Origin of the sequence: Corynebacterium sp. USCH3, from assembly GCF_037619475.1 — a bacterium.
GTDB lineage: Bacteria > Actinomycetota > Actinomycetes > Mycobacteriales > Mycobacteriaceae > Corynebacterium.
The window spans coordinates 286,653-344,323 of sequence record NZ_JAQPZT010000002.1 but is presented as its reverse complement, the minus strand read 5'-3'; the positions used below and the strand labels follow the sequence as shown (position 1 = coordinate 344,323).

At 67.1% G+C, this 57,671-nt stretch carries 52 protein-coding genes and 1 pseudogene (2 of these 53 cut by a window edge); 24 read left to right on the top strand and 29 right to left on the bottom strand.

Annotated features, from left to right (window positions below):
- The 6 genes in view from PQI66_RS04910 to PQI66_RS04885 are tightly spaced (at most 41 nt apart) and all read right to left on the bottom strand, a layout consistent with a single transcriptional unit that may run on beyond the window.
- Positions 1-850 carry the 5' portion of a PDR/VanB family oxidoreductase gene (locus tag PQI66_RS04910; protein ID WP_339996463.1) on the bottom strand. The gene continues 101 nt to the left of window position 1, outside the view, so 850 of the gene's 951 nt are visible here — the first part of the coding sequence; its start codon is at positions 848-850; its stop codon lies beyond the left edge, outside the window.
- A gap of 41 nt (positions 851-891) precedes the next feature.
- Positions 892-1,653 carry an SDR family NAD(P)-dependent oxidoreductase gene (locus PQI66_RS04905; protein WP_339996461.1) on the bottom strand — a complete coding sequence of 254 codons (762 nt, stop codon included), beginning with the start codon at positions 1,651-1,653 and terminating at the stop codon, positions 892-894.
- Positions 1,654-1,669: 16 nt separating this feature from the next.
- Positions 1,670-2,194: an aromatic-ring-hydroxylating dioxygenase subunit beta gene (locus PQI66_RS04900; protein WP_339996460.1), complete on the bottom strand. Its 525-nt coding sequence runs from the start codon at positions 2,192-2,194 to the stop codon at positions 1,670-1,672.
- Positions 2,187-3,536 (bottom strand): aromatic ring-hydroxylating oxygenase subunit alpha, encoded by a 1,350-nt coding sequence (locus tag PQI66_RS04895; RefSeq protein WP_339996458.1) that lies wholly within the window; start codon positions 3,534-3,536, stop codon positions 2,187-2,189. The genes PQI66_RS04900 and PQI66_RS04895 overlap by 8 nt, the downstream gene beginning before the upstream one ends.
- Positions 3,537-3,574: 38 nt before the next feature.
- A complete protein-coding gene (locus tag PQI66_RS04890) occupies positions 3,575-3,937 on the bottom strand; it encodes a hypothetical protein (RefSeq protein WP_339996456.1) in 363 nt (120 codons plus the stop codon).
- Positions 3,938-3,964: 27 nt separating this feature from the next.
- Positions 3,965-5,137, bottom strand: coding sequence for a flavin-dependent monooxygenase (locus PQI66_RS04885; protein WP_339996454.1), 1,173 nt, complete (start codon positions 5,135-5,137; stop codon positions 3,965-3,967).
- Between the two features lie 161 nt (positions 5,138-5,298).
- On the opposite strand from PQI66_RS04885, the gene PQI66_RS04880 reads away from it, so the two are divergent.
- The 8 genes and pseudogenes from PQI66_RS04880 to PQI66_RS04845 all read left to right on the top strand — a co-directional run bounded on the left by PQI66_RS04880 (position 5,299) and on the right by PQI66_RS04845 (position 13,399).
- Positions 5,299-6,807 (top strand): ATP-binding protein, encoded by a 1,509-nt coding sequence (locus PQI66_RS04880; protein WP_339996453.1) that lies wholly within the window; start codon positions 5,299-5,301, stop codon positions 6,805-6,807.
- Positions 6,808-6,908: 101 nt separating this feature from the next.
- On the top strand, positions 6,909-8,006 hold the full coding sequence (locus PQI66_RS04875) for a maleylacetate reductase (RefSeq protein WP_339996452.1): 1,098 nt from the start codon (positions 6,909-6,911) through the stop codon (positions 8,004-8,006).
- A 6-nt stretch (positions 8,007-8,012) separates the two neighbouring features.
- A complete protein-coding gene (locus PQI66_RS04870; protein ID WP_339996451.1) occupies positions 8,013-8,933 on the top strand; it encodes a dioxygenase family protein in 921 nt (306 codons plus the stop codon).
- Between the two features lie 276 nt (positions 8,934-9,209).
- Positions 9,210-10,061 (top strand): catechol 1,2-dioxygenase, encoded by an 852-nt coding sequence (catA, locus tag PQI66_RS04865; protein WP_339996450.1) that lies wholly within the window; start codon positions 9,210-9,212, stop codon positions 10,059-10,061.
- Positions 10,062-10,065: 4 nt separating this feature from the next.
- Complete coding sequence (locus tag PQI66_RS04860; RefSeq protein WP_339996449.1) at positions 10,066-11,193, top strand: muconate/chloromuconate family cycloisomerase; 1,128 nt, start codon at positions 10,066-10,068, stop codon at positions 11,191-11,193.
- A 31-nt stretch (positions 11,194-11,224) separates the two neighbouring features.
- A complete protein-coding gene (gene catC, locus PQI66_RS04855; protein ID WP_339996448.1) occupies positions 11,225-11,527 on the top strand; it encodes a muconolactone Delta-isomerase in 303 nt (100 codons plus the stop codon).
- Positions 11,524-12,627, top strand: a pseudogene (locus PQI66_RS04850) (ATP-binding protein). The gene catC and the pseudogene PQI66_RS04850 overlap by 4 nt, the downstream one beginning before the upstream one ends.
- A gap of 7 nt (positions 12,628-12,634) precedes the next feature.
- The gene (locus PQI66_RS04845) at positions 12,635-13,399 is read left to right on the top strand and encodes a vWA domain-containing protein (protein WP_339996447.1); all 765 of its coding nucleotides are present in this window, start codon (positions 12,635-12,637) and stop codon (positions 13,397-13,399) included.
- 18 nt (positions 13,400-13,417) lie between these two features.
- Here PQI66_RS04845 and PQI66_RS04840 read toward each other — a convergent pair whose 3' ends face one another.
- Positions 13,418-14,818 (bottom strand): aldehyde dehydrogenase family protein, encoded by a 1,401-nt coding sequence (locus tag PQI66_RS04840; RefSeq protein ID WP_339996445.1) that lies wholly within the window; start codon positions 14,816-14,818, stop codon positions 13,418-13,420.
- A 253-nt stretch (positions 14,819-15,071) separates the two neighbouring features.
- On the opposite strand from PQI66_RS04840, the gene PQI66_RS04835 reads away from it, so the two are divergent.
- On the top strand, positions 15,072-16,004 hold the full coding sequence (locus PQI66_RS04835) for an AraC-like ligand-binding domain-containing protein (RefSeq protein ID WP_339996443.1): 933 nt from the start codon (positions 15,072-15,074) through the stop codon (positions 16,002-16,004).
- Between the two features lie 28 nt (positions 16,005-16,032).
- Here PQI66_RS04835 and PQI66_RS04830 read toward each other — a convergent pair whose 3' ends face one another.
- The 5 genes from PQI66_RS04830 to PQI66_RS04810 all read right to left on the bottom strand — a co-directional run bounded on the left by PQI66_RS04830 (position 16,033) and on the right by PQI66_RS04810 (position 22,906).
- Entirely contained in the window at positions 16,033-17,415 is a 1,383-nt protein-coding gene (locus PQI66_RS04830) for a flavin monoamine oxidase family protein (RefSeq protein ID WP_339996810.1), read from the bottom strand.
- Positions 17,412-18,887 carry an APC family permease gene (locus PQI66_RS04825; RefSeq protein WP_339996442.1) on the bottom strand — a complete coding sequence of 492 codons (1,476 nt, stop codon included), beginning with the start codon at positions 18,885-18,887 and terminating at the stop codon, positions 17,412-17,414. The genes PQI66_RS04830 and PQI66_RS04825 overlap by 4 nt, the downstream gene beginning before the upstream one ends.
- A 204-nt stretch (positions 18,888-19,091) precedes the next feature.
- The gene (locus PQI66_RS04820) at positions 19,092-20,432 is read right to left on the bottom strand and encodes a sodium/glutamate symporter (RefSeq protein WP_339996441.1); all 1,341 of its coding nucleotides are present in this window, start codon (positions 20,430-20,432) and stop codon (positions 19,092-19,094) included.
- 110 nt (positions 20,433-20,542) lie between these two features.
- The gene (locus PQI66_RS04815; protein WP_339996440.1) at positions 20,543-21,472 is read right to left on the bottom strand and encodes a hypothetical protein; all 930 of its coding nucleotides are present in this window, start codon (positions 21,470-21,472) and stop codon (positions 20,543-20,545) included.
- Between the two features lie 12 nt (positions 21,473-21,484).
- Complete coding sequence (locus PQI66_RS04810) at positions 21,485-22,906, bottom strand: amino acid permease (protein ID WP_339996438.1); 1,422 nt, start codon at positions 22,904-22,906, stop codon at positions 21,485-21,487.
- Between the two features lie 36 nt (positions 22,907-22,942).
- Between PQI66_RS04810 and mmuM the strand changes: the two genes are divergently transcribed.
- Positions 22,943-23,857 (top strand): homocysteine S-methyltransferase, encoded by a 915-nt coding sequence (mmuM, locus tag PQI66_RS04805; RefSeq protein WP_339996437.1) that lies wholly within the window; start codon positions 22,943-22,945, stop codon positions 23,855-23,857.
- A 72-nt stretch (positions 23,858-23,929) separates the two neighbouring features.
- On the opposite strand, the gene PQI66_RS04800 is transcribed toward mmuM, so the two are convergent.
- From PQI66_RS04800 to PQI66_RS04780, 5 genes are read right to left on the bottom strand one after another with little or no spacing between them, the layout of a single operon-like run.
- Positions 23,930-24,928: a 5-oxoprolinase subunit C family protein gene (locus PQI66_RS04800; protein ID WP_339996435.1), complete on the bottom strand. Its 999-nt coding sequence runs from the start codon at positions 24,926-24,928 to the stop codon at positions 23,930-23,932.
- Entirely contained in the window at positions 24,912-25,802 is an 891-nt protein-coding gene (locus PQI66_RS04795) for a 5-oxoprolinase subunit B family protein (RefSeq protein WP_339996433.1), read from the bottom strand. The genes PQI66_RS04800 and PQI66_RS04795 overlap by 17 nt, the downstream gene beginning before the upstream one ends.
- A complete protein-coding gene (locus PQI66_RS04790) occupies positions 25,799-27,154 on the bottom strand; it encodes an acetyl-CoA carboxylase biotin carboxylase subunit (RefSeq protein ID WP_339996431.1) in 1,356 nt (451 codons plus the stop codon). Before PQI66_RS04790 ends, PQI66_RS04795 begins: the two co-directional genes overlap by 4 nt.
- A 9-nt stretch (positions 27,155-27,163) precedes the next feature.
- On the bottom strand, positions 27,164-27,403 hold the full coding sequence (locus PQI66_RS04785) for an acetyl-CoA carboxylase (RefSeq protein ID WP_339996430.1): 240 nt from the start codon (positions 27,401-27,403) through the stop codon (positions 27,164-27,166).
- 28 nt (positions 27,404-27,431) lie between these two features.
- Positions 27,432-28,154, bottom strand: a complete 723-nt coding sequence (locus PQI66_RS04780) for a 5-oxoprolinase subunit PxpA (protein ID WP_339996429.1) — start codon at positions 28,152-28,154, stop codon at positions 27,432-27,434.
- A gap of 133 nt (positions 28,155-28,287) precedes the next feature.
- On the opposite strand from PQI66_RS04780, the gene PQI66_RS04775 reads away from it, so the two are divergent.
- From PQI66_RS04775 to PQI66_RS04740, 8 genes are all read left to right on the top strand, one after another.
- On the top strand, positions 28,288-29,742 hold the full coding sequence (locus PQI66_RS04775; RefSeq protein WP_339996427.1) for a PucR family transcriptional regulator: 1,455 nt from the start codon (positions 28,288-28,290) through the stop codon (positions 29,740-29,742).
- A 134-nt stretch (positions 29,743-29,876) separates the two neighbouring features.
- The gene (locus PQI66_RS04770) at positions 29,877-31,322 is read left to right on the top strand and encodes a GntP family permease (RefSeq protein ID WP_339996425.1); all 1,446 of its coding nucleotides are present in this window, start codon (positions 29,877-29,879) and stop codon (positions 31,320-31,322) included.
- Positions 31,323-31,340: 18 nt separating this feature from the next.
- Positions 31,341-32,420 carry a Gfo/Idh/MocA family protein gene (locus tag PQI66_RS04765; protein WP_339996424.1) on the top strand — a complete coding sequence of 360 codons (1,080 nt, stop codon included), beginning with the start codon at positions 31,341-31,343 and terminating at the stop codon, positions 32,418-32,420.
- A 51-nt stretch (positions 32,421-32,471) separates the two neighbouring features.
- Positions 32,472-33,242, top strand: coding sequence for an N-acetylmuramoyl-L-alanine amidase (locus PQI66_RS04760; protein WP_339996422.1), 771 nt, complete (start codon positions 32,472-32,474; stop codon positions 33,240-33,242).
- A gap of 1,467 nt (positions 33,243-34,709) precedes the next feature.
- Positions 34,710-35,807: a 2,3-butanediol dehydrogenase gene (locus PQI66_RS04755; RefSeq protein ID WP_339996420.1), complete on the top strand. Its 1,098-nt coding sequence runs from the start codon at positions 34,710-34,712 to the stop codon at positions 35,805-35,807.
- A 52-nt stretch (positions 35,808-35,859) separates the two neighbouring features.
- Positions 35,860-36,708, top strand: a complete 849-nt coding sequence (locus PQI66_RS04750) for a MetQ/NlpA family ABC transporter substrate-binding protein (RefSeq protein WP_339996418.1) — start codon at positions 35,860-35,862, stop codon at positions 36,706-36,708.
- Positions 36,705-38,051 carry a M20/M25/M40 family metallo-hydrolase gene (locus tag PQI66_RS04745; protein WP_339996416.1) on the top strand — a complete coding sequence of 449 codons (1,347 nt, stop codon included), beginning with the start codon at positions 36,705-36,707 and terminating at the stop codon, positions 38,049-38,051. The genes PQI66_RS04750 and PQI66_RS04745 overlap by 4 nt, the downstream gene beginning before the upstream one ends.
- 38 nt (positions 38,052-38,089) lie before the next feature.
- Positions 38,090-38,596 carry a hypothetical protein gene (locus tag PQI66_RS04740; protein WP_339996415.1) on the top strand — a complete coding sequence of 169 codons (507 nt, stop codon included), beginning with the start codon at positions 38,090-38,092 and terminating at the stop codon, positions 38,594-38,596.
- Here the strand turns inward: PQI66_RS04740 and PQI66_RS04735 are convergent.
- From PQI66_RS04735 to PQI66_RS04705, 7 genes are all read right to left on the bottom strand, one after another.
- Positions 38,562-38,891, bottom strand: coding sequence for a hypothetical protein (locus PQI66_RS04735; RefSeq protein ID WP_339996414.1), 330 nt, complete (start codon positions 38,889-38,891; stop codon positions 38,562-38,564). The two genes, PQI66_RS04740 and PQI66_RS04735, sit on opposite strands and share 35 nt — an antisense overlap.
- A gap of 97 nt (positions 38,892-38,988) precedes the next feature.
- On the bottom strand, positions 38,989-40,695 hold the full coding sequence (locus PQI66_RS04730) for an ABC-ATPase domain-containing protein (protein ID WP_339996412.1): 1,707 nt from the start codon (positions 40,693-40,695) through the stop codon (positions 38,989-38,991).
- Positions 40,692-41,609, bottom strand: coding sequence for a nitroreductase family protein (locus PQI66_RS04725; protein WP_339996411.1), 918 nt, complete (start codon positions 41,607-41,609; stop codon positions 40,692-40,694). The genes PQI66_RS04730 and PQI66_RS04725 overlap by 4 nt, the downstream gene beginning before the upstream one ends.
- Positions 41,606-42,007 (bottom strand): SRPBCC domain-containing protein, encoded by a 402-nt coding sequence (locus tag PQI66_RS04720; RefSeq protein ID WP_339996409.1) that lies wholly within the window; start codon positions 42,005-42,007, stop codon positions 41,606-41,608. Before PQI66_RS04720 ends, PQI66_RS04725 begins: the two co-directional genes overlap by 4 nt.
- A 14-nt stretch (positions 42,008-42,021) precedes the next feature.
- Complete coding sequence (locus tag PQI66_RS04715; protein WP_339996408.1) at positions 42,022-42,276, bottom strand: hypothetical protein; 255 nt, start codon at positions 42,274-42,276, stop codon at positions 42,022-42,024.
- Between the two features lie 20 nt (positions 42,277-42,296).
- Positions 42,297-43,010 carry a response regulator transcription factor gene (locus tag PQI66_RS04710; RefSeq protein WP_339996407.1) on the bottom strand — a complete coding sequence of 238 codons (714 nt, stop codon included), beginning with the start codon at positions 43,008-43,010 and terminating at the stop codon, positions 42,297-42,299.
- The gene (locus PQI66_RS04705; protein WP_339996406.1) at positions 43,007-44,302 is read right to left on the bottom strand and encodes an ATP-binding protein; all 1,296 of its coding nucleotides are present in this window, start codon (positions 44,300-44,302) and stop codon (positions 43,007-43,009) included. Before PQI66_RS04705 ends, PQI66_RS04710 begins: the two co-directional genes overlap by 4 nt.
- A 136-nt stretch (positions 44,303-44,438) precedes the next feature.
- On the opposite strand from PQI66_RS04705, the gene PQI66_RS04700 reads away from it, so the two are divergent.
- A complete protein-coding gene (locus tag PQI66_RS04700) occupies positions 44,439-45,659 on the top strand; it encodes a PspC domain-containing protein (RefSeq protein ID WP_339996405.1) in 1,221 nt (406 codons plus the stop codon).
- 10 nt (positions 45,660-45,669) lie between these two features.
- Here the strand turns inward: PQI66_RS04700 and PQI66_RS04695 are convergent, their stop codons facing one another.
- Positions 45,670-47,088, bottom strand: a complete 1,419-nt coding sequence (locus PQI66_RS04695; RefSeq protein ID WP_339996403.1) for a CitMHS family transporter — start codon at positions 47,086-47,088, stop codon at positions 45,670-45,672.
- 157 nt (positions 47,089-47,245) lie between these two features.
- Here PQI66_RS04695 and PQI66_RS04690 point away from each other — a divergent pair, with 157 nt between their 5' ends.
- Together PQI66_RS04690 and PQI66_RS04685 are read left to right on the top strand one after the other, a co-directional pair.
- Positions 47,246-48,937: a sensor histidine kinase gene (locus PQI66_RS04690; RefSeq protein WP_339996401.1), complete on the top strand. Its 1,692-nt coding sequence runs from the start codon at positions 47,246-47,248 to the stop codon at positions 48,935-48,937.
- On the top strand, positions 48,934-49,629 hold the full coding sequence (locus PQI66_RS04685; protein ID WP_339996400.1) for a response regulator: 696 nt from the start codon (positions 48,934-48,936) through the stop codon (positions 49,627-49,629). The genes PQI66_RS04690 and PQI66_RS04685 overlap by 4 nt, the downstream gene beginning before the upstream one ends.
- On the opposite strand, the gene PQI66_RS04680 is transcribed toward PQI66_RS04685, so the two are convergent.
- On the bottom strand, positions 49,599-50,813 hold the full coding sequence (locus PQI66_RS04680) for an FAD-dependent oxidoreductase (protein WP_339996399.1): 1,215 nt from the start codon (positions 50,811-50,813) through the stop codon (positions 49,599-49,601). The genes PQI66_RS04685 and PQI66_RS04680 overlap by 31 nt on opposite strands.
- A 3-nt stretch (positions 50,814-50,816) precedes the next feature.
- The gene (locus PQI66_RS04675; protein WP_339996398.1) at positions 50,817-51,224 is read right to left on the bottom strand and encodes a YccF domain-containing protein; all 408 of its coding nucleotides are present in this window, start codon (positions 51,222-51,224) and stop codon (positions 50,817-50,819) included.
- A gap of 183 nt (positions 51,225-51,407) precedes the next feature.
- Between PQI66_RS04675 and PQI66_RS04670 the strand changes: the two genes are divergently transcribed.
- Positions 51,408-52,622 (top strand): HNH endonuclease signature motif containing protein, encoded by a 1,215-nt coding sequence (locus PQI66_RS04670; protein WP_339996397.1) that lies wholly within the window; start codon positions 51,408-51,410, stop codon positions 52,620-52,622.
- Positions 52,623-52,741: 119 nt separating this feature from the next.
- Here the strand turns inward: PQI66_RS04670 and PQI66_RS04665 are convergent, their stop codons facing one another.
- A complete protein-coding gene (locus PQI66_RS04665) occupies positions 52,742-54,148 on the bottom strand; it encodes an MFS transporter (protein ID WP_339996396.1) in 1,407 nt (468 codons plus the stop codon).
- 154 nt (positions 54,149-54,302) lie between these two features.
- On the opposite strand from PQI66_RS04665, the gene PQI66_RS04660 reads away from it, so the two are divergent.
- Entirely contained in the window at positions 54,303-54,950 is a 648-nt protein-coding gene (locus PQI66_RS04660; RefSeq protein ID WP_339996394.1) for a hypothetical protein, read from the top strand.
- Here PQI66_RS04660 and PQI66_RS04655 read toward each other — a convergent pair.
- Positions 54,932-55,948: a bile acid:sodium symporter family protein gene (locus PQI66_RS04655; RefSeq protein WP_339996393.1), complete on the bottom strand. Its 1,017-nt coding sequence runs from the start codon at positions 55,946-55,948 to the stop codon at positions 54,932-54,934. The two genes, PQI66_RS04660 and PQI66_RS04655, sit on opposite strands and share 19 nt — an antisense overlap.
- A gap of 304 nt (positions 55,949-56,252) precedes the next feature.
- On the opposite strand from PQI66_RS04655, the gene PQI66_RS04650 reads away from it, so the two are divergent.
- Positions 56,253-57,671, top strand: the 5' portion of a protein-coding gene (locus PQI66_RS04650) for an alkaline phosphatase D family protein (protein ID WP_339996392.1). The gene runs 366 nt beyond the window's last position; only the first 1,419 of its 1,785 coding nucleotides appear in the window; the start codon lies at positions 56,253-56,255; its stop codon lies off the right edge, out of view.

Sequence of the window (57,671 nt, the reverse complement as noted above, 5' to 3'; positions counted from 1 at the left end):
GGTGGTCGGGGATCCCCTCGAGAACCTCCATGATGCAGGTCCCGCAGATTCCCTCCCTGCAGGACGTGTCGATCTCCGCACCGTTGTCGTTGAGGACGTCGACGATGCTCCGGTCCACGGGGATGTCGAACTCCTCGCCCTCGAGTTCCACGACGAATGCCGTGTTCTGTGAGTCATCCACCTGCTCACCGGCGTGGAAGTTCTCGAAGTGGATGTCGCCGTCGCTGAACCTCTCGGAGAGTATGCCGGTGATCTTGTCCATGAATCCCTGCGGGCCGCACAGGTAGACGTGACTTCCCGTGGGAGCCTCATCGCGCAGCCGCTCAAGGATCTCGGTCTGGTCATCTCTGGTGATGCCCAGATGGGCATGGAGTTTCTCCGGGCACTTCTCCTGGAGGATCGGAAGAAACGCCGCGTCCTCCTCGGAGGAGGCGAAGTAGTGGAGTTCGAAACTGATGTCGCGGACGTCCATGTACCGGGCCAGGCTGTGCATGGGCGTGATCCCGATTCCCCCGGCGATGAGGATGTGGTGGGTCGCCTGCTCCGCGATGCCGATGAGGTTACGGGGTTCGGAGATCTTCAGACGGTCACCGACCTTGAGCGAATGCAACGCGGCGGACCCGCCGCGGGACTCGTCCTCCCGCTTCACCGCAACCACGTACGCGTCGTCACCGTCCGGCCGACCGCACAGGGAGTACTGCCTCGTGATGGCGGTCGGGCCCTCGACGTCGATGTGCGCCCCCGGCGTGTAGTGCCCTATCGGGGTGCCGTCGGGCATGCTCAGGTAGATGGAGATGATGGTGGGTGTCTCGTGGACGATATCTGCCACGACGACTTCCTTGAGTCCCATTGTTCTTCCCTGTCGTGAGTGTGCGGTGGAACGGTGACCTTCTAGCGGAGGTACAGGCCGCCGTTGATGTCCCAGCAGGCGCCGGTGACGAAGTAGGCGTTCGGCTGTGTCAGCAGTGACACGGTGTCGGCGATGAACTCCGGGCTGCCCAGCCGGTGGACCGGGATACCCTCGACGATCTGGTCCATCTTGTGACCGACCGTGTCATGGACGATCGAGACGTCGTGCGGCCCCGGGGAGATCGCGTTGACGGTGACTCCGGACGACGCGAGTTCCTTGGCGAAGATCTTCGTCGTCGTCAGGATCGCGCCTTTGGAGGCGGCGTAGTGCGCACCGGTGGCGGTGCCACCGTTCTGTCCGGCGAGTGAGGCCTGGTTGACGATCCGGCCGTAGCCTTGTTGTGCCATTGCCGGGCCGAAGACCTGGCAACCGAAGAAGATGCTGTTGGCGTTGGTCGTGAGAACCTCGTCGAATTCATCGGTGTCCAGCTCGAACACATCTGCGGCGCGGGTGACCGCTGCATTGTTGACCAGGATCGTCGGCGTTCCCCAGTGGTCGGTGATCCGGTCGAGGGCGTTGGTGAAGCCCTCCTTGCGGGAGACGTCCAGTTCGACCGCGAGTGCGGAGGAGCCGTCAGGGGAGAGTTCCTCCGCAAGTGCTGTCGTCTTCTCCATGTTGCGCCCGGTGACGACAACCTTGTGTCCGTCGGCGTGGAGTCGGCGGGTGATGAAGCTGCCGAGCCCACCGGCTGCGCCTGTCACGACGGCTACTCCGGGCTGGGACTGTGATGCGTGGTCGGTCATGTCTGCCAGATCCTTTCTAGATCAGGAAGCCGGCGGCGCCGATGGCGTCCTGGCTGTCGATGAGACGGGCGACTTTCTGGACGATGAGGTCGTTGCCGCTGTCGCCTTCTGCGGTAAGTCGGATCCGGTGGGTGAGTTCGGCACCCAGGTTCCGGGTTTCGTTACGTTTGTGGGCGGTGATGATCTGCGCCGAACGGATCACAACCTCACGCTCCGACAGTTCCACGACCTCGAACCTGGAGACCGTGCGGACGGTCGTGGCCGCGGCGACGGCGCTGGGGGAGAATCCCTGGATGAGCCGCTCAACCCGGAGGTGTCGCATACGGGCGTCGTCGTAGATCATGTTGAGCGAGTTCTCGAAGTCCTCTGTCTCCGGGTCGACCGGTACGATGTAGTACCCGTCGTCGCTGAACTGTCTCTCCCACGCGGGGTAGTCCTTCCGGTCCAGAAGCGCAGCCTCGTACCAGATGAGCTCAATCGCCCGCTGGACGCGCGTGTCGGAGAGAAACGGGGTCACGGGACGTGCCACCGTGTCAGACATCTGCGTTGTCTGCGTTGTCTGCGTTGTCTGCGTTGTCTGCGTTGTCTGTGTCGTCATTGCTCATCATCCTCTTCCACATGTAGTACGCCTCACGCATGCCCGTCTCGTCGGTGACGTGCGAGGTCGGCCAGTTCTCGTCCTCGGTGGTGTATTCGCGGCCGAGACCACGGTTGATCATGATCGGCATCGACGGGTTGCCGCCCGCCCCGATCTGGACCCGGTCCCAACCCTCGGAGTCGTCCGGGCTGCCGAAGCCGAACGGTCCCTGGAAGTGTTCGTGGATCCGGAGCCGCTCACGGTTGACGGACTCCGGCCCGCCGTCCATGCCCAACGCCATATGCCAGATCTCGGTCTCGTCGACGGAGATCGGGATGAGGACCCGGAAGAACGCCGACGACATGGCGATGTTCGGGAACATGTTCAGGTTGAAACCGCAGCCGTGCATCGAGCGCATGTAGCGCCGGACCATCGCGGGGCTCTCGCCGGCCTCCTCGAGTTCCTTGACGATGTGGTTGAACCGCGGCTGGATTTCCTCGGAACCGTCATCCTCGTCGAGGTCCATGTGGGCGGTGGCCATGATGCTCACACTGTGGCCGTGGCCCAACGCGTGCGTCTCCGCAGCCGGGTCGTCCATGAAGGACATCATGTCGGCGGTCTCGGAGTCGACGGAGGCCATCCACGACTTGTGGACCATCGGGAAGTGGTATCCGTCCGTCGTGTTCTCGAGCTGAATCTTCCAGTTGCCCTTGAACCGGAACTTGTGGGTGCCGATGACCTTGCAGGGGTACCCGTTGGTCTGCTTGAAGAACCGGTCCATCCAGATCTTCGCGTCGCCGAGGTGGTCCTCGAGGGGTTCGACGTCGTCGTTGAAGGTGGCGAAGATCATCCCGAGGTAGCTCTCGGTGCGCAGTTTCTGCAGCCCGAAGTCCTTCTTGTCGATCAGCCCCTCGTAGCCGTCGGGGTAGGGGATGCCCCGCAGCCGGCCGTCGTGGGTGTACGACCAGTTGTGGTAGGGACAGGTGAAGCCGTTCGCTTTGCCGCTGCGTTGGTCGCAGACCGTGGCACCCCGGTGCCTGCACCGGTTGAGCAGGGTGTTGAAGTTGCCCTTGCGGTCACGGTTGACGATCACCGGCTGGTCCCCCACCCAGGTGGTCTTGAAGGACCCGGACTCGGGGATCTCGCTCTCGTGCGCCACCCACACCCAGGTGCGGTAGAAGATCCTCTTCATCTCCTCCCGGAAGATCTGGGGGTCGGTGTAGAGCTGGCCCGCCACCCGGTCGTCATCGACGAGAGCGGCGAAGTTGCTTCGTGAGCTGCTGGGGATCCGTGTAGGGATTGTCATTGGTCAGTTCCTCTCTCAGGCGTGGTCGGAGCGCGTGGTCAGAGCGCGACATCATCGCGGATGGTCAGTTCCCTGCCCATCCGGGCTTCGATGGTGAAGTACCGCCACAGGGCATGTTCGTCGACCATGATGGTGCGCAGGAGGTTGCAGGCCTCCCGGACCGTCGGCTGGTCGCGGACGTCGGCGAGAACGTAGAAGGTCCAGGGCCACCCGGTGGACGGACCGACCATGTGGGCGTCATCGTCGAACGTGCCGATGATGTCCACCCCGTCCATGTCCCGGAGTCTCGTCAGGAACGTCTGGGTCGCGATCCAGACTTTGCCGATATCGTCTTTCGGCAGGTCGAAGAAGTTCTGGTTGTTGCCCACGCAGAACAGCGTGCGAAGTGGTGAATCAGACATGGTTTCTCTTCTCGGTCTCGGGGGAAGTCAGGGGAAGCTGGGGATCGTCGGCTCCAGCCCCAGGAGGAGCGCACCGCCGGCTTCGAACGTGTTCTCCTGGAGCATCGCGTGCTGGGCCGGGACGAGCCCGTCCTGCACGAACCGTTGCAACGGGTGGCTGGTGAAGATGGCGCCGGTGCCGGCCAGGTCGAACGCCGTCAGCGCCACCCTCCGTCCCACCTGGGCGGCATGTGACGCGGCGATCCGCAGCATCGCCTTGTCCTCGGAGGTGATCTCCTCGCCGGACTCGGCTTTGTCCCAGACAGCCTCCGTGGACTCGTAGAAGAACGCACGGGCGGAGCGGAGGTCGGCTTCGGCGTGGGCGAGTCCGAGTTTGTAGACGGGACGGTTGCCCTTGGCGGGGCCGCCGGTCACGGACGCGTTGGCGGACCCGGTGTCGCGGACGAAGTCGAGTGCACCGCGGCCTGCACCCAGCGCCGTCACCGCCAGGACCTGAGCGGCGTACGCCAGTGCCGGATAGCGCGTCAGCGGTTCGTCGATCGTCGGGGTTCCGCCGCGGATGAACGTCAGTTCGTCAGGGATGAACAGGTCAGTGACCCGGACATTGTGGGAGCCGGTGGACTTCATCCCCGCCACGTCCCAGTTCTCGACGATCTCGACATCGTCAGGATGGACGAGCGCAGTCAGGGGGCGGCCGGCGGTCTCCGGCCCGCCACGCAGGCCGATCCCGAGGATGTCGGCGCCCTTGCACCCCGAGGCGAAGAACCAGGTGCCGTTGGCGACCCAGCCGCCCTCCACTTTCTCCGCCTCAATCATGGGGAACATGCCGCCGGCGAAAACAATGTCGACACTTTCCGCGTAGAGTTTTTCCTGCGTCTCGCGTGGAAGCGCGGAAAAGTAGGTGAGCGCTGAACCGAAGCTCGCGACCCACCCGGTGGAGGGGTCGACGGCCGAGATCTGTTCGATCTGGCGCATGAACTCGGCGGGAGGCTGTGGTTCTCCGCCGAAGGTCGCCGGAGTAGACGCACGGTACAGCCCCGCCTCGACCAGAAGGTCGACGTAGTCCTTGGGAACATGCCCCAGACCGGCGAATTCATCCCGGCGTTCACGGAGGACGGACAGTGCATGGTCGAAGGCCGCCTGCCGTTCCGGGCCGGCCGGCGCGGCCTCGGTGGTGAATCGAACGTGGTCGAGTAGCACTAGTCCTCCAGATGCCTTGGTGAAATATCCACCTATGACGTTATGTTTCTGCGCAGTGCGCTGACTATCGGTAAATCCCGTCCCCCGGGTACAGGAATCTTTATTCTCGTCTGATCGTCCGGGACTTCCTGGAGTTTTTTCGCGCACCTATAGTGGTGACCATGGAATTTGAGGCAGAGAGCTTCCGGCTTCTGGCGGACAGTTCGTCCAACGGATGGTTGGTCCACGACGCGAAGTCGAAGAGTATTCTCTGGGCGAATCGGACGGCGTGTGCGGAGTTCGGCTACTCGGTGGAGGAGTTGCGCTCACTGAAGGCCCACCACATGAGCTCGCAGGACCCGCGCTACAGACGCGCTATGGGGACGGCGTGGCTGCAGGCGGCGGTGGTCTACGGGAGCAACAAGCGGCTCTGGAAGTACGCGAACCGCGACGGTGGTGAGTTCATGACGGACGCCGTCGCCACCTTGGTCACCATTCCCGGTGGTACGGACTCCGGGAACGAGCCGGTGGACGTCATCCTCGTGGAGTTCCGGGTGATCCGTGAGGCTGAGGTGGTCCCGGACTCCAGCAAGTGGGTGGAGGATTCCCTCGACCGTCTGATGCTGCACACCTCCTCGGGGATGATGCTGCTGGACAGGGACTTCCGGGTCGAGGACGTGTCGCCCTTCGCCGCGAAGTTGGTGGGGTCCTCGGTGGAGGATCTGCTGGGACGACGACTTGACGAGCTCGCGGACATCGACACACCGTTGGACGGCATGTTCGTCATGGCGGAGATGAGCAAGCCGGACGGCGCGGTGACGGTCAGGATGAAGGTCTCGAGTGACACCGGTGAGGTGCGCTGGCTTGCGGGGATCCTGGACAACGTGGTTCTCGACGGCAGCTGCATCCGGGTGCTGACCGTGAGAGACATCTCCAGCAAGGTCGAGTGGGAGCACCGCAACGCGTACCAGGAGAAGAACCTGCAGTACATGAGCAGGTACAACGCGATGGGGGACATGGCGATGATTCTCGCCCACGACCTCGGACAACCTATTGCGGCGGCGACCAACTACCTCGACGGGGTACGGCGCAGACTGGGGCAGCAGAGCGCCCCCGCCGAGTCCCTCGACTACGGCCTGACCCAGGCCCGGTCGCAGTTGGAGCGGGTCGCCGACATCGTGACCTCGGTGAAGAAGTACGTTCGTCGCATCGAGAACGTCAGCACGGTCGTCGACCTCAACGACGTGGTCGAGGAGAGCCTCTACTTCGTGCGGTTGCGTGCCGAAGACAAGGGGGTCGAGGTCATCGCCGACCTGTGCGGCCGCCCACCGACGATTCTCGGTGAGAGCGTGTTGATCGGGCAGGTCATCATCAACATCTGCGTCAACGCCATTGACGAGGTGAGCCTGCCCACGACGGAGGAGAAGTACATGGTCGTCTCCACGGAACTGACGGCAGAGACGGCCTCGGTGGTCGTGCGCGACCGTGGCCGGGGTATGTCCCGGGAACCGGCAGACATGCTTGCGGCCGGCGCGTTCTCCTCGAAGAGTGACGGCTCGGGTATCGGACTGGTGATCTGTGAGCATATCGTCCAACGGCACGGCGGGACGATCACCTACGAACCCAATGAACCGAACGGGACTGCGGTCCGCATCAGTTTCCCGTTGAGTGAGGGGGCTGTCCAGGGGTAGGGGTTTCCCCGTACCGGCTAAAGGTGGGTCGTCCATCTGTTGTGGCCGCGGAACCCGGGGTCCACAGTGGTTGTCACCTGTACCTTCCGAAGGAGTCCTGAATGCCGCAGAACAACGAGACCGCACTCGCCTTCGAGCATGTGACGCTGGGACAGCGGGTGCTGTTCGGTCACGGACGGGCCCGGTCGAACCTGGCCGATGAGGTCGCCCGCCTGAAGGCCCGGCGAATCATGGTGATCGCCTCGGAGAGGGAACTGCACCTGGCGAGGGAGGTCGTCGGCGACATCGAGGTCGCGGTGTGGCACACCGGCGTCGTGATGCACGTCCCGGTGGAGACCGCGGATGCGGCACGCGACGCGGCACGTGCCGCCGGCGTCGACCTGATCGTGTGCGTCGGCGGTGGCTCCACGACGGGACTGGCGAAGGCCGTGGCGCTGACCGGTGGGCAACCCGTCATTGCGGTCCCGACCACCTACGCAGGCTCCGAGGCGACGAACGTCTGGGGCCTGACCGAGGGGAACCGCAAGACGACCGGTGTGTCTGACTCGGTCCTCCCGGTGACGGTGGTCTACGACGCCAGCCTCACCCTGTCGCTTCCGGTGGAGATGTCGGTGGCCTCCGGTCTCAACGGGTTGGCCCACTGCGTGGATTCACTCTGGGCACCGCGGGCGGATCCGATCAATGCGGCGCTGGCGACGGAAGGCATCCGTGTCCTTGGCGAAGGGTTGCCGATGATCGTCGAGGACCCCGGCTCTGTGGCAGGCAGGGACCGGGTGTTGTACGGCGCATACCTGTCTGCGGTCGCCTTCGCCTCGGCAGGTTCCGGTCTGCACCACAAGATCTGCCACGTACTCGGGGGGACGTTCAACCTGCCTCATGCGCAGACCCACGCTGTCGTGCTGCCGTATGTCCTGGCCTTCAACGCCCCGTCCGCCCCTGCCGCGGACGCGAGGATCGCGCAGGCCCTGGGGGCCGAGGACGCGTCGGTGGGCCTGGCTGAGCTGAGGGAACGGACCGGGGCCCCACAGCGGCTGTCCGACTACGGATTCGGTGCCTCCGACGTGCCGACCGCCGTGGACATCATCCGACAACACATTCCGGAGGGAAACCCCCGCCCGGTCACCGGGAATGCGCTGACCACGCTGCTCCACGCCGCCATGGACGGCCGTGACCCCCGACACCTGACCATTGAGGAGTGAGACACCATGAACACACGTCAACGTCCGTCCGGGAATGCCCCGGGTGACCGTCAGACAGCCGTTGAAGAGGACCTGCTCCGCCGGGTGCTCGACTCCTTCTCCGGTTGTCCCGACCCGAGGCTGCGCGAGATCATGGAGGGGGTCGTCAGCCACCTCCACGCACTTGTCCGCGAGGTCAGGCTGACTGAGGCGGAGTGGAGGTACGCTGTCGATTTCCTCACCGCCGTCGGGCACATCACGGACGACACACGGCAGGAGTTCATTCTGCTTTCCGACACCCTCGGCGTGTCGATGCAGACGATCGCGGTCAACAACGAGGCCTACCGCAACGCGACGGAAGCCACGGTATTCGGACCCTTCTTCGTCGACGACGCCCCTGAAATCCCCCTCGGCGGAGATATCGCCGCCGGCGCCGTCGGTGAGCCGGCGTGGATCGAGGGGACGGTCACCGACACCGACGGAAACCCGGTACCGGGGGCCAGGATCGAGGTATGGGAATGCGACGAAGACGGACTGTACGACGTGCAGTACGGCGACGGGCGAACGGCAGGACGGGCCTGTCTCCACAGTGACGACGACGGACGTTTCCGGTTCTGGGGACTGACACCGGTTCCGTATCCGATCCCGCACGACGGCCCGGTGGGGAAGATGCTCAGCGCCGTCGGGCGTTCACCGGTACGCGCCGCACACCTGCATTTCATGGTGACGGCGCCGGGCCTCCGCACGTTGGTGACCCATATTTTCGTCGAGGGCGACCCCCAGCTCGAGATCGGCGACTCCGTGTTCGGGGTGAAGAACTCCCTCATCACACCGTTCCACACACAGTCGGCAGAGGAGCCCACGCCTGACGGACGGCGACTCGAGGGCACGAGCTGGCGCCGGGCACAATTCGATATTGTTCTGGCTCCAGAAGATATCAACGAGTGAACCCCCGGCGGGGTATCTGTTACAGGGGTGGATAAACCTTTAGCCGTATGAGGGATCCTCGTAGGGTGACGGCCGTTGCGATGTTCGTCTTTCGGGAATTGTCCGAGGATGACGGTGCCATGACCTGCTGTGATGCTGGACGCTGTGGTAATTCCGGGGCTGAATGAGGGGCTGTCTGTGCGGAGTTACTTTCCGTTACTTTCATTGACGAACCCTGTGTCGCGGACCACAGTGGAGATTGTTCGAATCGCAACCACCGCACCACGAGGAGAGACCATGACTACGGGAACTGACAACCCCACCGCCCACGGATCCGGAAATGCCGCGACCGACAAGTTCAAGAAGAACAGGGTGAGCGCCGACACCTCCCGGGAGCGCGCAAATGCCATCTACAAGGATCTGCTTGGAGCGATCGGTGATGTCGCGCGTAAGCACGAGGTCACCTACGACGAGTACCGGGTCGTCAAACAGTGGATGATCGACGTCGGTGAGTACGGCGAGTGGCCGCTGTGGCTCGATGTCTTCCTCGAGCACGACATTGAGGAGATCAACTACAACCGGCACGCGTACACCGGGACCAAGGGATCCATTGAGGGGCCGTACTATGTCCCGGATGCGCCGGAGCTTCCGTCGCACTGTGAGATGCCGATGCGCGACAAGGACAAGGCCGCGACCCCGTTGATCTTCCGGGGTCAGGTCACCGACGTCGACGGCAACGGCCTGGGTGGGGCCCGCCTGGAACTGTGGCACGCCGACGAGGACGGCTACTACTCACAGTTCGCACCGGACATCCCGGAGTGGAACCTCCGGGGCACCATCGTCTCCGACGACGACGGTAAGTACGAGATCAAGACGCTCCAGCCTGCCCCCTACATGATTCCGCATGACGGGCCGACCGGCTGGTTCGTCGAGTCCTACGGTGGACACCCCTGGCGTCCGGCGCATCTGCACCTGCGGGTCACCCATCCCGGTTACCGCGAGATCACCACTCAGCTGTACTTCAAGGGCGGGAAATGGATCGAGAACGACGTCGCCACGGCCGTGAAGCCGGAGCTCCTGCTGGATCCGGCCACCGAGGGTGACATGAACGTCGTCGACTACAGCTTCGCCCTCGACAAGGAGGACTGAGACCGTGACGTCGGCGGGGCTGGCCATCGAGCGGGTGGACACGCGGATCCTCGATGTGCCGTTGATCCGGCCGCACGGATTCGCCACCACCACGGCCACCGAACAGTCCATCCTTCTGGTGACCGTCACCACCACCGACGGAGTCACCGGTTTCGGCGAAGGCGTCGTTCCCGGGGGACCGTGGTGGGGTGGCGAGTGTGTCGAGACGATGAAACCTCTCGTCGATAAGTTCATCGCACCGGTGATGATCGGTCGACGTGTCGATGAACTCGTCGGTGTCCTCGCCGACATGGAGAAGGTCGTCGCCAACGCCCGGTTCGCGAAGGCGGCCTGCGACGTCGCCATGCACGACGCGTGGGCGAGGTCCCTGGGGATCCCGGTGCGAGATCTTCTTGGTGGGAGGTGCCGCGATTCCGTCGACGTCACCTGGGCACTCGGTGTGCTGCCGGTGGGTGAGGCGGTCGCCGAGATCGAGGAGCGCATCGCCTCACACGGGCACCGCAGCTTCAAGCTGAAGATGGGTGCTGGTGACCCTGCCCGTGACGTCGACCGTCTCGTCGCACTCGCCGGCGAGGTCGGGCACAAGGTGTCGCTGCGTATCGACGTGAACGCCCGGTGGGACCGGATCACGGCGTTGACCCACCTGCCGCGGTTGGCCGACGCCGGGTTCGACCTGTTCGAGCAGCCGACTCCTGCCCATGATCTGGCGACACTCCGGGAGATCACCCGACGGACTGGCGTGCCGGTGATGGCGGACGAGTCGGTGTGCAGTCCGGCTGACGCGTTGGCGGTCGTCAGGGCAGAAGCGGCGGACGTCATCGCGGTGAAGACGACGAAGCTGGGCGGACTGCGGGAGTCGTTGAAGACTGCGGCCGTCGCAGAGGCCGCGGGCCTGGCGTGTCACGGTGCCACCAGCCTGGAGGGGCCGTTCGGTACCGCTGCGTCGCTGCAGTTCGCCTGCGCCGTGCCGGCGATGAGCTGGGGTAGTGAACTCTTCGGGCCGATGCTGCTGCGGGAATCCTATACGACGACCGACCTGGAGTACGTCGACGGGCAGGTCAGCCTGCCGGAGGGCCCCGGTCTCGGTCTGGAACCCGACTGGTCGGCCATCGACCGCTTCACCCGTGAATGAGATGTACGACTAGAAGACTAGGAGGTCGACCATGGCCCTGTTCCTCGTCCGTATGGACGTGTCGATCCCGAACGACCTTGATCCGGAGGTCGCCGCGGAGACGATTGCCCGGGAGAAGGAGTATTCCCAGGACCTGCAGCGCCGGGGCATCTGGCGCAGTATCTGGAGGATTGCCGGGGAGTACTCGAACTACTCGGTCTTCGAGGTGTCAGATACCGATGAGCTCCACGATATCCTGTGGAATCTGCCGTTGTTCCGGTTCATGTCCTGTACCGTGACCGCGTTGGCGCATCATCCGTCGGACATCGTGCCCCGTGGAAGTGGGGACCGATGACCACCGGTACACCACAACCGCTGTTCCCGTTTTCGGCGGTCGTCGGACAGGACGATCTCCGGCTCTCCCTGATCCTCACCGCGATCTCACCACGTATCGGGGGTGTGGTCGTGAGAGGGGAGAAGGGGACGGCGAAGACCACGACGGTCCGCGCGTTCGCGTCGTTGCTGGGGGACGCGCCACTGGTGAATCTTCCCGTCGGTGCCACGGAGGACCGTGTCATCGGCTCCCTCGACATGGAGACAGTTCTCACCACCGGGCGTGCGGAGTACCGTCCCGGACTCCTCGCACAGGCCGACGGTGGAGTCCTCTACGTCGACTAGGTGAACCTGCTTGCCGACCATCTCGTCGATGCGCTGCTCGACGCCGCTGCCTCGGGCAGGGTGACAGTTGAACGAGACGGGATCTCCCACAGCTCGCCGGCGAGTTTCGTCCTGGTCGGCACAATGAATCCCGAGGAAGGGGAGTTACGCCCCCAGCTGTTGGACCGGTTCGGTCTCGCCGTGGATGTCGCCGCCTCCACACGACCGGAGACACGGGTGGAGATCATCCGTCGTCGGCTCGCGTTCGAGGACGATCCGCATACGATGGCGGCGCAGTGGCAGGTGGACGACCGCCGGATCGCGGAGAGGATCGACCGGGCACGACGCGTCATCGGCCAGGTTGAACTGCCGGAGGCGGTGTTGAAGACCATCGCCTGGTTGTGCTCCCGGGTCGACGTCGACGGGATGCGTGCGGATCTCGTGATCACCCGCACCGCCATCGCGCATGCGGCATGGGAGGGGCGGCAAAGAGTGACTGACGTCGACGTCGATGTCGCCGCCCGGCTTGCCCTGCCGCATCGCCGTCGCCGGCAGCCCTTCGAGGCGCCGGAGATGGAGGAGAGGGAGATCCGCGAGACGTTGGAGGAGGCCCGGCGGTTCTTCGAGGACAATGACGACGGTGGTCCGGCGAGTGAAGCCACCGACGAGGAGACCGGAGCCGAGGTCCTGGTGGACAGTGAGGCGGAGACGGATGACCAGGCGATGCAGGGGAAATCCCAGGCGCGTGCGGAGTCGACCGGGAAGGCAGGTACCGCCGGCTCCGGCGAACCCTTTTGATCCGCGCGTGTTCCGCCTGGAGCGCACGGGCCATGACGACGCCCCTGCCGGACGTCGGTCGCTGGCGTACACCCTCCACGGGGCCGACACCCGTCCGGTGACGGCCGGACATGGCGTGAACCTGGTCGGTACCCTCATGGCGGCCGCTGACCGGGGCGCGGCACTGACCGACGGTCTCGTTGATCTGCACGCAGAAGATCTGAGAGGCTCCCTGCGTCGCGGGCGCGAGTCGAATCTCATCGTGTTCGTCGTGGACACCTCCGGGTCGATGTCCGCCCGGTCGCGGGTGCGTGCCGTCACCGGCGCAGTCACCTCGATGCTCACCGACGCGTACCAACGTCGGGACAAGGTCGCTGTCATTGCCGTGAACGCCGGGAGCCCCACTCTGGTACTCCCCCCGACCGGATCGGTGGACACAGCTCGGCGCCGGCTGGATGACATGCCTGTGGGAGGTCGCACCCCACTGGCCGAAGGTCTGTTGATGGCACTGGACCTCCTGGAGCGGGAGCACCGTCGCGAACCCGGACGGCGTGCACTCCTGGTGGTCCTGACCGACGGAGAGGACACCTCCGACGCCGGGTCCGCGGGGGTGGTGACGGCATGTCGCCGCATCGTCCGCGCGGGGTTGTCCGGAAATCTGGTCGTCGACTGCGAGGGACGGATGAAGGTGCGCAAGGAACGTGCGTACGCGCTCGCCGACCAGCTCGGTGGGACGTGTGTCAGGCTGTCGGAGATGAACTCCGACAACCTGCGTGCCGAGATGCGTCTGTGACGGGGAGACCGACGGTGCTCAGCCGTTGTACACCTTCGGGACCGCCACCGCCTTCAGCCCCTCGGCGCCGAATTCCAGACCGTAGCCGGACTGCTTGATGCCTCCGAAGGGAATCCTGGGGTCGGGTTTCGCGTGACCGTTGATCCAGACGGTGCCGGCGCGGACACGGCGGGCGACGTCCATCGCACGCTCGCGGTCGGCCGACCACACCGAGGCCCCCAGGCCCACGTCCAGCGAATTCGCGAGTTCGACGGCTTCGTCGGCGTCCTTGACCCGGATGACCGGGAGAGCTGGCCCGAACTGTTCCTCCGTGACCAGAGGGTTGTCCGGGGAGATGTCGGCCACGATCGTCGCAGGGTAGAAGTTTCCGGGACCGTCCGACGGGTCGCCGCCCGTGAGAATACGCGCACCACCGGCGCGGGCCGCCTCCACAAGATCAGCGACGATACGGTACTGGGCCGGATTCTGGAGCGGGCCGAGCACGTTGTTCTCGTCGGCCCCCGGTCCCATCGGGACTGCGCCCGCGATCTCCGCCAGTGACGTGCAGAGTTCGTCGTAGACGGCCTCGGTAGCGTAGACACGTTTGACGGCGGCGCAGGTCTGCCCGGTGTTGATGAACGCTCCCCAGAAGAGGTCCTCGGCGATGGCGCGGGGGTCGCAGTCGTCGAGGATGATCGCCGGGTCGTTGCCACCGAGCTCCAGGGTGAGCCTCTTGAGGGTGCCTGAACTTGCCGCGGCGATCGCACGCCCGGTGGCGATGGAACCGGTGAACATGATCTTGCCGATGCCGGGGTGCTCGCTCAGCCGGGCTCCCACGTCACGGCCGCCGGAGACGGCCTGCAGCACACCGTCCGGCAGTGCTGAATTGATGACGTGCACCAGGGACAGGACGCTGAGCGGAGTGTATTCGGACGGTTTGACCACGGCGGTGTTTCCCATGCGCAGGGCCGCCGCGATCTGCCAGACCGTGATCATCAGCGGCCAGTTCCACGGCCCGATCGCGCCGACGACGCCGATCGGCTCGTACGACATCGTCGCGTGTGACTCGCCGTCGTCGACGAGCGTGTCGCCCGGGGTGTCGAAGCCGGCCGTCGCACGCAACCAGTCACCGCACATCGCAACCTCCATGCGGGAGTTCGGACCGTTGAGTGGTTTCCCCGATTCGCGGGTGAGAAGCTGCGCCAGGTCTTCGGCGTTGTCGTCGATCGCTGCCGCGGCAGCCTCGAGGAGTCGTGACCGCTCCCGGTGGCCGAGTTCCTCCCACCCGGGCTGAGCCGCTGCGGCCGCGGCGACGGCGTCGTCAAGGTCCTGTGCCGACTGTTCGGGTGCGTACCCGAGAACCTCGTCCGTGGCGGGGTCCGGTATCGGTCGGCCGGTGGTGGAGTCTGCGCCGATGGTCTGCAATAGGTCTGTGTACATGCTCAATAGCTCCTCTTCGCACCGTCCGACGGTGTGTGTCGACTGTCTGCGTTTCGGCTGAACCGCAAGGTGAGGACAATCCTGCCAGCGTGCGACCGTAAGGAATTGCTTTATTGTGCAGGACTTTTGTGTTGTAGCGTGCTGTAGTCGTTTTAGCCTGAAAGGGTTTCGGGACGACGACCCGGACGCAGACGCCCCGCGGCAGGAGGAAGACGTGACGACCGGCGTGGAAACAACAAGAACGCACGATTTCATGCAGTGGACAGAACTGATAACCCGCAACTTCAGCGGTATTCGCGTGAGCAGTCCCTCCCCGGGGTTCACGGCAGAGGCCCGCCACGTGCATCTCGGGGAGGTGGAGCTCTTCGACATGCTGACGGACGCGCACACCGTCGGCCACCCGGACGTGCAGTCAGTGGGGCCTGTGTCTCCGGCAGGTGGCGAGGGGCGGAGTACCCCCATGTGCAAACTCAGCCTCCAGTTGGCGGGAACGTGTCTCCTCACCCAGGACGGGAGAGACTGTGAGCTCCACCCGGGCGATCTCGCGCTGTATACGGGTGAGAGGCCGTACACCCTGGATTTCCCGGAGCGGCAACGAAGCCTCGTTGTCTTCTTCCCCCGGTCGTTCATTCACCTCCGCGACGACGAGATCGACGGGGTCACTGCGACTCCGATCTCGGCTGATGAGGGGCTCGGCAAATTTGCCGTGCCCCTTTTCCGTCAGTTGGCGCACAACCTGGACGAACTGAGTGGCGCCTACGGCCAGGCATTCATCAGGTCATCACTGGACATCCTGGTGACGGTCTTGGCCGACCACGCTCAACGACAGGGTGGCGGTGACGGGTTCACCGCACCGACGAAGATCTTCCAACGGGCGGTGAAGTACATCGATTCCCATCTGGCGGACCCTGAACTGTCACCGGTGGCGGTGGCACGTGAGCTCTACGTGTCCGTCCGGAGTCTGCACGCACACTTCGCTGATCAGCGGCTCACCGTCGCGTCCTACATCCGTTCCCAGCGACTCAGTGCGATACGTTCCGATCTGGCGGACCCTCAGCTGCGGGGAGACACGGTCCAGGCGATCAGCGCGCGGCACGGCCTGTTCGATGCATCGCACGTGTCCAAGGCGTTCCGGTCCGAGTACGGGGAGTCTCCCCGGGCGTACCGGACCCGCCTGTGCCGGTAGCCCGGGGAGGACGGGCGGGCACGGACGGTCAGGCCAGGTCCCGGATGACTCCCCGCGCGGTGGTGACCCCCATTTCAAGCGCTCCGTCGACACACACTCCGCGCCATCCGTTCGCCCAGTCGGCCCCGGCGAACCTCAGCCGGGTCTCGGTGGTGCGGAAGTGGTGCCAGCTGTCGGTGAACTGCCCTTTGCGGGGTGTCGCCCACGCCTGACCGCTCCACTGGTCGGAGACCCAGTCATGTCCGGTGCAGTCCGTCACCTCGAGGTCAGGGAGCCACTGGTCAATGACTTTCTGGCCACAGGCGGGGTCATTGAGGTCGAGTTTGTCGTGGTAGGCCCCGAAGCCGACGATGATCGTGGAGTCGTCGGAGAGGACCTCGGACCGGAGCATGTTTATCGGAGCCGGTTGAGGGGCCATTCCCATGAAACTGTGGCGGCCCTTCACCTTGATCCAGATCTTCGCCCCGGTCGAGTTCCATTTCTGGTCGACGACCTTCCTCATTTTCTCGGGCAGCGGGGGGTCGAAGGTGACCGTCCCCAGTGCGCCCACCGGAACGGTGACGATGACGGCGTCACAGGTGATTTCTTCGCCTCCGTGCAGCGTGACCGTAGCCTGGGACGGCGAATGAGACACCTTCGATACCGGGGACGACAGTCGGACGGGATTCTTGAGGTCTCCCGCGATGGATTCGTAGAGTCCCCGCATTCCGTTGTTGAGTTTGTACCCCAGCGTCTGGGCGTCGACGGCTGCCATGTTGTGGTCGCAGAGGGCGGCCCACTGCTTGGCCATGAGTGACGACCCCTGACGTGGCTCGCCGATGAAGCCACCTGACCAGTAGGCGTCGGTGAGGTCGATTTCTTCCTGGGAGAAGTCACCGCCGTCCAGTTCGTCGAAGACGCTCCTCTGGTCGGCTGCCAGGAATTTCTCGCGAAGTGCGGGGTCGTCCAGGGCGGAAAGTTGATCATAGGGGTTCGGAAAGAACTCCCGGGACCCTTCGTAGATCCTGTCCATTGCCCGGAGGCGTTTCCGGTCTATCTCCTCCTCGGTTCCTGAACGGACCTTCCCGCCGGTCACCCAGTACGCGGCATCGACATGGGGACTGGCGTAGATTCCTTGGCCGTACCGGGTGATCTCCGACCAGATGTGGGGTTGATGCCAGTGCACCCACGTGGCGCCGAGTTCAAGTTTCGCCCCCATGCGCTCATCGGTCCAGGCCCGACCTCCGATACGGTCGCGGGCCTCGACGACGTCCACGTCGAGTCCGGCGAGCTGCAGTTCGCGTGCGGCGACGAGTCCTGCGAATCCTGCTCCGACGACAACTACTTTCTTGCTCATTCTGTTCTCCTGACGAGGTGGTTCTGAATCTGGAAACTGGGCGTGTGTTCTGGTGTGTCGTTCTTCTGCCGTCAGAAGGAGACGGTCGTTCTTTCCTCGGGTGAGACGTCGGGACGTGGTTGGTGGGGGAGAGCGTCCATGTCGACCGACTGTTTCGGGAAACGTAGTGACCAGAGGCTGCCGAGAATCCCTGCACCGATGATGATTCCCGGCATGATGAACACCAGGGACCGTGGCGATTCTTCTCCGATCATGATGTCGAAGTTCACGAGGATGAGGACTGCCACGATGAACATCGCTACCGCCGAGACCAGCGGCGCGATCACCCGGGTGAAGACGCTGAATCCGTGGTGGTTGTGGCGGAACCAGTTCGCGACGGCGAGCGAAGTCACAGCGAGCAGGAACACCAGGCCGAATGCCGCGGCTGTTGAGAACCAGGTGAACAGGGTGATCACGGGGAAGAGTTCGCCGAGTTCGGATCCCTGTCCGGCGAGGGCGAACACTGCGACGACGATGACTCCGATCACCGACTGCGTGAGGGAACCGGCGACGGGAGCCCCGTTCTTCCCGGGGGTGCCGAGCGCACGGGGAAGTACGCCCGAGCGACCGAGTGCGAAGAAGTAACGGGCGGCGGCGTTGTGGAATGCGACGAGCGCCGCGAGAATGCTGGTGACGAACAGGAGGTGCACGACGTCGGAGAGCAGCGGTGAGAATCCTGCGAGCCACACGAACACCAGGTCCGGCCCGTACTCGCGCGACTGGTCGACGACCTCGGACGGACCGACCCCCATGGTCAGTGCCCAGGTCGAGGCCGCGTAGAACAACGCGATGACACTCACGGCGATGTAGGTCGCGCGTGGGACGGTTCTACTGGGGTCTCTGGCTTCTTCGGAGTAGATCGCGCCGGATTCAAAACCCATGAAGGCTGCGATGGAGAATGCGAGGAGTACCCCGACCCCGGGGGTCAGGAACTGGTCGGGTTGTACTGAGTCCGTTCCGATTCCCTCCGGTGCATGTATGAATGAGTACCCCATTACGACCAGTACGACCAGAAACTCCAGGGATACGAGGACCCCGAGTACCTTCGCTGAGAGGTCGACGTTACTCACGCCCATGATCGCGACAATGAGCCAACCGACCGCGCCGGCCACCCACCACGGAACGCTGATTCCTGTCCATGTCGCGAGGGCCGCGGACAGTGAGAATCCGAATAGTCCGTAGAGGCCGACCTGGAGCATGTTGTAGACGACGAGTGCCAGTATCGCTGCGGCGATACCGTGTCGTGCTCCGAGCCCCTCGGAAATGTAGGCGTAGAACGCTCCTGCGTTGTGGACGCGAGAGCTCATGGCGCAGTATCCCACGGCGAAGATGATCAGTGCTGCGCCGAGGACGAGGTATCCGACGGGGAGCCCGAGCAGTCCTGAGACGGCGAACGTGGTGGGCGCGCCGCCGGCCAGTACGGTGAGTGGTGCTGATGCCGCGATGATCATGAAGACGAGGGCCGTGGTGCCTAGTCTTCCTTTTTTCAGGGTCGTTCTGTCCGTCATGTGCCGTCCTCCGCTCTGTGGGGCCAGATCTCCCTCAGTATGACGTGGAACACATGACGACTTTTTGCTTGTAGTGCGGCTTTGTTGGTGTTGTGTGTAGCGGCTTTCGTCGCCTGGATCAACTCGGTTCGGCTTTGCCGACGCCGAACTTTTCGGGCAGGTTGTCGAGCCGGTCGTCCGCGCGGACCGGGCGACGTGTCGTTCCTACTTCTCCGCCGCGTCCTCCCGGTGCTGGGGGAGCCACCGGAACACCCACGGCGCGGCGAGAATGGCCAGTGCCAGGACCAGTGCGGCGGCGCCCAGTCCCATCGTCCAGCCGGCGATGACGGCGATCGGCGCGATGATCGTCATGCCGATCTCGAACGGGGCGAAGCCCACGTAGGCCACGCCGTACTCGTTCATCGTGCCGGACTTCATCTTCGGGTCGACGATCTTCAGCAGAGCGATACCGGTGGCGACCGCGGCGGTCGCCCAGCCCCAGCCGAAGAGTCCCCGTTCCACCCAGTGCGCCCCGAAGAAGCGCGGTGCCAGGACGCAGCAGAAGAATACGCAGAACACCACCCCCAGGACGAACAGGACCACCAGGGGGACCCAGTAGTCGGCGAGCGCGGCCGGCACGATCGAGGCGATGCCGAAGGCGATCAGGTAGTCGGTGGACGCCCCGGAGATGGAGGAGACGGTGTCCTTGTCGAGGTAGTGTGGCGCGTGGGCGGCACGAAGGATCAACTGTCCGATGATGCCGACGACGAAGGACATCGCGAACAACGGGACGGAGACATCGGGGAAGACCTCGCTGATGCCCTGGTTGACGACGTAGGCGACCATCACCGTCAGCGCCAGCACGCCCAGGTGCAGGGCCAACGGTTCGATGGACGACGGGTTCGTGGTCGCCCGACCGATGGCCGGACGGTCACTGGCCTTGTCGATGAACCCGGAGCGCAGCTCCCACGGCAGTGTCGCCGGCAGTTCGGTGGTCTTGCTCCTGCGGATTCCCCAGTTCGCGAAGATGATCCCGCCGACGATCGCCGCGAGGGTGCCCACCGTGGCGGAGGTGAATCCCAGCGAACTGGCCGCAACAGCACCCGAGGCCTCCAGGGACGACCCCACGGCGGCGGCGGTGCCGAATCCGCCGACGAAGCCGACCGGGAGCATCATGCCGAACCAGTCCTCGGTTCCCCACACGGGGTGGAACAGGACGGCGCCGAGCAGGATGAACACACCCCATTGGGCGAGGAACATGCCTGTGGAGAACGACCACATCGTCTTCGCCCCGCGACGTACCGACCGGTCGAAGCGCATGGAGTACGGCATGGCGGCGAAGACGAGTGCGATCAGCAGGGTCGTGTAGTCACCCATGGCATCGGAGAGTCCGATGAGCCCCAGGACCTGCGGGCCCAGGAGGAGTCCCAGCAGACCGGCGGTGATGGGGCTGGGCAGCAGCAACGACCGGAACACCGGGACATGGCGTCGTAGGACGTTGCCGACGACGAGGAGCAGGGATATCCAGCCCACGTCAGTCAACAGGGTGAACGGGGTGTACTCCACATGGCCTCCCAGGGGTCGACGAGTCCTGACGGCGCCAGGAACTACGCCATCCTAGGGGACGCCATAGGGTCCGCCGACATCGGCCTCCTGAGGCCGTCGCCGGACGTGCGTCACCCCGGTGTCCCGACACATCTCCCGCACACCTGCCCCGTCTGTGCCGGCACGACACGACGGGCCAACCGGATCAGCGGGGTCGGCGGCGGTGACCACGGTCCGGGGTCGGTGGCGGGCCAGGCGTAGCTCGGGACGCCGTCGGTGAGCAGGTCGGTCAGGCGGGGCTGCCGGAGTTCCGCTGCGGACCAGGAGTAGAGGTCCTGCAGTCGCGGAATGATCATCCCGACGTCCAGCAGCCGTCCCACCCCGTGTTCGGCGGCGGTGTAGGTCTCGAGGGGTCCACGCAGGGGATACCGGTCGGGGAGTACCCTGGACAGGGACAGGAAGATTCCGGTCATGCCCAATCCCGGGTCACCGAGCAGCGGGGACAGGCGGTGGCACCAGCCGAGTGCCATACGCGGGGATGCGACGAGGGCGTGCGCGTAGAGGACGCGGACCAGGACGAGGTTGATGAAGAACCGTTCCGCCCGTGTCTCGGCGGCGGCGGTGTCGGCGTGCCGGAGATAGGCGGCCACGACGGAGGCGTTGTGGGCGCGGTACCAGGTACGGGCGGACGGCGACCGGATGAACTCCACGCCGAATCCGACCTGTGGGTCCGACGGCTCGCCGGCAGCCCCCGACGCGAGGGCGCGGGCTTCGGCGATGTCCCGGAGCAGCGACTCGTTGACGGCACGCCACCAGGGGCTTCCGCTGCCGGGGGCGAGGAGTCCCCGGCGGATCTGCCAGTCCATGAACGCCAGTGCCGCCCGACGGTAGCGGAACCGGGACGGCGAGGAGGTCAGAGTCGTCAGCATCGGGAGGGCCGGGTCGTCCTCGTGCAGGGACATCATCAGGGAGCGGCGCCCGGCCGGGTCGTCCCGCACGGCGTCGACCAGCTGCAGTGCCTGGGCGGAAGCTGCTGTCGGCGCCTGCATCCGGGAGGACATCCGTTCACGCTATCAGTCAGATGTGCTTCCGGGACGGAATACGCCGGAACCGTGCCGCCACCGGTAGTAGGCCAGACAGGCGAGGGTGAACGGCACACCGAAGTACAGTGACGCACGTTGCGACGGGTCGAACCCGACGCCGACCAGGGAGACCACGAGCAGGACGAGGGCCGCGCCGGGCACCCAGGGAAACAGGGGGGAATGGTAGGCCAGATCGGCGACCTGTCCTCCCGCGGCGGTGAAGCGGCGCCGGAAGGCGATCTGTGAGGCGGCGATGGCGATCCACACCGCGACCACCGCGAAGCCGGCCACCGACACCAGGGCGATGAACAGACTGCCCGGGGCCACCACGCTGGACAGCAGCGAGGCCAGGCCACCGAGCATCGACACGCACAGCGCCAGCATCGGGATGCCCCGCGACGTCGTCCGCGCCAGTGCCTTCGGCGCCTGGCCCTCGGCGGCCAGGGAATGCAACATGCGGGTGCAGGAGAACAACCCGGAGTTGCCGGCGGAGAGCAGGGCGGTGATGATCACGAAGTTCATGACGTCCGCCATGCCCGGCAACCCCACGACATCGAAGACGGTGACGAAGGGGCTCTCGTCCAGGCCGGCGGCGGAGTAGGGGATGATCGCGGCGATGACCGCGATCGCGCCGATGAAGAAGATGGTCAACCGGAGCACCGCGGTACGGATCGCCCGGGGGATCGTCTTCTCCGGGTCCTTCGTCTCCCCGGCGGCGACGCCGATCAGCTCGGTACCGGAGAAGGCGTAGAAGACCGCCAGCGTGGTGATCAGGATGCCGCCGATCCCGGTGGGCAGGAGGCCGTCCGGGGTGTCGAAGTTGCCGAGGCCGATCGCACCGTCGTCCGTCAGGGGGTTGATGCCGACGATGGACGCCGCCCCGACCACGATCAGCGCGACGACGGCGACGACCTTGACCAGGGACAGCCAGAACTCCGACTCGCCGAAGACCCGCGAGGAGATCGCGTTGAGCGTGAACAGCACGGTGGCGAACACCACGCACCACACCCATACCGGGATGTCGGGGAACCACCGCTGCATCAGGATGCCGATGGCGGTGAACTCGCTGCCCAGCGCCACGGCCCAGCACAACCAGTACAGCCATGCCGTGGTGAACCCCCAGGCCGGGCCGAGGTTGCGGGTGGCGTACACGTGGAAACCACCGGACACGGGGTAGACCACGGCCAACTCCCCGAGGCAGGTCATCACCAGCCAGGCGACCAGGGCGCCGATGCCGTAGGCGATCACCGCGCCGAGGGGCCCGGCCTGGTCGATGGTGTAGCCGGAGGAGACGAACAGTCCGGAGCCGATCACCCCGCCCAGTGCGATCATCACCAGGTGGCGGGAGGCCATGGTGCGTTGCAGCGAGGAGTTCGCCGGAGGCACGGGGTCGTCTGTCATGGCGGACGTCATGGCAGACACTGTACGGGCAGGTCTACAGTGGGCCGGATGACAGACCCCGTTCTTCCCCGCCTCGTCCTCGACGGTGGCCTCGGCACCCGGTTGGCCGACCGCGGCAACGACATCACCGGTTCCCTCTGGTCGGCGCAGATCCTGCGCGAGGATCCGGACGAGGTCGTCGCCGCCCACCGCGACTTCTTCGCCGCCGGTGCCGACGTCGCGACGACGTGCTCCTACGAGGTGACGGCGGACGGACTCCTGGCCGCCGGTGTGGCGGCCTCCGAGGTCGACGACCTGACGGAGTCGCTGCTGCGCCGGAGTGTGCGCTCGGCGGTCGACGCCGCACAGCAGGCTGGGGTGGACGCGGTCATCGCCGCGTCGGTCGGCCCCTACGGCGCCGGACCGGGGCAGGGCACGGAGTACGACGGTGACTACGGGCTGACCACCGCCGAGTTGGCGGCGTGGCACCGTCGACGTATCGATGTCCTCGCGGACACGGAGGCCGACGTCCTGCTCGCCGAGACCGTCCCGTCGATCCGTGAGGTCGAGGCACTGGCCGGGGAGCTGGACCGCGCCGGGGTTCCGGCGCTGCTGAGCGTCACCGTGGTTCCCGGTAGCCGCGGACTGTTGAGCGACGGGACGGACCTGCGGGAGGTCGCGGCGATCGCCGCGGCGTCGTCGGCGATCCGTGCGGTCGGGGTGAACTGCGGATCAGTGGGTGACGTGCTCGCCGGGGTCCGTCGGCTGGCGGAATGCACGGACCTGCCGTTGCTCGCCTACCCGAACAGCGGCGAGCGGTGGGACCACGTGAACCGGGTCTGGGTTCCCCGCGAGACAGCCGGGCCGGGCCTGATCGACTCCGTCACCGACTTCCTCGACGCCGGTGTCCACCTGCTCGGCGGGTGCTGCCGGGTGACTCCGCGGGAGATCACCGCGGTGCGGGACCGGGTGCTCGCCTACTGACGCGCCGGTTCCTGTGCGTCGATCTCGGCGGCACGCTCGGCATGGCGCCGGGGTTTCACCTCGGATGACACATCATCGACCGCTCAGCCCCTTCAGCTGTTCCAGGCGTTCGGAATAGTCTCTCCGTGCGGCGAGTGCCTCCTCCATCGTCACCTCGATGAACCGGGTCGTGGTGCCGGGTGTCGCACGGGCGACAAGATCCATGTCTGCGCTGATGACGGTGCCGATCATGGCGTAGCCCCCTCCCGAGACCGCATCCCGGTGCAGGATGATGGGTTGTGTGCCACCGGGGATCTGGATCGAGCCCACGGCATACCCGGCGTCGACGATGTTCGACGGATCGGCGCCGGCGCCGAAGGGTTGAGGCGAATCGCGCCACTCCACACCGGGACCGCTGTAGCGCAGCCCGGCACGGTCCGCCACCGGAGTCAACGTCCACTCACCGGACAGGAGATGCTCCCGTCCTTTCTCCGTCAGTTTGTGGTCGTAGAGGCCCATGAGGATCCGGACGTTTTGTGACTTGCTGAACTCCGGTCGGAGCTCCTCGGGAATTTCCGGGACACCGGCGTGTGTGGGTGCAGGTCCGAGCGGGAGGACATCGCCTGCCTCGAGTTTCCGGCCGTCGACGCCGCCCAATGTGCCGGGAATGTAGGTCGACCGCGACCCCAGGACCACGGGGACGTCGACACCGCCTTCCGCCGCCACGTAGAACCGCGCCCCGGCCTCGATGAGCCCGAACGTGACCGTTGCACCGGCGGGAACGGGGACACGGGACCACATCTCGACGGGCTCGTCGTCCACCATCGTCGCCACCGGAGCCCCGGTCACGGCGATCACGGTGTCACGGGAGAACTGGAGGGAGGGGCCCATGTAGGTGCATTCCAGCACCGCATCCTGCTCGTCGTTACCGACGAGCGCGTTGGCGGACCGCGACGACCAGGCGTCGAGGGCACCGCCCTGGGGGATCCCCAGGTGGTAGTAGCCGAATCTGCCCAGGTCCTGAACCGTCGTCAGGAGCCCGGGGGAGATGACGGTGATCGTTGCGGTGGTGTCGTCAGTTTCCGTCGACATTGAGTGCCTCCACGAGTTCAGTGTTGTAGACCGCACCGTCGGTCAGGGCGCGTTCCATGTCGAAGTCAACCGGGACCCGCCGGTACCGGAAGGTCCCCGACTCAACCTCCTGCTGTATCTGCCGGTACTCGGCCTCGTCGACCGGGCGGAACTTCACGATGTCTCCCGGGCGGAAGAGGATCATCCCGTCCTCCTGCTCCGTCCCCTGGAGCTCCGGGTGGTAGATGGGGGCGGCGGCGATACCGAACATCTGATAGCCGCCGGCACCACGGACGGAGTAGATCACCGCGAAGCAACCGCCGTGCCCCACTGTCAGGGGTGCGGTGTCGGTGCGTGGGGAGAGGTACTTCGGGACTTCGAGCTGGTGCTCCCTGTCGACGAGCTGGTACATGAAGGGGAGACCGGCGACGAAGCCGACCATCGACACGATCCAGGGCGACTCGTGGTGCGCCCGGATGAACGCGGACGCGTCCTCGAGACCGTTCACCGTGGCTGCATAGTCCAGGTCGTTTCCGGACGGGTCCTGGTGGTAGCCGTCCCTGAAGCGGGAGACGACTTCGGCCGTGACCGGGTCGTCGTACCAGACCGGTACCTCGATGATCCTCGTCGGTACGACGGAGTGTGAGGAGTCGGTGACGTCGTCTTCGATGGAACGAACGGCGTCTTCGAGGTCTCCGGGGGTGATGACCTCGGGGTTGAACCTGACCAGCAGCGAGGCGTTGGCCGGACAGATTTCGATGACACCGTCGAGGCGACGTTCCTGGAGTTCACGGGCGATCAGGGTGACGGTGAAGTTCGCCGCGAGACTCATCTCGTCCGACACCTCGACGAACAGGAACTCGTCACCGCCGTAGGTGTAGCGTGCGCCTGTCATGACAGAGCCTCCAGGATTTCCGGGTGTTCCTCGACGAATGTCGAGAAGTGGGCGACCTCGCGAAGTTCAGGGGTCGTTGCCAGCGCCGCGAGGAGGGCACGGGTGGTCGACACTCCTTCGATGCGGAGCTCGGACAGCGCAGTCTGAAGTGAGGCGAGTGCCGCCTCTCTGGTGTCTGCGTGGACGATGATCTTCGCGATCATGGAGTCGTAGAAGGGGAGGACGACCGATCCTTCCTCGAATCCGGTGTCGATCCGTACCGATCCGCTGCTTGGCCAGGTCACCGAGGTCAAAGTCCCCGGGGACGGCATGAAGTTGTTCGAGGGGTCCTCGGCGTTGATGCGGACCTCGAACGCGTGGCCGGTGAAACTCACGTCATCCTGCGCGAGGGACAGGCCCCGGCCCTCGGCCACCCTGATCTGTTCGGCGACGATGTCGGTGCCGGTCACCATCTCGGTGACGGGGTGCTCGACCTGGATGCGCGTGTTCATTTCGATGAACGACGCCTCGTGGCGGACCGGATCGTAGAGGAACTCGACGGTACCGGCACCGGAGTAGCCGCAGTTTCGGGCGAGCTGCACCGAAGATTCACGGATTGTCGCCCGGACATCGTCGGGAAGGTCGGGGGCGGGTGCCTCTTCCAGCAGTTTCTGGTGGCGTCGCTGCATGGTGCAGTCCCGGTCACCGAGGTGGATCACGGTGTCGCCGTCGCCGATGATCTGGACTTCCACGTGTCGTGCCTTCTCGATGAACCTCTCGAGGTAGACGGCGGGATCGCCGAATGCTGCACCTGCCTCAGCCTGGGCGACGTCGATGGTGGAGAGCAGCTCATCGGGGGAGGTGACCAGACGGATGCCTCGGCCCCCTCCTCCGGAGGACGCCTTGACGACCAGTGGGTAGCCGACCGTCTCCGCGATGGCCAGGGCATCGTCGTCTTCCCGGAGTGCGCCGTTGCTGCCGGGCAGGGTCGGAACGCCTGCCTCCTGTGCTGCGCGGCGGGCCTCGGACTTGTTTCCCATCAGGTCGATGGTCTCGGGCGACGGGCCGACCCAGGTCACACCCGATGACTGCACCGCGCGCGCAAACTCCGCGTTCTCGGACAGGAACCCGAACCCCGGGTGGACGGCGTCCGCTCCCGAGCGTCTGACCGCGTCCATGACCGCGTCGACGTTGATGTAGGAACTGGTGACGGGCGGGGGGCCGATGGTGATGGTGGTGTCGGCGAGGCGGGCAGCCACGGAGTCCACGTCAGCCTCGCTGGCGGTGAGGACCGTCTCAATCCCTGCCTCCTTTGCGGAGCGAATGATCCGGACGGCGATTTCGCCGCGGTTGGCGATCAGAAGCTTCTTCATGTCCCTGCCCTACTCTTCATCGATGACGGCGATGACGTCACCGGGGTTGACCATGCCTTCGTTGTCGACGCGGAACTCCCGGACCACCCCGGCGACATCGGACTTGATTTCGTTGAACTGCTTCATGATCTCGATGACACCGACTGTCTGGCCGACACTGACCGTGTCGCCGACCTCGACGAGGTTGGGCTTGTCCGGGGCAGGTTTGCGGTAGAAGACACCGGGGAACGGGGACGTGATCTCTGACATGGGGGCCTCTCTGGGGATACAGGTGGGATTACGATGATGTGATGGCGGACCGGACGGCGCGGACGACGTCAACGGCGTTGGCAGGGTCGGAATGTACGCACACGCTGTCGAAGGTGACCTGAAGGTCGGTGCCGTCGACCGACTGGATGACGCCCCGCGTGAGTCCGGAGCGGATTCTCGCGGCTGCCTCGTCCGGGACCGCAGGCGCCGGTGCACGTTCGATGATCAGGGTGCCGTCCGCGTCGTAGTTGAGGTCGACATACACCTCCGCGATGAACGGGACGCCGAACTCCTCGCACACGGTCTTGTGTGCGGTGTTCGCGAGTCCGAGGACGGGGACACCGTAGTCAGCCGCCACTCTCGCCACGCCACGCATCAGGTCCGGGTCGCGACCGACCATGCCGTAGAGGGCTCCGTGGGGTTTGATGTGGTTGAGGGGGACGCCATGGCCGGTGAGAAAGCCGCTGAGCGCCCCGACCTGGTACCGGACGATGTTCTCCACCTCGTGAGGGGAGAGCACCATTGCCCGGCGTCCGAAACCGGCGAGGTCGGGCAGCCCGGGGTGCGCTCCCACTGCGACGTCGTGTTCTTTGGCCAGTGCCACTGTACGGTCCATGATCTGCGGGTCCGACGCGTGGAAGCCGCAGGCCACGTTGGCGAGGTCAATGACCTCCATCAGATTGTCGTCGTTGCCGAATGCGTGCAGACCGAGACCTTCGCCGAGATCTGCGTTGATTGTGGTTGTACTCACATTTCCTCCTTCGTCATGGACATTAGTTCCGGGAAACGACGCGTAGAATATCGAAAGTGCACTATCTTGTGGCCAGATTTTGCGCAGTATGCACAGGGAAGAGCGGCCTCGACGACCCTAGGAGCATTGATTCGTGCTGATTGTTGACCTGATCGCTGACCCGTCCCTGAATCTGGAGCTCGCCACCCCGTCGTCGGACGACGAGCTTCACCGTCCCGTCCGGACCGTGGTGACCGCGGAACAGCTGGACCCCACCGCGTACCTTGAACCGGACACTTTGCTGTTGACCACGGGTATGGCGATGAACTTCGAGGACGGGCGTATCTGGGAGGCGTACGTGGAGCGACTTGTCACGGCCCGTGTCCCTGCCCTGGCTTTCGGCATCGGGCAACCTCACGCGCGGGTACCGGAGGGTTTGATCGCCGCAGCGCGGTCGTTCGGCCTTCCTATCCTCACCGTCGCCGCCGATATGCCGTTTCTTCATCTCCAGCACAGCGTGAACCAGGCTATCGCCGGTGAGCGCTACTGGGAGTCACGGCAGGCCTGGGATATCGCCACAGCCTGTACCCGCAGTGCCTCGAGGAATGAGGGGGTCGACCGGCTGGTCGAGTTGATCGGGCAGAAGGCGGGTACCACGGTGACGGTCTATGACGAGACGGGCTTCGTCGTTGCAGGTGGACGTGGTGAGAAAGTGCCCGACGGAGGGGCTGGCCAGCTCAGTATTCCCCTGTCGATCAGTGGTGAGACGACGTGGACGCTGGTCGTTCCCGCCGAGGCAGGACGGGAGATGAGGGTGCTCCTGACGCCCGCCGCGGCAATCCTCGGTATGGCACTGACCCGTCAGTTCGAGGAACTCGGCTCGGCGGGGGTTACCCGGACAGCTGAGATGATTCAGCATCCCGATGCCGACCTCATGCCGTTCGTCGTTTCGGAGCTGCTAGAAGCCGGTGTTGACCCGACGCGGGGAACGCGCGGGGTACGGATAGCGTCCCGGTCGGGAATTCGGCGCAGCGTGCTGGCGCATCGGGTGGAGTCCGCGCTGTCGTCGGGTGAGAGGTCGGCGTTGCTGGTGACGGTGGGGGGATTCCTGCTGATGGTCTTGCCGGATGACGGGAGAGGAGAGGTGTGGCCGACTCCGGAGGCCCTGGCGCCGTGCGTAGATCCCGCTGCCGGGGACTCGGTGCTCGTGGGGCCGAGGTGCGAGACTCCGGAGGATCTTGTTCTGTCGCTCCGTATCCAGGTGGGGCGCGAGACAACACCTGGGGTGGCAATCCAGGGTGTACCTGACCTGGGTGATGTCGTTGGGCTCCTGCCTGAGGTCTTCCGGTCGGCCCTGGTCACTGCCGTGCTGGGGCCTCTTCTCGATTCGTCTGACCGCCGGCGGGCCTTTGCGACTCTCGAGGCACTCCTGTACGCCGATACGCAGACCAGGGCGGCGGAGGTGATGGGGGTCCACCGCAATACGCTGCTGGCGAATCGTCGTCGGGTTGAACGGAAGCTCGGGGTGGATCTCACCGACTCCGGGGACCGCGCATTGTGCGTGACGGCGTTGCGTCTGTTGTGGCCGTCCGGCACTGAGCGTGTCTGACCTGAGCTGCTGGAGGGGTGCCTTCGTGTCCTCCCGGCGCGCCGGAAGATATCGAGGGTAGTGGTGCAGTAGACGCTTATGGTGGAGGTGTAACCTCTGTCTCCATGTATGATTCACCAACTTATCTGGTTGGGGTGCTTGCTGTATCGATCATCCTGCTGATCTTCCTGATCAACTGGCGGACGAAACTGCACCCCTTCCTCGCCTTGACCGTGGTCTCGTTCTTCGCCGCCGTCGCGGCCGGTCTGCCGTTGGCGGACATCCCGGAGACACTCATTGACGGAGCCGGGGGGACCCTGGGGGAGACCGGTCTCGTTGTCTTCCTCGGCGCCATGCTCGGTCGCCTCCTCGCCGACTCCGGTGCCGTCGGACGCATCGCCGACCTCGTCGTCGAGCACAGCTCCCCGCGGACCGCGCCGTGGGTGATGACCGGGGTCGCCTTCCTCATCGGCATCCCGATGTTCTTCGAGGTCGGCCTGGTCGTCCTGATGCCGGTGATCTACGGGGTGGCCCTGCGTCTCGACGTCGCCGCCGGACGCCCGAAGATGTGGTACCTGAAGATCCTCATCCCCGCCATCGCCGCACTGAGCTGCCTGCACGGCATGCTGCCGCCGCACCCGGGGCCGACCATCGCCGTCAACGGCCTGGACGCGAACATCGGACTGACGATCGGTCTGGGCCTGCTGTGCGCCGTGCCTGCGGTGGTGCTCTCCGGTCCGGTCTACGGACATTTCATCGCCCCGCGTATCTCCCTGGAGCCGGAGGACAAGCTGGTGCGGCAGTACACCGGCACGACCCCGGCCGAACTCGAGGCCGAGTCGGCGGCGGCCACCGGAACCGGTGACACCGGCGGAACGGGCGGACCGTCCCCGGCCGGGGACGCGCACCGCGGTGCGGAATCCGGCAACGTCCTGCGTTCCGTGCCGACCTGGCTGGCCTTCGTGTGTGTCCTGGTTCCGGTCGTCCTCATGCTCTTCGAGACCGTGGTGGACCTCGTCGCGCCGGACTCCTCGCTGAAGACCCCTGCGGCCCTGCTCGGTGAGCCGGTCATCGCGATGTTCGTCGGCGTCCTGTTCGCCGCGGTCGTCCTGTCCTTCTCCGCGAAGATGAGCGGTGCCGACGTGAAGAAGTCCTTCGGCAGCTCGCTGGGGTCGGTCGCCGGTGTGGCACTGATCATCGCCGGTGGCGGCATGTTCAACGAGGTGCTCAAGACGTCCGACATCAACGACGCCATCGTCGACGTGGTCTCGGGCATCGACATGAACCTCATCCTGCTCGGCTGGCTGATCGGCCTGATCCTGTCGTTCTGCACCGGGTCGGCGACCGTCGGCATCGTCAGCGCCACCGGCATCCTCGCCCCACTGGTCGCCGGTATGCCGCCGGCGTACGTGTCCCTGGTGGTCATCGCCATCGGTTCCGGCTCGGTGGGGCTGAACTGGGTCAACCACGCCGGGTTCTGGTTCGTCAAGGAGTCCTTCGGTATGACGCTCGGCCAGGCCACGAAGACCCACATGACCGTCCAGACGCTCGTCTCCGTGTTCGGCCTGCTGATGGCGCTGCTGATCTCGGTGTTCGTGTAGTTCGTGTAGAAGGGGGACATGACTACTGAACGAGTCGCACCGATCCGTACCGTCGTCGTGGGTTTCGGTCTGTCCGGCCGCATCTTCCACGCCCCCTTCATCGCCGCCGACCCGGGATTCGAACTCAGCGCGGTGGTGACCACCGATGAGCAGCGGCGAGCCCAGGCCCGGCAGGAGTATCCGGGCATCGAGCTCCTCGGTTCCGCGGACGAGGTGTGGTCCCGTGCCGACGAGTTCGACCTCGTCGTCATCGGCACCCCCGGAGCCAGCCACGCCCCGCTGGCCACCGCCGCACTCGAGGCCGGCCTGCACGTCCTCATCGACAAGCCGTTCGTTCTCACCGCGGGGGAGGGGCGGGACCTCATCGCTCGGGCGGAACAGGCGGGGCGCTGCCTCACCGTCTTCCAGAACCGACGGTGGGACGGGGACTTCCGGACCGTGCGTTCGCTCGTCGACGCCGGTGAACTGGGGGAGGTGCGCCGTTTCGAGTCGCGCTTCGAGAAGTGGCAGCCCGTGCCGCGGGAGTCCTGGAAGACCACGGGCACGGCGGCGGACGGCGCGGGGGTGCTCTACGACCTCGGGTCGCACGTGATCGACCAGGCGGTCCAGCTCTTCGGGCCGGTGGCCTCGGCGGACGGCGAGTTCGACATGCACGTCGAGATTGACCGGCGCCGCGGCAGCACGGAATCGGAGGATGACGTCTTCCTCGCCCTGCGGCACGCCTCGGGGGTCTACTCGCATCTGTGGATGAGCGCGGTGCGCCCTGCCCCGGGGCCGCGGTTCCAGGTCCTCGGCTCGAGGGCCGGGTACACCAGCTGGGGTATCGACGGTCAGGAACAGGCGCTGAAGGACGGTCTGCGCCCGGGGGACCCCGGTTTCGGTGTGACCCCGCCGGAGCGCTGGGGTGTGGTGAGTGCCGGTGACGAGTCCCGGCAGGTGGAGACCCTGCGCGGCGACTACGCCGATTTCTACCGGGAACTCGGTGCGGCGGTCCGCGGCGAGCGTCCTGTGCCGGTTGATCCGGCCGATGCCGTCGGGGTCCTCGAGATCATAGAGCAGGCTTTTGCGAAGGCGGCACTGAAACCGCATTCAGGCTAAGCTGACAGGATGAGTTTCATAGGTCGGGGCCGCGGAGTCCTCAGGTCGGTCATGGTCGCAGTCACTGTGGTCGCTGTCGGTGGTGCGGGGACCTCGTACGCACAGTCGTCCCTGCCGGGGTCGTCGGTCGGCTCGGAAGGTACCCGTTGTGTCGTCGCCCTGGACCCGGGGCACAACGGGGCGGACACCGACGAGTTCGACCCGGTCACCGGAGTCCGCATGATCGACTACCCGAACGAGCTGGAGGACGCTGATGCGCTGCAGGTTGCGCGCGCCGTCGAGTCCCGGCTCAACCTCGTGGGCATCGGCACCGTCCTGCTGAAATCCTCGGTGGAGGAGGACGTAACCTACCGGGAGCGGGTCGACCGGGCGGCGGGTGCGGGCGCGTTCATGGGCGTTTCGATCCACACGACTCCCGGTCCGAACCAGTCCGCGATCTTCCCGCAGCGTGAGGGTGGGTTCCGCTCCGGGCTGGGGGAGGCCGGCACCCCGCATACCGTGACCTTCGACAACCCCCGGGCCGCGGCCGAATCCCAGCGGCTTTCCGGTGTCGTGGCGGGCGCACGGTCGCTGGTGGAAGGCAGCCAGGTTCCGGTGCGTGACAATTCGTTCAACGGGCGTGAGCCGCTGTGGGAGGGCAACATCCCGGTGATCTCGCTGATCGCTGACACCCCATGGATTTACAACGAGTTCGGCAGTGCGACCGGTGGGGGAGCGCACGGCCTCACCGGCGCCGAGAAATCACGCTACATCGACGGCTTGTCGGCCGGCCTGATCGCTGCGGCGGCGACGTCCCCGGCCTGCACGGGCATCGGTAGCTGAGAGCCCGACGGCTGACGTTAGGGGGCGTCGTCCTTGCTTGAGCGAGCCATCGTCGCAAGAGTCCGTGGTGGCAGAGCTTCGGCTCATCCCCGCTGGCGCGGGGAACACGCTGCTGGCAGAGGACACCGACACCACCGGTAAGACTTATCCCCGCTGGCGCAGGGAGCGCACAAGCGACATCGTCGACTGCGCGTCAGCCGCCGGTTCATCCCCGTTGGCGCGGGGTGGACTTCACGCGGTCCGCGTCGAGCGTGGTCCAATTCAGCTCATCCCCGCTGGCGCGGGGCGGACTGCAGACCGGCGATCTGCTGCTCCAGCTCCTGAGGCTCATCCCCGCTGGCGCGGGGCGGACTAGGCCGGGTGTGCGGAGTGCGGGTCATTCGTCGGCTCATCCCCGCTGGCGCGGGGCGGACGCAAATTACTAGCGAACGTGACGGCAACGACGGGGCTCATCCCCGCTGGCGCGGGGCGGACGACACGACAGCGCCGACTACGGCCGAGATCGTGGGCTCATCCCCGCTGGCGCGGGGCGGACGGCGGCGCGGCCGGGCCTCTGGATGGCCGCGGGGGCTCATCCCCGCTGGCGCGGGGCGGACCGCGGGCCCATGGGGTTGACGCGCAGGTTCAGGGGCTCATCCCCGCTGGCGCGGGGCGGACGGCACAGATCATCATCGGCACGCTGGCCCCCCGCAGGCTCATCCCCGCTGGCGCGGGGCGGACCTCATGCCCGACGCAAACGAGGTTCACGACTTCGGCTCATCCCCGCTGGCGCGGGGCGGACCGCCGGGCGGCGTGGAATGCGTCGATGTCGTCGGGCTCATCCCCGCTGGCGCGGGGAGCACTGTCACCGCGGTGGTCGACCCGGTGGTCGGACCGGCTCATCCCCGCTGGCGCGGGGAGCACATGACCATCGGGAAGGCCATCGCACGAAACAGGCTCATCCCCGCTGGCGCGGGGAGCACAAGAGCACTTCGCCAAGAAGAACGGCCTTCTGAGGCTCATCCCCGCTGGCGCGGGGAGCACGTGTTCGGCCGGAACATCCGCGATCACTGCGAGGGCTCATCCCCGCTGGCGCGGGGAGCACTTCATCGAGGGCAAGAAGGACGGCAACTGGTTCGGCTCATCCCCGCTGGCGCGGGGAGCACACTTGCTGAACAGTGGTTTTCTGAGCCGATTCTCCATTATAGATACGGCTTGGTCGAGCAGCCCGGCAGCTGACGCCGTGGAAACCGGCCCCGAGGGGCAGACGCGGTCGGTGGCGGTGAACCCCGCTGGCGCGGGGAGCCGGAGTGTGTCCCGTGACAATGCGGGGGCCGCACCTGAACCAACCACGGTCAACCGGTCATGGCCCGAGGCGACGCGCTTATGTCGGCCGGCCGCCGTCCGTCCCGACAGGACTACCATCGACAGGTGGACGGGGCCGCTAACCCGTGTGGTCCTGCATCTCCACGGAAGGTTGACTGCACCATGAGAGCAGCACGTTTCTATGACCGCGGCGACATCAGGGTCGAGGACATCGACCCGCAGCCGCTGGAGCCCGGTACCGCCCGCATCGACGTCGCCTGGTGCGGCATCTGCGGCACCGACCTCCACGAGTACCTCGATGGCCCCATCTTCTGCCCGGCCTGCGGAAAGCCACACCCGATCTCCGGGGAGGACGCCCCGGTCACCCTCGGCCACGAATTCTCCGGCGTCGTCAGCGAGGTCGGTGAGGGTGTCGACGACCTGGCGGTCGGCGACCACGTGGTCGTGGAGCCGTACATCATCGCCGACGGGGTGGACACCGGCCCGGACAGCACGACCTACCACCTCTCGGAGAACATGAACTTCATCGGCCTGGCGGGTCGTGGCGGCGGTCTGTCGGAGAACGTCGTCGTGCGTCGACGGTGGATCCACAAGATCTCCGACACAGTTCCCCTCGACCAGGCGGCGCTGATCGAACCGCTGTCGGTGGGCTACCACGCGGTGGAGCGTGCAGGGTTGATGGCGCAGGACGCGTCCCCGGCGGGCAGGACCGCACTGATCGGCGGTGCCGGTCCGATCGGCCTGCTCACCGCGGCCGTCCTCAAGGCGCTCGGGGTGCGCGTGGTGATGTCCGAACTCTCGGAGTTGCGGCGTGAGAAGGCGCTGGACTCCGGTGTTGCCGACGTCGTGCTGAACCCGGCGGAGGTCGATGTCGTCGCCGAGGTCACTGCGCTGACCGATGGCGCAGGGGCGGACGTCGCCTTCGAGTGCACGTCGGTCCAGGTTGTCCTCGACACACTGATGGACGCACTGCGGCCCACCGGGGTGCTGGTCGTCGTGTCGATCTGGGGTCACAGGTCCGAGTTCGACATGCACAAGCTGGTCATGAAGGAGCTCGACGTGCGTGGCACGATCGGCTACGTCAACTCCCATCCGGCGACGATCGCGCTCGTCGAGTCCGGGAAGATCGACCTGGCACCGTTCATCACCGGCAGGATCGGTCTGGAGGGCCTGGTGGATGAGGGGTTCGACACGCTGATCAACCGGAACGAGACGGCGGTCAAGATCCTGGTGTCCCCCTCCGGCAACGGTATAGACTGAGTGGTCTAGTGTGGTGGGTGCACGACGTTTCACACACCACCAGGAGACCACCATGACGAGAAGAACCACCATCCGCCGCGTCCTACGCACCGCCGGTGCGGCCACGGTCACCACCGGCCTCGCCGTGGGCGTCGCCGCCTGCGCCGACGACGGCCCCGGGCAGGAGGAGGGGACCATCCGGGTCGCCACGTCCCCCGGCCCCTACAGCGAACTGTTCCGCGAGGGGGTCGCACCGATCGTCGAGGAGGACGGGTACACCGTCGAGTTCGACGACTACACCGAACTGCAGCAGGCCGACATCGCCCTGCAGGAGGGCAGCGCGGACCTCAACGTCGACCAGCACATCGCCTACATGGAGAACTTCAACCGGGAGGCGGGGGCCGACCTGGCGTCGGTCACCCCGGTGCCCACCGTCCCCGCCGGCCTGTTCTCCTCGCGTCACGACAGTCTCGACGAGATCGCCGACGGACAGTCCGTCTCGATCCCCGAGGACCCCTCCAACGCCTCGCGGGCCTACCGGCTCCTGGTCAAGGCAGGCTGGCTCACGGTGAAGGACGGCACCGACGAGGCGGACATCGCCGCCGACGACATCGAGGACAACCCGCACGACCTGGACATCCGGCTGGTCGACTCGGCGTTCATCTCCCGGGCCATCGACGACGTCGACTGGGCCGTGATCCCGGGGTCGATGTCCTACGCCTCCGGCATCGACACGGACCTGCAGCTGCTGCAGGAGGACCTGCTGCCGGAACTGGTGCTGCAGGCCGTCACCCAGCAGGACCAGGTCGGCAGCGACTGGGCCGACGCCGTCGCCGACGCCTACCGGTCGGACGAGTTCGCCGACTACCTCGCCGGCCGCGACGAGGACGACTACTGGGTGGTCCCGGAGGAGCTGCAGTGAGTGACCTCTTCGACGACACCCTCGGCCTGTTGCAGGAACTCGTGCGCAACGCCTGCGTCAACGACCTGACCCCGGATTCCGGCCAGGAGGTCCGCAACGCCGACACCCTGGAGGAGTTCTTCGCCGCCGAGATCGCCGAGGGCTCGGTGCAGGTCACCCGTCTGGAGCCCCGCGCGGGGCGCACCAGCATCATCGTCACGGTGCCCGGCAGCGACGGGCAGGCCGAACCGTTGACCTTCCTCGGCCACACCGACGTCGTCCCCGTCGACACCGCACGCTGGAGCGTCGACCCCTTCGGCGCCGAAGTCATCGACGGGAAGATCTACGGGCGCGGCACCGTCGACATGCTGGGACTCACCGCGCCCATGGCGGCGGTGACACGCCAGGTCGCCCGTGCCGCCGCAGCCGGGTCCCCACCGCGCGGGACGCTGACCTTCGTCGGAGTCGCCGACGAGGAGGCCCGAGGCGGACTCGGCGCGAAATGGCTGTCCGAGGAACACCCGGACGCGTTCAGCTGGCGCAACTGCATCTCGGAGACCGGCGGATCACACCTGCCCACCAGCGACGGGTCAGATGCCGTCGTGGTGGTCGTCGGGGAGAAGGGCGCGGCCCAACGTCGTCTGCACGTCACCGGTGACGCGGGGCACGGGTCGCAGCCCTTCGGACGCGACCTCACCGTCGTCCGGATCGCCGAGGTCGCCCGACGCATCGCCGCCCACCGTCCGGCCGTGTCGCGGGACCCGCTGTGGCAGGGGTTCGTCGAGGCGTTCCGCTTCGACCCGCAGGTGGCCGACGCCCTGCTCACCGGGGCCGACGATGCGGCGTACCTGCAGTTCGGTGACCTGGCCCGCTACGCTGACGCGGTCTCGCACCTCACGGTCGCGCCGACGGTGCTGCGCGCCGGGCAGGCCATCAACGTGCTGCCCTCGAGTGCCTACCTGGAGCTGGACATCCGCCCACTGCCCGGGCAGAGCGACGATGACGTGGACACCGAACTGTGCGACGCCCTCGGCGACCTCGCCGACGAGGTGACGATCGAGCGGTTGATCTCGGAGCCGGCGGAGGTCTCCACGACCGATTCACCGCTGTACCGCGCACTGGAGGCGACGGTGGGGGAGTTCTTCCCCGACGCCGCGGTCGTCCCGGTGCTCGCCGCCGGCGGTTCGGACCTGCGTTTCGGACGCCGGCTGGGCGGGGTGGGCTACGGCTTCGCCCTGAATGCCCGCGACCGCACGCTCGCCGAGGTCAACGCCCAGCTGCACACCCACGACGAGCACCTCTACCTCGAAGATCTGGATTTGACGGTCAGGGCCTATGCCCGCCTGGTAGACACATTCCTGTGAGGAGATGTCAGAGCGTCAGTAGATTGTCAGGTGTTGCTGTGGCGGTTCTTCTCGTCGCAGGTTGTTCCTCCGGTGGGGAGGATCCGCCGGCCCCGTCCTTCGAGCGGCAGGTGGAGACGACCGTCGCAGGGACCGCCGACGAGTCCGGGGACGCGGATCCGACGGCGCCGGCACCCGTGGAGCCGCCGGTGGACACCGCCACCGCCACCGCCACCGAGGATGCGGGCCGGCCCGCCGGGATCGACGGCGACTATACCGAGACCGACGAACTCGTGTCCGGGACCACCTGCGGGGCAGCTTCCGGGAACACGCTGGTGGAGGTGCGTGAGGGGGCAGTGTCCTGCCTCGACGCCCAGGCGGTCGTCGACGAGTACCACGCCCGTCGCGATTCCGAGGGCGGTGGCAACACCCTGTCCATGACGGTCGGCGAGTGGAACTGTTCGACTCCCACCGCCGGCCGCTCGGCACAGCTCCAGGCCGCCGAGATCTGCTACGGCCCGGACGACGTGGTCATCGCGACTCCCGCAGGATCTGTACAGCCTTAGGACCGACACCGTGCCACGAGGCCAGTTCGTCCGCGTCGATGCCGTCGAGGTCGGCCAGGCAGGTGATGCCCCGCTCGACCAGCGCCCTGGTCGCCGGGGTACCGATGGCCCGGGGCAGGTCACCGACCTGCCCGGCGACGGCCTCGTCAACGGCCCGGAGCCTCAGCGCCAGATCCTCCGGAGCGACGGCGAACCACCCCTGCCGGACGAGGGCGTTGGACTGCATGCCGTTGATCTCGTCCAACGCGACGTCCTCGCTGTCAGGCGTCTGGAGGATCTGTGCCGGGGTGGTCATGGGCATCATCCTAGTCACCTTGTCTGGGGCATACGCGCGGGAAATGTGCACCATCCTGGGCACGCGATCCGCCCGGTGGGCGTTCCCGGGACGGTGCCTATTTCGCGTGCCTGAGCCGGCGGTAGCGGTTCACCGCCGCGGCGATCTCATGGCGGCGCACCCCGGCCAGGCGCCCGGGGTGGCGTCCTGTCCCGTGCGCGGAGAGGACGTCCAGTCCCTCGCGACCGACGCGGTCGACGACGGCGTCGACCAGGTCGGACAGCGGGGTGGAGCCGTCGAGGTCCAGCACCCGCAGGGCGGCGGCGACGGCGTTGGTCTGCGACGGGTCGACCAGCTGTGACCAGGCGGACAGGTCGATGTACTCCTCACCGACGCGGATCGACTGCAGACCCTTCGCCTGTGGGGGACGGGGCCCCTTGCCGCCGCGTCCCGGTGAGGAGAATCTGGTGGGTCCCGGGATGCGTGGGGAAGGGCGGTCCAGTTCCCCGCCCGCCGTCGGTCCGGCGAGCTCCTCCGCCTGGGCGGTGACGTCGACCGGACGGTAGTTGTCCAGCATGATCACGGTGTCCGCGACGTCGATGAACATTCCGGACCCGCCGGCGACGAGCACCGTCGACACCCCGTGGTCGTCCCACAGGGAGCGGACGCGGTCCACCAGCGGGGTGATCGGCTCCTTCGCCGACGGCACGAGGGTGCGCATCCGGTCGTCCCGGATCATGAAGTTCGTCGCCGAGGTGTCCTCGTCGATCAGCAGGGAGGTCGCCCCGCAGTCCAGGGCCTCGACCAGGCCGGCGGCCTGGGAGGTGGACCCGGAGGCGTTGGTGGTGGAGAAGCACCGGGTGTCCGGTGCGCTCCCCGCACCGGGCAGGTCGTGGAGGAACGGGGAGATGTCGACGCCGGTGACGGCCCGGCCGTCCTCGGCACGCAGGGCGACGGCGTCCGCGTCAGTGACGGCGAATTCACGTCCGTCACCGGGGAGGTGGTTGTAGATGCCCAGCTCCAGGGCCCGGAGCAGCGTGGACTTCCCGTGGTATCCGCCGCCGACGATCAGTGTGACCCCGGTCGGGATCCCGAGACCGGTGACGGTGCGGCCCGAGGGCAACTCCACGCGGTGCCGCAGAGACTCCGGGGAGGTGAAGGGGACCGCGTCGGTGAGCGGGCGTTGCGAGTTCCCGGCGGCCCGGGGGAGCACGGACCCGTCGGCCACGAAGCCGACCAGTCCTATCTGGTTCAGCGACGCGCGCAGGAACTCCTGGTCGGTGTAGGTGTCCTGCGCCTCGTCGAGCGCGGCGACGGAGGCGGCGTCGAGGTTCAGCAACGCCTCCTCCACCGCGGCCGGAAGGACGTCGCACAGCAGTGTCGCCGCGGCACGCCCACGGATCCGACGCCCCTGCGCCGGCAGTGCGGCCTCCAGGCGGACGGTCACCCGGTCGTCCGGCGCGGAGACGACCACGCTGGACCGGTCGAGGACCTGCTGGCCGGGCTCGTCGACGGCGAGGACACCCGACCCCTTGCCGCCGGACGGGTTGCGCCTGCGCAGGGAGGCGGCCACCCGGCGGGTCAGGTGGTCGCGTACCGGAATGTCACTGCCGGAGGTGCGCGCCGGGACGCCGGTCGCCGACCACGGTACGCTGACCTGGATCAACGAGGGCGCAGCGAAGGGGTCGGCCTGCACCTTGTCCACGGCCAGTGTCACAGGCGCACCCGAGGGTGAGGCCAACCGGTGGGTACCGCGCAGCGTCTTGTACGCGCCGTAGCCGGCGCCGTCGAGGCTGGTCAGGGTCTGTCTCAGGTCGGAACTCATCGCAGTCCGAACCCCGCTTTCTCCAGGAACTGGCGGATCAGGTGACGTTTCGTCTTCGTCGCCGCGGCCTCCGACACCCGGTGCAGTGTCTGGGTGGACCACTGCGGGTGCTGGCCGTAGCGGGAGAAGTAGGCGGCGAGTGCGTCGTCGTAGTCGGCGAGCAGCCGGGCGCGCTCCTGCTCACCGTCCTCTCCGGACCGGTCGTCGTACCGGTCGTGGTGGACGACCAGGTCCATCGGCAGGCGGGGCTTCACACCGGCGTTCTCCTCCGGATCGCCGTACCCCAACGCGAGCCCGAGGAACGGGACGACGTCCTGCGGGATGCCGAGGATCTCCTGGACCGCGCCGATGTCGTTGCGCATCGAGCCCAGGTACACCGTGCCCAGGCCCAGTGACTCCGCGGCGATCGCGGCGGTCTGTGAGGCGATGCCGATGTCCAGCACCGAGGTGACCGGTTCATCCAGGTAGTCCAGCGACCCGAGGTCGTGGGGCGGCTGCGACGACACCCCGTGGATCTCCCCGGCATCGTCGGAGGTCTCCGCTGCGGCGGCCTTCCCGGCCTGCGCGGCGTGGAAGCGGATCTGGGAGAAATCCACCAGCCACACCAGGAGAACCGGTGCGGTGGCGACGTGCGACGACATTCGCTTGCCGATGCTCGCCAGCTGTTCCTTCACCGCCCGGTCACGCACGGCGACCACCGCCACGGTCTGCTTGTTCGACGACGACGGTGCGGACTGCGCCGCGGCCAGCACCGTGGTCAACGTCGTCTCGTCGACGTCCCGGTCCAGCCAGAGGCGTACCGACCGGTGTGCGGTGACCGTCTCCAGCGTGTCATTCCACCGGGTCGGGGACCAGCGTTGTTCCCGTCCGTAGCGGTCGGTCAGGCGGCAGTCCGGGGTGGGACGGTCAGTCATTCGACTCCTCCGGTGTCGGTGGTGGTGAGTGGGTCGGTGAGGAACTGGCGGAGACGGTCCAGCGCGTCCTCCCAGTCGCGGTGTGCGGCGTCGGCACCGCGGACGGTGGAGGTGAAGGTCAGCGACGTCTCTTCCCCCTCTGCGTCCAGGTCGAACCGCAGGGTCTCGGTGTTCCAGCTGTACTCCAGCACCGACGGTGGACGGTAGACGGTGACCTGTCCCTGCCCGACCGTCCCGTCCGAGATGAAGGTGAGTTGCCGACCGGCACCGAAGACGAGCAACGACCGGTCGTAGTCGAGGACGTCCCCGAACCACCGGCGCAGTTGCGACACGCGGGTCAGCGCACGGAACGCCCGGGTCGGCGTTGTCGGCAGCTGCACCGTCAGGGTGGTCGTCACAGTCGGCACGGTCGTCACATCGGGCTCAGCGGAATTTCGCGGGAGGCTTCGGTGTCACTGTCGATCTGCCAGGTGAGTTCGGCGTCGACGGCCCCGGTGAGGTCCGCCAGCCGGGCACGGACCGCCGTGTCGAGGCCCTCGAAGTCGTCTCCCCAGACGACGGCTCCCTCGACGCCGATGACGGCCGCGCACCAGGTGGTGCCCGCGGCGTCGTCGGCGTCCGCCTCGCGCACGACGTTGACGGTGTAGTTCGCGCTCTGGTTTCTCATGCCCACCACTTCTACACCCCTCATCCCAGTCTGTTGTCGGACACCCACCGCGACAGGGAGTGCCGGTTGGTCTGCTGGGTCTTGCGCAGCACGTTGGAGACGTGGGTCTCCACCGTCTTCACCGAGATGAACAACCGCCCGGCCATCTCCCGGTAGGTGTAGCCGCGGGCGAGCAGCCGCAGGACCTCCTTCTCCCTCGGGGTCAGCGTCGACAGGACACTCTGGTCGGCGTCCTCGGGCAGGGGGACAGGATCCGCCGGATCCGACGGATCCCCCGGTTCCGCAGTCGATGGGGCCGGTGTCTCCGCCGGTCCGGCGGTGAAGGCGTCGAGCACGTAGCCGGCCAGCCGCGGGGAGAACACCGCGTCGCCGGAATGTACCCGCAGGACACTGTCGACGAGTTCCTGCCCGCTGATGTTCTTGGTGACGTAGCCCCGGGCACCGCCCCTGATCAGCGAGATCACGTCGGTCGGGTCGTCGGAGACGCTGAGGCCGAGGAACTTCGGCCCCTCGTCCTGCAGCTGCCGCAGCACCTGCAACCCGCCGCCGTCGGGCATGTGCACGTCCAGCAGCACGACCTGCGGGGAGGTGTCCCGGATACCGGCGACGGCGTCGCCGACGGACCCGGCCTCGCCGACGACGTCGACCTCGGAACGTCCCGTCAGCTCGGCCCGCACCCCGGTGCGGAACATCGAGTGGTCGTCGACGAGGAATACCGCCACCGGGTCCGTCACTGCGCCTGCCTCTCCAACGTCAGAATGACCTCGGTGCCGAACTGCCCCGAGTCGATCTCCACGTTACCGCCCACCCGGGCCATCCGGTCCAGGATCGAGGAGCGGACCCCCTGGCGGTCGTCGGGGATGTCCGCCACGCTGAAACCGGGACCGCGGTCGCGGACGAACAGCTCGACCGCACCGTCGTCGGAGACCTCCAGGTAGACGTTGACTTCCTGACAGCCGGAGTGTTTAGCGGCGTTGACCATCGCCTCACGACCGGCGAGCAGCAGGGCGACGGAGGCGTCGTCGGTGTCGCGGTCCTCGCCGACGATGACCGGGCGGATCTGCACGCCGAAGGTGTCCTCGACTTCACCGCAGGCGACCCGTAACGCACCGAACAGGGTTTCGGTCCGCACGGACTCGCCGGGCGCGAAGAGCCACTGACGGAGCTGCCGTTCCTGGCTACGGGCCATCTGCGCGATCTCGGGTTCACCGGACTTCTTCTGGATCAGGGTGAGTGTCTGCAACACCGAGTCGTGGATGCGTGCGGCGATGCGTGCCCGCTCCTCCTCGGCGGCGCGTTCCCGGGCACTGGTGTTCGCCATGGACCACAGGCGCAGCCACAGCGGGATGAGGACGACCACGAGACCGGCGATCAGTGCGACCGCCGCGATGAGGGCGGGGACGATCACCCCGCCGCTGCCGTCGGTGGCGCCTTCGTCGATCCGGATACCGAAGACGGTGTAGCCGATACCGATGGCCAGCAGGACCAGGCCTCCGGCGAGACTCACCCACTGCAGCCCGCCCGGCACACGACCCGGGGGGCCCTGCTGTCCGGGGGCCGCGGCGAGGGCATTCGGTCCGAACGTCCGCCACACCAGCAGCACCCCGCCGGCCAGCAGCAGTGCGCTCACCGCGATCTGGGGTCTGGTCGCCGCGCCGCCCATGAAGAGGACCACCGCCAGGACCACCAGGAGGCGGTCCGTCCCCGAGACCGGGCGGTCGACGAGCGCAGGGTCGAGGCCACGGTGCCGGACGGATCCGGTGGCTGCGGCATTGGATGCCTCCGCGGAGGTTGCGACGCGCGTGGTGAACACCCAGAGCGCGCCGTAGGCGATCACACCGACACCTGCGACAGTGTTCGCCAGCGCGAAGATCAGGCGGACGACGGTGAGCCGCACGCCCAGGTGCGCCGCCAGTCCGGTACACACGCCGGCGATGAGTTTGCCGTCGGCGACGCGGAACAGGTCCGGGGTCGGCGCGCCGGGGCGTCCGGCTGGCCGTCCGGTCGTGACTGGGAGTTGGGACATGCGTCCAAGACTGCCAGGGCCAGAGGCCTCAGGGTATCGGGGACCACCCTGAGATCCGGACGGAACGACAGGATCAGGGTGGATATCCGGGGCTTCCCCGATGTGGTTGGCTGGAGTCCCACGAAGAATGAGGACCATGAGTTACGGCACACAGTCAACGACCCCGGGCACGGGCAACCCCCGGGGCACCTTCGAGTCCACCGTCCGTCGGATGTGGGACACCCGCCCCGTCCGCTTCCCGCGCAGTCAGTCGACCAGGTCCTGGTTCTTCGGGGTCTGTGAGGGCATCGCCGTGCGCTACCAGGTCTCCCCGCTGCTGGTGCGGCTGGTGTTCGTCCTGACAGCCTTCCTCGGAGGTGTCGGCGTGTGGGTCTACGGCATCGCCCTGTTGGTGATGCGCCGCTACACCGTTCCGAAGACTCCGCTGGACGTGCTGGTCCGCGGTGAGCGCGACCCCCGCTACAGCGAGGACCGCTCCCTGGCGATCGGGACCCTGATCGTCGGTGCGGTGTTCCTGGTCTTCGGCGGCATCTTCTCCGGCGGGATCACCCTGACCGGCCTGGTGGTGTCCGCTGCGCTGACCGGTGTGGCCTGGTGGCTGCTCTACGAACGCCAGCCCGTGGCGCCGGCCGGTCTGCTGGACCGGGACGACGTCCCGGCACAGGCGGCGACGTCGGGGCCGTCGGGGCCGACAGCGTCGGCGATGCAGGTGGACCTGGACGACGTCGCCGCCGCGCCGGGGTTCGAGCCTCCGCGCACCCAGCCGCCGTCGTGGGATCCGTTGGGGACGGCACCGTTCGCCTGGGACCTGCCGGACCCCGGTGAGCCCGCCCCCGCCGACGCCGGCCACACGGCCGGGGAACCGAGGAAGAAGCGTCGCGGGCTCAGGGCCCTGGTCGTCGCCGCGGTGCTCGCGGTCGTCCTCGCCCTCGTCGCCGGTGTCATCGCGCTGGGTGCGGTGTTCTTCCCCAGCTGGGGCGGTATCACCTCGGTGGACGGCAGCTCCACCTCCGGCACCTTCACCGGTGGGACGGAGAGCGTTCGGACGCTGGACGACTACCGCGACTACACCTACACGATGAGTTCACCGACCCTGGACTTCACCGGGGTGGCCGTCAACCAGGACAGCGAGATCGACCTGTCGACCACCATGGGGTCGGTGGGGATGATCTTCCCGGAGACCACCGACGGGCCGTCCTACCGGGTCCGGTTGAACTGCGAGTCGCTGACGATGAGTGACGTCGACTGCGACAGCTTCGACGACACGCTGGTTCAAGGTCGGGGGGACACCGAACACACCCTGACGGTGAACGTCACCGCGACGATGTCAGAGGTCCGGTTCGACCAGGTCAGGTGACCGGGGGCTCCTACCCGACGTGGAAGGGGATCGGCCCGACGAGGACGCCGACGGCCAGCATGACCAGGGAGACGACGACGGCCCGCCACAGCACCTTGCGGTGGTGGGCCCCCAGCTCGACATTGGCCAGCGAGACCAGCAGCAGGATCGCGGGCACCAGGGGGGACTGCATGTGGACCGGCTGACCGGTGATCGACGCCTGGGCCATCTGCACCGGCTCGATGCCGAAGTGGGCGGCGCTCTCGGAGAGGACGGGGAGGATGCCGAAGTAGAAGGCGTCGTTCGACATGAAGAAGGTCATCGGCATCGAGAGCAGGCCGGTGATCGGCGCCAGGTAGCCGCCGAGGGAGTCCGGGATGATCGAGGTGATCCACTCCGCCATCGCGGTGACCATGCCGGTGCCGTCGAGCACACCGACCAGGACACCGGCGGCGAGGACCATGCCGACGACGGCGACGATGGAGCTGGAGTGCGACACGATCTCGTTGGCCTGGTCCTTCAACCGGGGGAAGTTCACCGTCAGCGCGATCGCCGCACCCACCATGAACACGTAGGCCAGGGGGAACAGGTCGGCCACCAGCAGCACCATCACCACGATGGTGAGGACGAGGTTGAACCACAGCAGTGTCGGCCGCAGCGTGGCACGGTTCGGGTCGAGCATGGTGTCGGCCATCGAGGTGTGTGCCGGTGCACCGCCGGTCTCTGTGCCGGAACGATCCGTCATGCCGGTCAGGTGGGAGGTGTCGATGCGTCCGAGGCGCCTGCGCTCGGCCTGCCCCATCAACCACGCGAAGACGAAGCAGATGACGAGGCCGGCGGCCAGGGACGGTAGCATCGGGACGAAGACCTCGGAGGGTTCGACGCCGAGCGCCGCCGCTGCACGGACGGTGGGGCCGCCCCAGGGCACGATGTTCATCGTGCCGTTGACCAGACCGGCGACACAGGTCAGGATGACCGGGCTCATGCCGAGACGGAGGTAGAGCGGGAGCATCGCCGAGGTGGTGATGATGTAGGTCGTCGACCCGTCGCCGTCGAGGGAGACGACGCCGGCGAGGACGGCGGTGCCGAAGACGATCTTGGCGGGGTCGTTGCCGAGGATCCTGGTGATCCAGGTGATCAGCGGATCGAACAGCCCGACGTTGATCATGATGCCGAAGTACATGATCGCGAACATGAGCAGTGCGGCGGTGGGGGCCATGTCCTTGACGGCGTCCATGACCATGTCGCCGATGCCGAGGCCGGCACCGCCGATCAGGCCGAAGACGGTCGGCACGAGGATCAGGGCCAGCATGGGGGTCATGCGGCTGGTCATGATCAGCGCCATGAACGTGAGGATCATGAGGAACCCGAGGGCGACGAGGATCCCGTCGGACGGTGTGTGGCTCAGGTCGTAGTCTGCCGCCAGCAGCAGAGTTTCTGCGGTGGTCATCGAACTCCTTCAGGTGTGTCTGACCGGACACGGTGAGCCTAAAGTGACTCGGGCCACATGGCGACGGTTGTGTGCGTTAGATCAACTTCTGTGCAATCACTGACTTGTGCGCATTGTGCTCACGGGCACGGGCAGGTCATGCCGTAGACTTCCCGACGTGCGTTTTTCGACGAAAGTTCTCCTTCTGCAGCTGCTGACGGTCGTGGCCGTCGTGGCGGTGTGCTCCGGCATATTCGCCTGGCTGTCGGTCGGCAGGCTCAAGCAGGAGGCGATGAGTTCCGCGGTCTCCATCGCCCGGTCGGTGGCGGAGGACCCCCAGGTGCGTTCGGGGGTGGCGACCGGTGACCCGGACCGGGGCCTGGTCGACCTCGCCGCCGGGGTGGAGACCCGGACGGGTGCCCTCTTCGTGGTCATCACCGACGCGGACGGAATCCGCCTGGCGCACCCGGACCCGGCGCGGATCGGTCACCGGGTCAGTACGGACCACGAGGCCGCCCTCCGCGGTGACGAGGTCATGGCCTGGGAGACCGGTACGCTCGGGCCCTCCGCGCGGGCGAAGGTCCCGGTGTACGCACCCGACGATTCGGCGCGGAATGTCGCCGACAGTGCTCCGGTGGGGGAGGTCAGCGTGGGGTTCCGGCGGGCGAGCGTCTTCGACGACCTGCCTCTGGTCCTCGTCGGTGTCGGTGCCGCCGGGGCGACCGCCCTGGTGATCGGTGTCGTCGCCAGTGTGCTGATGCGACGACGGTGGGAGCGGCTGACGCTCGGCCTGCAGCCGGAGGACCTCGTCCAGCTCGTCCGCCACCAGTCGGCGGTCCTGGACGGTGTGGAGGAGGGCGTGCTCTCGGTGAATCCGGACGGTGGTGTCGAGGTGTTCAACGAGGTGGCGTCGCGCCTGCTCGACCTCGGCAGTGTCGCCAGTGTCGGCAGCGTCGGCGGAGACGGGGCCCGGCCTTCCCTGGGTGAACTCGGTCTGCCGTCCCGGGTCGTCGTGGCGCTCCGGGAGCTCGAACGACGGGAGTCCCCGTACGGGGCGGGGGTGTCCTTCGACAACGTCGTCGTCGGTGGGCGGGTCCTCTACGTGGACGCCCGCCCGGTGACCCGGGCAGGTCGGCATCTGGGCACCGTCATCGTGGTCCGGGACCGGACGGACCTCGCCGCCCTCAGTCGCAGGCTCGGGACTGTCCAGGCCATGGGGTCCACACTCCGGGTGCAACGGCACGAGTTCGCCAACCGGATTCACGCGGCGTCGGGCCTCATCGACGCCGGACGTGTCGACGACGCCCGTGCGTTTCTCCGGGACATGGCGGACCGCGGGCCGGTGGACTTCCCGCTGCGGGGCGCCGAGCTGCTCGGCGAGCCGTTCCTCCAGTCGTTCCTGGGTGGCAAGGCGATGGAGGCCGGTGAACGTGGCGTCGCTCTGCGCGTGGGCGAGGAGACCCTGGTGCTCGACGTCATCGACGCGCCCGGGGCCGTCGAGGACGTCGCCACGGTACTGGGCAACCTCGTCGACAACGCTGTGACGGCCGCCCTGTCCGTCGACGTCCCGGAGGACGGCGCCGACCGGTGGGCCGAGGTCACCGCCATGCAGGACGGTGCCTCCCTCACCCTGGTGGTGGCGGATTCCGGGGCGGGGTTGGACAGCGGCCGGGCGCACGGCGCGGACCCCGGGGACGATGCCGTCCACGGTCACGGGATCGGGCTCACCTTGTCCCGTGAGCTGGTGGCGCGGCGTGGTGGCGCGCTCTGGCTCATTGACCGTGGCGGGGGCGCGCCGGGGCACGGCGCAGTGTTCGGCGTCCGGCTTCCGGGCGTCTTTGCCGCAGACGACCGAGAGGAACAGCAGTGACACCGACACCGGCACGCACCGGACACCCCAGGCGCGACATACGCGTCCTCGTCCTCGACGACGATTTCCGCGTCGCCTCCATCCACGCCGACATCGTGTCCGGCGTGCCCGGTTTCGAGGTCCAGGCGACGGTGGGGACCTGCGCCGAGGCGCGTGCGCTGATCGCGGCGCAGCCGCCGGACCTCATTCTCGCCGACGTCTACCTTCCCGACGGCGACGGTATCGAGCTGGTCCGGGGCAGCGGGGTGGACGCGTTCGTCCTCTCTGCGGCGGTGGAGTCGGCCACGGTCCGTCGTGCGCTGGCCGGGGGTGTCCACGCCTACCTGGTGAAGCCGTTCACCAGGCAGGCGTTGGTCGACCGGTTGGAGCGGTTCGGACGGTTCCGGAAGATCACCGCTACGCCTCACCCGTTGAAGCAGGACGACATCGACCGGGCGTTGTCGGTACTGCATGCGGCCTCGCAGCCGGTGACGGCGGCGGGAGGGACCACCGAGGAACTGGTGCTGGAGGCACTGGGGTCCGGGGAGCATTCGGCCGCGGAGGTCGCCGACGTCGCCGGGGTCTCCCGGGCGACGGCGCAGCGTCGGCTGTCGGCGCTGGCCGGACGGGGGCTGGTCACCGTGCGGTTGCGGTACGGAAGCTCAGGGCGACCCGAGCATCTCTACACCCGGTCGTCCGGCACCGGGTGGTGAGTTTCCCGGCGGTGGCCGGGGTTTGCCGGGGCCCTGAACTGTTCCGGGACGGTGGAGCGTCCGGTCACCAGTCCGGCGACGAGGTCGCCGATCAACGGCGCGAACTTGGCGCCGTGGCCGGAGCAGGGGGAGACCACGGTGACGCCGTCGGTCCCGTCGATGAGGAAGTCGTCGTTCGGGAGGGTGGTGAACAGGCAGGTGGTCTCCGCATACGGTTCGGGGACCAGGCCCGGCATGTTCCGTCGGACGTAGTCGACGACGAGCGTGCGGTTCGTCGCGTCGACCACACCGTCCTGGTGGGCGGCTGAGTTCATTTTCCGCCCCGCGTTGTAGACGGCGACTTTCTGGCCGCGGCCGCCGGCGTCGCGTCCGCCGGGCAGGCTGTAGACCTGCAGTTCGCGGGTGAGGTTGATTGTCGTCGGCCAGTCGGCCGCGCTGTCGCGGTAGGGGAAGTGGTAGGCGTACTCCTCGCTGACCTGAGCCGTCGGTAGACGGCGGAGGAAGCTGTCGGGGAGCTCGGTGGTGGCCAGCACGTCATTGACCCAGCCGCCGGCTGCGATGACGACCTGGCCGGCCTCGATGGTTGATCCCGAGGCGGAGATGACGGAATATCCGGTACGGGTGCCGCCGAGGCGTCGCACCGACGAGACCGTCCAGTGGTCGAGGAAGAGAGCGCCGCCGCGGACCGCCTCGGCCTGCTGGGCGCGCACGGTTGCTTCAGCGTCGATCACCCCGGCGCCGGGATGCCAGAGCACCGGGGTGCTCTCGTGGGGTCCCCGGAAAGACAGGAACGGCCACCGGTCCTGCGCGGTAGTCGGACTCATGAGCTCGTGGTCGACCCCGGCGTCCCGGAGGACCCCGGCAAGGTGGACGGGGTCGCGGACGTCGCCGTAGTCGATTCCTCCACACCGGGTGACCAGGGGACGGCCTGTGCGACGTTCGAGGTCGTCCCACTGCGCGGCCGCGTCGACGACGAGCCGGGTGTAGAGCGGGTCCGGGTAGGGGTAGCGGAAGATGCGGGCGGAGCCATGTGAACTGCCGTGGGCCGACGCCGGGACGTCACGGTCGACGACGATGACGGACCGTCCGCGGTCCGCGAGTTTCCAGGCGACGGCGCTGCCGGTGAGTCCGGCACCGACGACGAGGACGTCGGCCTGCAGGTCGGTACGGTGGGGGCGGTGCACAGGTCAGGGGGCCGGGATGACCGTCGTGGAAGAGTCCTGGACGATGGCCTTGCCGAAGGGGAAGCAGGTCACCGGGATCATCTTGAGGTTCGCCCAGGCGAGGGGGAGTCCGATGATGGTGACGGCCTGCAACGCGGCAGTGGCGATGTGGCCGAGTGCCAGCCACAGGCCTGCGACGAGGAACCACACGAGGTTCATCAGGCCGGAGCCGACGCCGGCACCGTCCTTCCGCACGACGGTACGACCGAAGGGCCACAGGGCGTAGCTGGCCATGCGGAACGATGCGACGCCCGCGGGGATGGTGATGATGAAGATACAGGCGAGGAGCCCGAAGAAGATGTAGCCGATGAACAGCCAGATGCCGCCGGTGACCAGCCAGATGATGTTGAGGATGAGACGCAGAAGCTTCATGTCCCCGATTCTAGGGCAGCTCCTGAGAAAGTTCCTGGGGTTCGTCCCTTCCGGGACCACGGCCGCGGCGTGGCTGGTGCCACCCATGGAGAGAGTGGAACATATGTTCGATCTCTCTGTAGGTTCCCCGTTTTCATGTCCGACGGCTGCGATACCGTGTTCGTATCCGAAGGAGGGGACAGCATGACCACCACCTACACCACCGAACCCACCACCGGCGAGTCCTACACCACCCTCGCCGACCGTTACGCCACCGCCGTCAACACCGCCGAACTCGACCTCGTCGCCTTTCTCACCACCATCCCCGCCCACACCCGCCACGCCACCGCATTGGCGGTACGCCGCCGCACCGTGGCAGAGGCCCACCGCTACACCCACGCCGCCGACCTGGCCCTACGCATGCCTGACCTGTTCGCCGCGTTCCGCGCCGACGGACGCTACTCCGTCGACCACCTCGACGCGATCTGGTCACGGATCAACCGGCATGCCCGTGCCCTGGCCAGCGCCACCAGCGCCGGTGCCGACGGCGTTGCTCCGGCGGCGACGGTGGATGCCGCCGTCGCCCTCGGCGTGGCCGCCTGGACCAATACCACGGGCATCACCGTGTGGACCGCCCTGGCCGACGTCACCGACGAAGTCCTGTGTACCGTCGCACCCCTGGCCGTGGCCGACACCGAAACCGCCGAGACCGAGGCGGTGTCCCTGACCCGGCGGGGTACCCGACTGACCCTGGACTGTGGCAGCGAGATCACCGCCGGAGCCCTGTGGTCGGCGATCACCACCGCCGCCCTGCAGATCCGCAGCGACAACACACGCGACAACACACCCGGCGTTGCATCCGACGTCTCTGGGGCGCCGGCGATGTCGGCCTGCCGGGGCCAGGTCGCCCTGGGCCTGCTCGGCGGGCGCGCTGACCAGCTCACCGTCACGGTGAACACCTACCGTTCTCACCCACACGCGCCGAGCTTCGTGCTCGGCACCGGGTGGGTCTCGGCGACGACCGGTGCCGCTCTGGCACACCTGGCCCGCCGGGTACGGCACCTTCCCGACGCAGCGCAGATCCCCGACACGCGGGCCTACCGGTTCACCACGGCGCAGAAGGCCCGGATCCAGGGCAGGGACGGGCACTGCCGGTTCCCGGGTTGCTGCGTCGCCGCCGACGAGTGTGACCACGATCATCTGGTCAGCTCCCCGCACACCGATCCGGGCAGCGACGGGGTGACCGGCGTGGCCAACGGGATCAGTCTGTGCCGCACCCACCACACGCTGAAGACGGCGAAGGTCTGGGCGGCGAAAAGCGACGATGATGCGGTGACGGTGACCTGGACCGGTCCGGGCGGGGTGATGGTGACCACGGTTGCCGCGGGGCCGCTGTCGCCGACACGCCACCCCCGCTGACCCTCGACCCCCGGCGCGGGGTTTCCAGGTGCAACCGACGGTGACGTGCTCACCGTCGGGTACATCACCACGCCCGGACCTCCGCAGGGGCCGAGGTTCCCCGCGCGTGGGCGGTGCGACTACGCGTCCCTGTCGTCGGTGCGTCGTGTCTTCGGCAACGTCCACGCCGCGGCGAGCAGCAGTAGCGCCGCGCCGGCGACCCCGTAGAAGACTCCGGTCGTCGCATCCACCACCGTCGCCGGATCAGTGTCTCCGGCGCCGTCGGCGATGATGGTGTTCGAGATCGTCCCGTACACGGCGACGGCGACAGCGCTTCCCGCGGAGCGGGCGAACATCGTCAACCCGGTGACCTCGGCGCGCTCCGACCAGCCGACCGACGACTGGGCGGCCACCACGTTCGGAGCCGCCGTGAACCCGAGGCCGGAGCCCAGCACGAGCGCGACGGCGACGATGAGCCAGATGTTCGTCTGTCCGACCACGATGAGTAGCAGGAGTGCGCCGACCATCACGATCGAGGATCCCAGGGTGATTGATGCGCGGAAACCGTGGGGGACGTAGATCCGACCGGCATTCGCACTGGCCAACGGCCAGGCGATCGTCAGCGCGGCGACGGCGATACCGGCGGTGACCGGTGTCGCCCCGGCGGCGCGTTCGAGGTAGGTGGGGACGAAACTCGTCAGCCCCAGCACGATCCCGCCGATCGCGGCGGAAATGAGCACGGCGTGGACGATGAGTCGCCGCGAGAGCAGGTGCAGGTTGACGACCGGTTCGGCGGCGCGCCGTTCGATCAGGACGAACGCCGCCAGGGCTGCGGCACCGCCCAGGAAGCACACCAGGGAGGCTGTCGACGACCACGCCCATGCTTCGCCGCCTTCCAGCAGGCCGAGCAGCAGCAACGTGAGCCCGAGGGTGAGGACCAGGGCTCCTTCCACGTCGATACGGTGGCGGGTGCGTTCAATGTCCTCGTGGAAGTTCCGCCACACCATCGCCGCCGCGAGGAGGCCCAACGGAATGTTGATGGCGAAGATCCACCGCCAGGAGACGTACTGGGAGAACAGTCCGCCGATCAGCGGCCCGAACATGGAGGACACCGCCCAGACGCTGGCCAGGTACCCCTGGACCTTCGCCCGCTCACGCACCGTGTAGATGTCGCCCGCGATGGTCTGGCCCATCGGTTGTACGGCACCGGCGCCGATGCCCTGCACGATCCGGCACAGAATCAGTGCGGTCATCGAGGGGGCGACGACGGAGAGTGCCGATCCGAGGACGAAGACCGCGATACCGGTGAGGATCACCGGCTTCCGTCCGTAGGTGTCGGCAAGTTTCGAGAACACCGGCACGGTGACCGCCTGGGCGAGCAGGTATCCGGAGAACAGCCACGGGTAGCGGGAGAACTCGCCGAGATCCGCCACGATGCTGGGGACTGCCGTCGCCAGCACGGTGGCGTCCACGGCCATGAGCGCCGAGGACAGCATGATCGCTGTGAGGACGGGGCCGCGGCGGTCCCGGAAGACTGACATCGCCATCTGCACCATCGTAGCGTGCTGCCGGGACACGGTACGGTAGCGCGGCACCGGAGCGGTGTGGCACGGTAGAGGTGACAATAGCTGTGAACTACAGATACTGGAGATGAGTCCTGTGCGTGATGTGACCGGAAATCGACGAGGCAGGCTCGTGTCCGTGGCAGGGCTCGCCGCGATGACCGCGGCCGGTGTCTTCCTCACCGCCTGTGACAACGACGGGGCGGGTGTCGACGAAGCGCAGGGGAGTTCGGCCGTGACGGCGGATCCGGCCGACGCCGCCCTGTCCGGCGACATGACCGGTGACGCTGACGCAGGGGAGGGGTCGGCGCCGCAGCCGACGCCGGGTTCGGAGCCCGCGCCTGACGGGGCGCCGGCGCCCGACCCGGCACCTGCCCCGGGTCCCGTGGAGCAGAAGGCCACGGCTCCGCAGCAGAACCGCGTCGAGCTGGCCGACTACACCGTCCCGCTGAACGGGCAGGATTCGATGATCTGCATGTTCCGTGAAAGCCAGGAGGCCGACGGTTTCGACTGGGGATGCCAGGCGGAGAACTTCCACGCCGGTTGGGACGCCACCCGCGGTGGGGACGCCAACGGTGTCGCCTACCGTGCCGGCGGCGACCCGGAACTGTACGCCCTGCTCGGCAATGCCGCGGGAATCAACCACGCCGGGGGGCTCGAGGACGGCACCGTGACCAGCGTGGGTGACCGTTTCGTGGTGGATCTCACGCAGCCGGACGCCGCACTGATCACTGCTGACGGGGTGACCGCGCGGGTGACCACGGACAGCTACGAGATCGTCGGCTGAGTCGCCGCTTCGCCCTCGGCGGCTGACGGGGTGGGGGCCACCGTCGCCGCGGGGAGTGGGCGGCGTCGGACGAGTGCGGCGTAGACGGCGCCGGTGATGTTGTGCATGACGGCGGCGACCGCGCCCGGCAGTGCAGCTTCGGGGGAGAAGAACCGGCCCGCCATGCCGGAGGCGAGTCCGGCCGACTGGGTGCCGATCTCGACTGCCATCGTGCGGTTCACCGGTTCCGGCAGCCGGAAGAGTCGTCCGGTGAGGTATCCCAGCGCGTAGCCCCCGATGTTGTGGAGCAGGACGGCGGCGAAGACGATCAGCCCGACCTGTGCGAGGCGTTCAGCGTTGTTCGCCACGGCGGGGAAGACCACGCCACCGATACCGATGATCGACAGCCACGGCAGGACCGGGGCGACCTTGTCGACCCACCGGTTGAGGACGGTGCGGATCAGCAGGCCGCCGACCACCGGCAGCAGCACGGTCTGTACCAGGGTCCACGCCATTCCGGCGCCGTCGACCTCCGTGCGGGTGTCGGCGAGCAGGAGCATCAGCGCCGGGGTCATGACGGGGGAGACCAGGGTGGAGATGCTGGTCATGGCGACAGAGACCGCCACGTCGCCCTTGGCGAGGTAGGCGATGACGTTCGACGCCGTGCCGCCGGGGACCGACCCCAGCATCAGCAGGCCGACGGCGAGTGCCGGGTTCAGGCCGAGTAGTGCGGCGACGCCGATCGCCAGCAGGGGCATGATCACGAACTGCGCGACGACGCCGATGATCACCGGGGTGGGGCGTTTCGCGATGATCTTGAAGTCCGGGACGGTCAATGTCAGCCCCATGGTGAACATGATGACCATGAGGAAGAGGTTGATGTGGTCCGTCAGGGGGATGAACGGGTCGGGTGCGAAGAACGCCACGACGGTGCCGGCGAGAATGAACAGCGGGAACGCGGTGACGGCGAGTGCTGCCGAACGGTCCTCTGGTGCGGGGTGGGGTTCCTGAATCGTCATGGTGTCCGAATCTAACGCTCCTGTGTGCAGTTTCCCAAAATATGAGCTTATCGATCTCATATTTTGGGAAATTGATGTGACGACATAACTGAATCGTGGATGAACTTCGCGCCAACAGTGTGCGAAGAACCGGCCTCCTGACCAGCGGGGACGCGGTCGGGGCGCTACCGTGAGCCTCCGTCACGGTGACCGGAGTCCGTCCGGCCGCCCGTAGGAAGAGACGGAGAACCACGCTGTGCCGACATGGCAGAGAACCCCGAGAACCCCGAAGAACCCGACACCGCCCACACCTGGCGTGCCGGGCGTGACGCGGCGACGATTCCTGGCCGGAGCCGTCACCGTCGGTACCGTCGGTGCTGTCGGCGCCCTCGGTACCGGTGTCGCGTCGGGCGGTACGGCGACGGGCACGCCGGGGGAGACGTCCGGAGCATTCCTGCACTCGGTCGCCTCGGGGGACCCGTGGCCGGACAGCGTGGTCATCTGGACCAGAGTCACCCCCACGCCCCAGGCGGTGCCGGGGTCGGGGATCGGGGACCCGACCCGCGTTCGCTGGGACGTCGCCACCGACCCGGGGTTCGGCTCCCCCGTCGCAGGTGGAGAGGTCACGACCGGGGCGGACCGGGATCACACCGTCAAAGTCAACGTCACCGGTCTTGCCCCGGCGACGACCTACCACTACCGGTTCACGGTGCTGGACGGACCGGCGGCGGGGGCGGTGTCCCGGACCGGTCGGACGCGTACCACCCCGGCGGAATCGACGGCGCCGGGGAACGTCCGCTTCGGTGTGTGCTCCTGCTCGAACTACGAGGCCGGGTACTTCCTGGCCTACCGGGAGCTGGCCGACCGCGACGACGTGGAGTTCGTCCTGCACCTCGGCGACTACACCTACGAGTACGACTCCGGGGAGTACGGCGCGGCGTACGGCGCCATCGTGAGGACGGTGGAACCGGCGCAACGGACCTCCACCGTGACGGGGTACCGGGTCCGTCAGGGGCACTACCACCGGGACCCCGACCTCGCCGACCTGCATGCTGCCAAACCGATGATCTGCATCTGGGACGACCACGAGTTCTTCGACAACGCCTGGCGGGACGGCGCCACCGGCGACTCGGACTACGGTGGACCCGCGGAGTACGCGGCGGTGAGGCAGGCGGCGACCCGGGCCTACTACGAATGGATGCCGGTCCGTGCGGGAGAGGGGTTCGGCACCGCCGACGACAGGAACCTCTATCGCCATCTGCGCTACGGAACCCTCGCCGAGATTATCCTGCCGGATCTGCGCACCTACCGTGACCTGCAGAGTTCCCCGACCGCGGCTCCGTCGACGGCTGCGGCGCCCGACCGGACGATGATGGGGAGCCGGCAGTTCGACTGGTTCGCCGGCGTGCTGACGACGTCCCCGACGACGTGGCAGCTGGTCGGGAACTCGGTGATGTTCGCGCCGATGACCCTGCCGCATTCCCTGGACCCACGACTGCACGACTGGCTGGTCGACAAGGTCGGCCTTCCGGCGGACGGCATGGCGCTGAACACCGACCAGTGGGACGGGTACATGGCGGAACGTCAGCGCATCATCGATCTCATCGTCGCGCAGCGCGAGCAGAGGGAGCAGGGGGAGCAGGGGGAGCAGAGGGAGCCGGGCATGAACGTCGTCTTCCTCACCGGTGACATCCACTCGTCCTGGGCCGCGGACATTCCGTCGCACGCCGGTGACTACCGGCTG

What these genes read in the sequence shown, in the direction of transcription:
- PQI66_RS04905 (WP_339996461.1), bottom strand. Translation starts at nt 1,653, where the DNA reads ATGACCGACCACGCATCACAGTCCCAGCCCGGAGTAGCCGTCGTGACA.
- PQI66_RS04900 (WP_339996460.1), bottom strand. Translation starts at nt 2,194, where the DNA reads ATGTCTGACACGGTGGCACGTCCCGTGACCCCGTTTCTCTCCGACACG.
- PQI66_RS04895 (WP_339996458.1), bottom strand. Translation starts at nt 3,536, where the DNA reads ATGACAATCCCTACACGGATCCCCAGCAGCTCACGAAGCAACTTCGCC.
- PQI66_RS04890 (WP_339996456.1), bottom strand. Translation starts at nt 3,937, where the DNA reads ATGTCTGATTCACCACTTCGCACGCTGTTCTGCGTGGGCAACAACCAG.
- PQI66_RS04880 (WP_339996453.1), top strand. Translation starts at nt 5,299, where the DNA reads ATGGAATTTGAGGCAGAGAGCTTCCGGCTTCTGGCGGACAGTTCGTCC.
- PQI66_RS04875 (WP_339996452.1), top strand. Translation starts at nt 6,909, where the DNA reads ATGCCGCAGAACAACGAGACCGCACTCGCCTTCGAGCATGTGACGCTG.
- PQI66_RS04870 (WP_339996451.1), top strand. Translation starts at nt 8,013, where the DNA reads ATGAACACACGTCAACGTCCGTCCGGGAATGCCCCGGGTGACCGTCAG.
- catA (WP_339996450.1), top strand. Translation starts at nt 9,210, where the DNA reads ATGACTACGGGAACTGACAACCCCACCGCCCACGGATCCGGAAATGCC.
- catC (WP_339996448.1), top strand. Translation starts at nt 11,225, where the DNA reads ATGGCCCTGTTCCTCGTCCGTATGGACGTGTCGATCCCGAACGACCTT.
- PQI66_RS04840 (WP_339996445.1), bottom strand. Translation starts at nt 14,818, where the DNA reads ATGTACACAGACCTATTGCAGACCATCGGCGCAGACTCCACCACCGGC.
- PQI66_RS04835 (WP_339996443.1), top strand. Translation starts at nt 15,072, where the DNA reads ATGCAGTGGACAGAACTGATAACCCGCAACTTCAGCGGTATTCGCGTG.
- PQI66_RS04825 (WP_339996442.1), bottom strand. Translation starts at nt 18,887, where the DNA reads ATGACGGACAGAACGACCCTGAAAAAAGGAAGACTAGGCACCACGGCC.
- PQI66_RS04815 (WP_339996440.1), bottom strand. Translation starts at nt 21,472, where the DNA reads ATGTCCTCCCGGATGCAGGCGCCGACAGCAGCTTCCGCCCAGGCACTG.
- PQI66_RS04810 (WP_339996438.1), bottom strand. Translation starts at nt 22,906, where the DNA reads ATGACGTCCGCCATGACAGACGACCCCGTGCCTCCGGCGAACTCCTCG.
- mmuM (WP_339996437.1), top strand. Translation starts at nt 22,943, where the DNA reads ATGACAGACCCCGTTCTTCCCCGCCTCGTCCTCGACGGTGGCCTCGGC.
- PQI66_RS04800 (WP_339996435.1), bottom strand. Translation starts at nt 24,928, where the DNA reads ATGTCGACGGAAACTGACGACACCACCGCAACGATCACCGTCATCTCC.
- PQI66_RS04795 (WP_339996433.1), bottom strand. Translation starts at nt 25,802, where the DNA reads ATGACAGGCGCACGCTACACCTACGGCGGTGACGAGTTCCTGTTCGTC.
- PQI66_RS04790 (WP_339996431.1), bottom strand. Translation starts at nt 27,154, where the DNA reads ATGAAGAAGCTTCTGATCGCCAACCGCGGCGAAATCGCCGTCCGGATC.
- PQI66_RS04785 (WP_339996430.1), bottom strand. Translation starts at nt 27,403, where the DNA reads ATGTCAGAGATCACGTCCCCGTTCCCCGGTGTCTTCTACCGCAAACCT.
- PQI66_RS04765 (WP_339996424.1), top strand. Translation starts at nt 31,341, where the DNA reads ATGACTACTGAACGAGTCGCACCGATCCGTACCGTCGTCGTGGGTTTC.
- PQI66_RS04760 (WP_339996422.1), top strand. Translation starts at nt 32,472, where the DNA reads ATGGTCGCAGTCACTGTGGTCGCTGTCGGTGGTGCGGGGACCTCGTAC.
- PQI66_RS04755 (WP_339996420.1), top strand. Translation starts at nt 34,710, where the DNA reads ATGAGAGCAGCACGTTTCTATGACCGCGGCGACATCAGGGTCGAGGAC.
- PQI66_RS04750 (WP_339996418.1), top strand. Translation starts at nt 35,860, where the DNA reads ATGACGAGAAGAACCACCATCCGCCGCGTCCTACGCACCGCCGGTGCG.
- PQI66_RS04735 (WP_339996414.1), bottom strand. Translation starts at nt 38,891, where the DNA reads ATGACCACCCCGGCACAGATCCTCCAGACGCCTGACAGCGAGGACGTC.
- PQI66_RS04730 (WP_339996412.1), bottom strand. Translation starts at nt 40,695, where the DNA reads ATGAGTTCCGACCTGAGACAGACCCTGACCAGCCTCGACGGCGCCGGC.
- PQI66_RS04725 (WP_339996411.1), bottom strand. Translation starts at nt 41,609, where the DNA reads ATGACTGACCGTCCCACCCCGGACTGCCGCCTGACCGACCGCTACGGA.
- PQI66_RS04715 (WP_339996408.1), bottom strand. Translation starts at nt 42,276, where the DNA reads ATGAGAAACCAGAGCGCGAACTACACCGTCAACGTCGTGCGCGAGGCG.
- PQI66_RS04705 (WP_339996406.1), bottom strand. Translation starts at nt 44,302, where the DNA reads ATGTCCCAACTCCCAGTCACGACCGGACGGCCAGCCGGACGCCCCGGC.
- PQI66_RS04700 (WP_339996405.1), top strand. Translation starts at nt 44,439, where the DNA reads ATGAGTTACGGCACACAGTCAACGACCCCGGGCACGGGCAACCCCCGG.
- PQI66_RS04695 (WP_339996403.1), bottom strand. Translation starts at nt 47,088, where the DNA reads ATGACCACCGCAGAAACTCTGCTGCTGGCGGCAGACTACGACCTGAGC.
- PQI66_RS04675 (WP_339996398.1), bottom strand. Translation starts at nt 51,224, where the DNA reads ATGAAGCTTCTGCGTCTCATCCTCAACATCATCTGGCTGGTCACCGGC.
- PQI66_RS04670 (WP_339996397.1), top strand. Translation starts at nt 51,408, where the DNA reads ATGACCACCACCTACACCACCGAACCCACCACCGGCGAGTCCTACACC.
- PQI66_RS04665 (WP_339996396.1), bottom strand. Translation starts at nt 54,148, where the DNA reads ATGGCGATGTCAGTCTTCCGGGACCGCCGCGGCCCCGTCCTCACAGCG.
- PQI66_RS04655 (WP_339996393.1), bottom strand. Translation starts at nt 55,948, where the DNA reads ATGACGATTCAGGAACCCCACCCCGCACCAGAGGACCGTTCGGCAGCA.